The sequence below is a fragment of the Streptomyces sp. NPDC017676 genome, from assembly GCF_044329325.1.
Lineage (GTDB): Bacteria > Actinomycetota > Actinomycetes > Streptomycetales > Streptomycetaceae > Streptomyces.
Genome location: NZ_JBIRJA010000002.1, coordinates 1 through 57671 on the forward strand (window position 1 = coordinate 1; position 57671 = coordinate 57671).

Annotated in this window: 41 protein-coding genes; 30 read left to right on the forward strand and 11 right to left on the reverse strand. The window is 71.6% G+C overall.

All coding sequences use genetic code 11. The features are described 5' to 3' along the window. Positions 1-393 precede the first annotated feature (393 nt). Positions 394-1230, forward strand: coding sequence for an SDR family NAD(P)-dependent oxidoreductase (locus tag ACH4LD_RS04455; protein WP_398054560.1), 837 nt, complete (start codon positions 394-396; stop codon positions 1228-1230). 104 nt (positions 1231-1334) lie between these two features. Here ACH4LD_RS04455 and ACH4LD_RS04460 read toward each other — a convergent pair whose 3' ends face one another. Both ACH4LD_RS04460 and ACH4LD_RS04465 read right to left on the reverse strand, forming a co-directional pair. Then, on the reverse strand, positions 1335-2483 hold the full coding sequence (locus tag ACH4LD_RS04460) for an MAB_1171c family putative transporter (RefSeq protein ID WP_398054559.1): 1149 nt from the start codon (positions 2481-2483) through the stop codon (positions 1335-1337). Next, positions 2476-2997 (reverse strand): regulator component, encoded by a 522-nt coding sequence (locus ACH4LD_RS04465; RefSeq protein WP_398054558.1) that lies wholly within the window; start codon positions 2995-2997, stop codon positions 2476-2478. The genes ACH4LD_RS04460 and ACH4LD_RS04465 overlap by 8 nt, the downstream gene beginning before the upstream one ends. Positions 2998-3296: 299 nt before the next feature. Between ACH4LD_RS04465 and ACH4LD_RS04470 the strand changes: the two genes are divergently transcribed. The 3 genes from ACH4LD_RS04470 to ACH4LD_RS04480 all read left to right on the forward strand — a co-directional run bounded on the left by ACH4LD_RS04470 (position 3297) and on the right by ACH4LD_RS04480 (position 6641). Then, a complete protein-coding gene (locus ACH4LD_RS04470) occupies positions 3297-4157 on the forward strand; it encodes a LysR family transcriptional regulator (protein WP_398054576.1) in 861 nt (286 codons plus the stop codon). Positions 4158-4213: 56 nt separating this feature from the next. Beyond that, positions 4214-5743, forward strand: a complete 1530-nt coding sequence (gene miaB, locus ACH4LD_RS04475; RefSeq protein WP_398054557.1) for a tRNA (N6-isopentenyl adenosine(37)-C2)-methylthiotransferase MiaB — start codon at positions 4214-4216, stop codon at positions 5741-5743. A gap of 184 nt (positions 5744-5927) precedes the next feature. After that, positions 5928-6641, forward strand: a complete 714-nt coding sequence (locus tag ACH4LD_RS04480) for a class III extradiol dioxygenase subunit B-like domain-containing protein (RefSeq protein WP_398054556.1) — start codon at positions 5928-5930, stop codon at positions 6639-6641. A 433-nt stretch (positions 6642-7074) separates the two neighbouring features. Here ACH4LD_RS04480 and ACH4LD_RS04485 read toward each other — a convergent pair whose 3' ends face one another. Both ACH4LD_RS04485 and ACH4LD_RS04490 read right to left on the reverse strand, forming a co-directional pair. After that, a complete protein-coding gene (locus tag ACH4LD_RS04485) occupies positions 7075-7362 on the reverse strand; it encodes an antitoxin (protein ID WP_398054555.1) in 288 nt (95 codons plus the stop codon). A gap of 24 nt (positions 7363-7386) precedes the next feature. Beyond that, entirely contained in the window at positions 7387-7617 is a 231-nt protein-coding gene (locus ACH4LD_RS04490) for a hypothetical protein (RefSeq protein ID WP_398106154.1), read from the reverse strand. 241 nt (positions 7618-7858) lie between these two features. On the opposite strand from ACH4LD_RS04490, the gene miaA reads away from it, so the two are divergent. The 6 genes from miaA to hflX all read left to right on the forward strand — a co-directional run bounded on the left by miaA (position 7859) and on the right by hflX (position 16736). Continuing rightward, positions 7859-8797: a tRNA (adenosine(37)-N6)-dimethylallyltransferase MiaA gene (miaA, locus tag ACH4LD_RS04495; RefSeq protein WP_398054553.1), complete on the forward strand. Its 939-nt coding sequence runs from the start codon at positions 7859-7861 to the stop codon at positions 8795-8797. Positions 8798-9333: 536 nt separating this feature from the next. Continuing rightward, positions 9334-9798 (forward strand): hypothetical protein, encoded by a 465-nt coding sequence (locus ACH4LD_RS04500; RefSeq protein WP_398054575.1) that lies wholly within the window; start codon positions 9334-9336, stop codon positions 9796-9798. Positions 9799-9844: 46 nt separating this feature from the next. Continuing rightward, a complete protein-coding gene (dapF, locus tag ACH4LD_RS04505; protein ID WP_398054552.1) occupies positions 9845-10714 on the forward strand; it encodes a diaminopimelate epimerase in 870 nt (289 codons plus the stop codon). Between the two features lie 186 nt (positions 10715-10900). Then, the gene (locus ACH4LD_RS04510) at positions 10901-13369 is read left to right on the forward strand and encodes a RelA/SpoT family protein (RefSeq protein ID WP_398054551.1); all 2469 of its coding nucleotides are present in this window, start codon (positions 10901-10903) and stop codon (positions 13367-13369) included. A 154-nt stretch (positions 13370-13523) separates the two neighbouring features. Beyond that, complete coding sequence (locus ACH4LD_RS04515) at positions 13524-15047, forward strand: M1 family metallopeptidase (RefSeq protein WP_398054550.1); 1524 nt, start codon at positions 13524-13526, stop codon at positions 15045-15047. 198 nt (positions 15048-15245) lie between these two features. Beyond that, positions 15246-16736, forward strand: a complete 1491-nt coding sequence (gene hflX / locus ACH4LD_RS04520) for a GTPase HflX (RefSeq protein WP_132783370.1) — start codon at positions 15246-15248, stop codon at positions 16734-16736. A gap of 66 nt (positions 16737-16802) precedes the next feature. Here the strand turns inward: hflX and ACH4LD_RS04525 are convergent, their stop codons facing one another. Continuing rightward, entirely contained in the window at positions 16803-18014 is a 1212-nt protein-coding gene (locus ACH4LD_RS04525) for a trypsin-like serine peptidase (RefSeq protein ID WP_398054549.1), read from the reverse strand. Between the two features lie 499 nt (positions 18015-18513). Here ACH4LD_RS04525 and ACH4LD_RS04530 point away from each other — a divergent pair, with 499 nt between their 5' ends. From ACH4LD_RS04530 to ACH4LD_RS04545, 4 genes are all read left to right on the forward strand, one after another. Then, positions 18514-20055, forward strand: coding sequence for a diaminobutyrate--2-oxoglutarate transaminase family protein (locus ACH4LD_RS04530; protein ID WP_398054548.1), 1542 nt, complete (start codon positions 18514-18516; stop codon positions 20053-20055). Positions 20056-20275: 220 nt separating this feature from the next. Further along, complete coding sequence (locus ACH4LD_RS04535) at positions 20276-22345, forward strand: IucA/IucC family protein (RefSeq protein ID WP_398054547.1); 2070 nt, start codon at positions 20276-20278, stop codon at positions 22343-22345. A gap of 103 nt (positions 22346-22448) precedes the next feature. After that, on the forward strand, positions 22449-23219 hold the full coding sequence (locus tag ACH4LD_RS04540; protein ID WP_398054546.1) for a GNAT family N-acetyltransferase: 771 nt from the start codon (positions 22449-22451) through the stop codon (positions 23217-23219). Between the two features lie 269 nt (positions 23220-23488). Then, positions 23489-25480 (forward strand): ATP-dependent DNA helicase, encoded by a 1992-nt coding sequence (locus tag ACH4LD_RS04545; protein WP_132783365.1) that lies wholly within the window; start codon positions 23489-23491, stop codon positions 25478-25480. Between the two features lie 311 nt (positions 25481-25791). On the opposite strand, the gene lexA is transcribed toward ACH4LD_RS04545, so the two are convergent. Further along, positions 25792-26571, reverse strand: a complete 780-nt coding sequence (gene lexA / locus ACH4LD_RS04550) for a transcriptional repressor LexA (RefSeq protein WP_058082171.1) — start codon at positions 26569-26571, stop codon at positions 25792-25794. Between the two features lie 562 nt (positions 26572-27133). Between lexA and nrdR the strand changes: the two genes are divergently transcribed. Then, positions 27134-27685 carry a transcriptional regulator NrdR gene (nrdR, locus tag ACH4LD_RS04555; RefSeq protein ID WP_132783364.1) on the forward strand — a complete coding sequence of 184 codons (552 nt, stop codon included), beginning with the start codon at positions 27134-27136 and terminating at the stop codon, positions 27683-27685. A 165-nt stretch (positions 27686-27850) separates the two neighbouring features. Then, positions 27851-30745, forward strand: coding sequence for a vitamin B12-dependent ribonucleotide reductase (locus tag ACH4LD_RS04560; RefSeq protein ID WP_132783363.1), 2895 nt, complete (start codon positions 27851-27853; stop codon positions 30743-30745). A gap of 73 nt (positions 30746-30818) precedes the next feature. Here ACH4LD_RS04560 and ACH4LD_RS04565 read toward each other — a convergent pair whose 3' ends face one another. Beyond that, the gene (locus ACH4LD_RS04565; RefSeq protein WP_398054545.1) at positions 30819-31349 is read right to left on the reverse strand and encodes a TerD family protein; all 531 of its coding nucleotides are present in this window, start codon (positions 31347-31349) and stop codon (positions 30819-30821) included. Between the two features lie 155 nt (positions 31350-31504). On the opposite strand from ACH4LD_RS04565, the gene ACH4LD_RS04570 reads away from it, so the two are divergent. From ACH4LD_RS04570 to ACH4LD_RS04580, 3 genes are all read left to right on the forward strand, one after another. Continuing rightward, complete coding sequence (locus tag ACH4LD_RS04570; protein WP_132783361.1) at positions 31505-32110, forward strand: YdbC family protein; 606 nt, start codon at positions 31505-31507, stop codon at positions 32108-32110. A 148-nt stretch (positions 32111-32258) separates the two neighbouring features. Continuing rightward, complete coding sequence (locus ACH4LD_RS04575; protein ID WP_103815923.1) at positions 32259-32918, forward strand: histidine phosphatase family protein; 660 nt, start codon at positions 32259-32261, stop codon at positions 32916-32918. Between the two features lie 12 nt (positions 32919-32930). After that, positions 32931-33863, forward strand: a complete 933-nt coding sequence (locus ACH4LD_RS04580) for an ADP-ribosylglycohydrolase family protein (RefSeq protein ID WP_398054544.1) — start codon at positions 32931-32933, stop codon at positions 33861-33863. Positions 33864-34212: 349 nt separating this feature from the next. Here ACH4LD_RS04580 and ACH4LD_RS04585 read toward each other — a convergent pair whose 3' ends face one another. Then, positions 34213-35763: an MFS transporter gene (locus tag ACH4LD_RS04585; protein ID WP_398054543.1), complete on the reverse strand. Its 1551-nt coding sequence runs from the start codon at positions 35761-35763 to the stop codon at positions 34213-34215. Positions 35764-35949: 186 nt separating this feature from the next. Between ACH4LD_RS04585 and ACH4LD_RS04590 the strand changes: the two genes are divergently transcribed. The 3 genes from ACH4LD_RS04590 (at position 35950) to ACH4LD_RS04600 (ending at position 38057) form a co-directional block, all read left to right on the forward strand. Further along, entirely contained in the window at positions 35950-36573 is a 624-nt protein-coding gene (locus ACH4LD_RS04590; protein WP_165951505.1) for a TetR/AcrR family transcriptional regulator, read from the forward strand. Positions 36574-36654: 81 nt separating this feature from the next. Next, positions 36655-37356: a ribonuclease HII gene (locus tag ACH4LD_RS04595; protein WP_132783356.1), complete on the forward strand. Its 702-nt coding sequence runs from the start codon at positions 36655-36657 to the stop codon at positions 37354-37356. A 68-nt stretch (positions 37357-37424) separates the two neighbouring features. Beyond that, a complete protein-coding gene (locus ACH4LD_RS04600; RefSeq protein WP_103815928.1) occupies positions 37425-38057 on the forward strand; it encodes a hypothetical protein in 633 nt (210 codons plus the stop codon). 624 nt (positions 38058-38681) lie between these two features. On the opposite strand, the gene ACH4LD_RS04605 is transcribed toward ACH4LD_RS04600, so the two are convergent. Next, positions 38682-39302 carry a hypothetical protein gene (locus tag ACH4LD_RS04605; protein ID WP_132783354.1) on the reverse strand — a complete coding sequence of 207 codons (621 nt, stop codon included), beginning with the start codon at positions 39300-39302 and terminating at the stop codon, positions 38682-38684. A 707-nt stretch (positions 39303-40009) separates the two neighbouring features. Further along, entirely contained in the window at positions 40010-42175 is a 2166-nt protein-coding gene (locus ACH4LD_RS04610) for a RecQ family ATP-dependent DNA helicase (protein ID WP_398054542.1), read from the reverse strand. Positions 42176-42315: 140 nt separating this feature from the next. On the opposite strand from ACH4LD_RS04610, the gene ACH4LD_RS04615 reads away from it, so the two are divergent. From ACH4LD_RS04615 to ACH4LD_RS04645, 7 genes are all read left to right on the forward strand, one after another. After that, positions 42316-43878: a DUF4192 domain-containing protein gene (locus ACH4LD_RS04615; protein WP_398054541.1), complete on the forward strand. Its 1563-nt coding sequence runs from the start codon at positions 42316-42318 to the stop codon at positions 43876-43878. A gap of 794 nt (positions 43879-44672) precedes the next feature. Continuing rightward, positions 44673-46622 carry a glycogen debranching N-terminal domain-containing protein gene (locus ACH4LD_RS04620; protein ID WP_398054540.1) on the forward strand — a complete coding sequence of 650 codons (1950 nt, stop codon included), beginning with the start codon at positions 44673-44675 and terminating at the stop codon, positions 46620-46622. A gap of 151 nt (positions 46623-46773) precedes the next feature. Beyond that, positions 46774-47532 (forward strand): NUDIX hydrolase, encoded by a 759-nt coding sequence (locus ACH4LD_RS04625; protein ID WP_132783350.1) that lies wholly within the window; start codon positions 46774-46776, stop codon positions 47530-47532. Positions 47533-47694: 162 nt separating this feature from the next. Next, the gene (locus tag ACH4LD_RS04630; protein ID WP_398054574.1) at positions 47695-50448 is read left to right on the forward strand and encodes an ATP-binding cassette domain-containing protein; all 2754 of its coding nucleotides are present in this window, start codon (positions 47695-47697) and stop codon (positions 50446-50448) included. Positions 50449-50610: 162 nt separating this feature from the next. Then, positions 50611-51498: a FadR/GntR family transcriptional regulator gene (locus tag ACH4LD_RS04635; protein WP_132783349.1), complete on the forward strand. Its 888-nt coding sequence runs from the start codon at positions 50611-50613 to the stop codon at positions 51496-51498. Positions 51499-51933: 435 nt separating this feature from the next. Then, complete coding sequence (locus ACH4LD_RS04640) at positions 51934-53472, forward strand: RNA polymerase sigma factor (RefSeq protein ID WP_132783348.1); 1539 nt, start codon at positions 51934-51936, stop codon at positions 53470-53472. 120 nt (positions 53473-53592) lie between these two features. Then, on the forward strand, positions 53593-54447 hold the full coding sequence (locus ACH4LD_RS04645; protein WP_398054539.1) for a S1 family peptidase: 855 nt from the start codon (positions 53593-53595) through the stop codon (positions 54445-54447). 98 nt (positions 54448-54545) lie between these two features. On the opposite strand, the gene ACH4LD_RS04650 is transcribed toward ACH4LD_RS04645, so the two are convergent. Further along, complete coding sequence (locus ACH4LD_RS04650; protein ID WP_014675476.1) at positions 54546-54776, reverse strand: hypothetical protein; 231 nt, start codon at positions 54774-54776, stop codon at positions 54546-54548. Between the two features lie 441 nt (positions 54777-55217). On the opposite strand from ACH4LD_RS04650, the gene ACH4LD_RS04655 reads away from it, so the two are divergent. Continuing rightward, entirely contained in the window at positions 55218-57341 is a 2124-nt protein-coding gene (locus ACH4LD_RS04655) for a type IIA DNA topoisomerase subunit B (RefSeq protein WP_398054538.1), read from the forward strand. The last annotated feature ends 330 nt before the right edge of the window (positions 57342-57671 follow it).

The following is a 57671-nucleotide window of genomic DNA, read 5'->3' on the forward strand; positions in this document are numbered from 1 at the left end:
GGCGGAGTTGGCCCCGGCGACGTCGAGGCACTTGCCGGCGAGGCCGGTGATCGTGCCGGTGGCGGCCTGTGCGGGGGAGGCGGCGAACAGCCCGGTGGACAGGGTGAGAGCGGCGACCGTCAGCGCGGCGGACGCGGACGCGGGGATGGACCTGGCTCTGGGCATGGTGGGGGTGCCCTTTCGTGGGGTGGGGTGGTCGCCCGGCGAAACTAGAGGTCCAGACCACTTCCGTCAAGGTGTGAAGTAAGAAGTGAGAGAAGGGAGTTGCCGTGCCGTCCGCCGGCGCGGATGCTGGCCGGAAGTCGTCACCGTCGCAGCGGTGGGTCCTAAGCTCGGTCGCGCTTGACGATCTCGGTGATGCTCGGCGATCTCGGTGAAGGGGCCTGAACTGCGATGGAGGACAAGCGCGTTGTCGTCGTGACCGGCGGGGGCTCGGGTATCGGCCAGGCCACGGCCCGGCTGCTGGCCGAGGCGGGTCATCAGGTGGTCGTCTCCGGCCGCCGGGCCGAACCACTGGAGCGCCTCGCGCGGGAGACGGGGGCGCTGGCGCATCCGTCCGACGTCGGGGACCCCGACGCGGCCGAGGGACTGGTCCAGGCGGCCGTGGCCGCCTACGGACGGCTCGACGGGCTGGTGCTGAACGCGGGCATCGGGCGCGGGGGAGCCGTGGGCGACATGTCGCTGCGGGACTGGGACGAGGTGATGCGCACCAACGTGACCGGTCCGCTCCTCCTGCTGCGCGCCGCGATCCCGCACCTGCTGGAGTCCCGGGGGGCGGTGGTCGCCGTGGCTTCGGTGTCCGCGCTGCGCAACGGCACGAGCAACGCGCCGTACGCCACCTCCAAGGCCGCCCTGCTCCAGCTGTGCCGGTCCGTCGCCGTCGACTACGGGCGTCAGGGGGTGCGGGCCAACATCGTGTGCCCCGGCTGGGTGCGCACCGAGATGGCCGACCGGCGCATGGCGCGCTTCGCCGCGGAGGCGGAACTGTCGGGCGGCGGGGTGGAAGCGGCCTACGCGGAGGCCACCAGGCTGCTGCCGCAGGGGCGTCCGGGCGAGCCGCGCGAGGTCGCGGAGGCGATCGGCTGGCTGTTGTCCCCGGCGGCGTCGTACGTCAACGGCGCGGTGCTCACCGTGGACGGCGGCGCGACGGCCCTCGACCCGGGAACACTCGCGTTCGACTACCGGATCACGCCCCGCACCGCCGAGAACGGCTCCGCCGCTTCCGTCTGACCAGGCTCCAGAACGGCCGGTTCAGCGCGGCTTACGGGGGGTTCGGTGCTGCTGGGCCGGTGTCCCGGCTCGGCGGTCGGCCAGGCTCGGCGGTCGGCCAGGCTTCAACGTCGCTGGGTCGGCAAGGTCCGGTCGTGGCAGGGGAGTGCGTCGGTCATGGCCGGCCACATCCGGGCGATGCCGAGCAGTGTCTCGGGACTGCCGTGCGTCACCCCGGGCAGCGGGTGCGGGTCGGCCGGGGTGACGCCGGCGAGGACGGCACGCCTGGCCTGGTGCACGGCACCGGCGAGCGCGGCGGACGCCAGACGGTCGTCCCGTACCCCCGCCCGCCTGGCGTACCGGTACGCGCTCTCGTAGGCGTCCGGCCGCACGTACTGCTGGAGGGTCAGAAGGGCGTCGTACGTCTCGATGGTCTGCCGGTGTGCCTGCAAGGCCGGCGGAAGGCGCGGCCGCAGCACCTCCTGGAGCCGGGACCGCCGGGGCCCGGCGAGGGCCACATGGGGCACCGCCGTCACCAGGTCGCGCCACAGCGGCCACAGCCGCCAGACCGTCCGCAGTGCGCCGGCCGACCGTACGAGGGCGCTCGCGCTGGGGACCAGCAGGGACGCCGCCCGCAGGAAGCCGTGCAGACTCATGATCACCGTCAGCCAGGGCAGCAGACGCGGGTCACGGTCGTAGAGGTGCCAGAGGTAGCCGGACCAGAAGGTGAGGGCGAGCACGCTGCCCGCCGCGAACAGGCGCAGCGACCAGAGGAGATCGCGCTCGGTCGTCCGCAGGCTGTACCGCCAGCAGACCACGACGGCGGCGGCGTCACCGGCGAGATGGGCGGCGATGAGGATCAGCCAGTAGGCGGACGCGGCGGACGCGGGCCCCTGGGCGGACGCCGTTCCCGTGCCGACGTGCAGCAGATCCAGGACGAGCAGCGAGACGAGGGCCGCCGTCATCCCCACCGCCGCGCAGCGGCGCAGCCGCGGCGGACCGCTGGAGTCGACCACGAAGAGCAGGACCAGCCCCGCGCTGAGCACGCCGATCAGATTGCGGGCCAGGGACACCGTGTGGACATCGACGCCGGCCGACGTGAGCGGGCCGACGATCCCGGGCTGGAAGAGGGTGATCGCGATGGTCGCCGCCAGCACGGTGAGCCAGAGCCCCCGCTGCTGGGAGTGGCGCAGTGCCGGCCGGGCCCGCCAGACGAGGGCGGACCACAGGGCGACGACGCCGGCGAGTCCGACCCGGGCCGCCAGCTCATTCACCGGGGCCGGCCGTCACCCCGAGGAACGCGCCGAGCCGGCCCAGAGGTCCGGCCACCCGGCCGGCGGTCCCGGCGCTCTGGATCAGGGTGGCGATCATCTCGGCCTCCTGTTCCTCGGTGTTCGTGTAGCTGGTCCTGGCCCTCAGCCGTGTGACGAGATGGGGCTGGAGGCCGACCAGGAGGTCACCGGCCGGCCGTTCGCCGTCGTCCGTGAGGCTCCGGTGGTGGTCGCAGAGCACGTGGCCGATCTCGTGGAGGATGATGTGCTCCCGGTGCAGTGGGGCGGTCCGGGCCTCGTAGAAGACGTAGTCGGCCTTCTCGGTGGCCAGCCACAGGCCGCAGGCTCCGGTGGCCGCCGCCTCCTCGGGCAGCTCCCTCAGCACGAGCGGACGGCCTCTGAGTTCTTCCACCCGCTCCCGCACCGCGTCCAGGGACAGCGACCGGGGCACCCCGAGATCGCGCAGGATCGCGGTGCATCGGCGCCGTAGTGCGGTGTACTCGCCCGTTCTCCTCACCTGCCGTGTCACCCCGTTCGGGCGAGAAAGCACTTCCCGTCACCAGCGGACGAACTGTGGGTCACACCTAATCAGGTCGCGCGCCCTCTTGCACACGCCTGCCGGGTCATTCGGTCGCCTTTGGCGGAAACTTTCTTCTGCGCCGGGTCGGTCCACGGCGCGGTCGGGGGGCCGTCAGGCACCGGCCGGGACGGGCTGGGCCGGGACGGGTCAGGCGTCGAAGTCGACGTCGCGGCTGACCGGCTCCCAGGCGAGCAGCTCGTCGCGGACGTCTCCCAGGGTGGCTCTACGCCGGGAACCTGAGGCGGGCGGCCGAATCGCTGTACGTGACCCAGCCCTCCCCCTCGTACGCCCTCAGGTACTTGGAGTCCGAGCTCGGCGTACGCCTCTTCGACCGGCACGCCGGCGGGGTGACGGCCACTGCGGCCGGGCGGGACATCGTGGCGGAGGCCCGCCGTACGCTGCGCCGGGCCGAGCGCATCCGGGTGCTCGCGGAGCGCCACAGGCGGCCGGGCACCCAGGTGCTGCGGGTGGGGTTCGAGGCCAGCGGTGCAGGTGAGCTCACCACCCGCGCCCGCGGCGAGTTCGCGCGCCGCCGGCCCGGCGTCCGGGTCGATCCGAAACGCTTCGACTGGGGCGAGGAGGTGGCGGCACTGCGCGACTGCCGGGTGGACATCGCCTTCGTCTGGCTGCCGGCCGACCTCACCGACCTGCACAGCGAGGTGATCCACTCCGAGCCCAGGGTCGTCGGCCTGCCCCGGGGACACCGGCTGGCCGCCCGCGACGCGGTGACCCTCACCGACGTCGAGGACGAACCCCTCACGTGGACGGAGCGGGCACCCCGGCCCTGGGTGGACTGGTGGGCGGTGAACCCGCGGCCCGACGGCTCGGCACCACACTGGGGACCGACCAACGACAACGTCGAGGAAATGCTGGAGCAGGTGGCGTCCGGGGAGGCCATCTGCTTCGCCCCGGCCGGCATGGCCCGGTACTACGCCCGGCCCGACCTCACTTGGGTCCCGCTGCTGGGTGTCGAACCCATGCGCGTCGCGATGGCCTGGGTGCGGGGCACGGAGACCGATCTCGTCCCGGGGCTCGCCGAGACCGTGCGGGGGCTCGTCGCGGACGGTCCGCCGGAATGCCCCGGGGGCCGGGCCTGAGGCCACCGGCCGGCAGGGCAGCGATCGCGCCCCTCGGGACCGCCTACCCTTGACGCATGACCAGCAGCAGCGACCGGAGCCCGGCAGTGGACGTTCAAGGATCCAAGAGTTACGAAATCCGCACCTACGGGTGCCAGATGAACGTCCACGATTCCGAGCGATTGGCCGGGCTGCTCGAAGAGGCCGGGTACGTGCGGGCCCCCGAGGGCTCGGACGGCGACGCCGACGTCGTCGTCTTCAACACCTGCGCGGTCCGCGAGAACGCCGACAACCGGCTCTACGGCAACCTCGGCCGGCTCGCGCCGAAGAAGGCCTCGCGCCCCGGGATGCAGATCGCGGTCGGCGGCTGCCTCGCGCAGAAGGACCGGGACACCATCGTGAAGAAGGCGCCCTGGGTGGACGTCGTCTTCGGCACGCACAACATCGGCAAGCTGCCCGTGCTGCTGGAGCGCGCCCGCGTCCAGGAGGAGGCGCAGGTGGAGATCGCCGAGTCCCTGGAGGCCTTCCCCTCCACGCTGCCGACCCGCCGCGAGAGCGCCTACGCGGCCTGGGTGTCGATCTCCGTCGGCTGCAACAACACGTGCACCTTCTGCATCGTCCCGGCCCTGCGCGGCAAGGAGAAGGACCGCCGCCCCGGCGACATCCTCGCGGAGATCGAGGCCCTGGTCGGCGAGGGCGTCTCCGAGATCACCCTGCTCGGCCAGAACGTCAACGCCTACGGCTCCGACATCGGCGACCGCGAGGCCTTCAGCAAGCTGCTGCGTGCCTGCGGGACCATCGAGGGCCTGGAGCGGGTCCGCTTCACCTCCCCGCACCCGCGCGACTTCACCGACGACGTCATCGCCGCCATGGCCGAGACGCCGAACGTGATGCCGCAGCTGCACATGCCGCTCCAGTCCGGCTCGGACACGGTCCTGAAGGCGATGCGCCGTTCGTACCGCCAGGACCGGTACCTGGGGATCATCGAGAAGGTGCGGGCGGCCATCCCGCACGCCGCGATCACCACCGACATCATCGTGGGCTTCCCCGGCGAGACCGAGGAGGACTTCGAGCAGACGCTGCACGTCGTCCGCGAGGCCCGCTTCGCGCAGGCCTTCACCTTCCAGTACTCCAAGCGTCCCGGCACCCCCGCCGCGACCATGGCGAACCAGATCCCGAAGGAGGTCGTCCAGGAGCGCTACGAGCGGCTGGTCGCCCTCCAGGAGGAGATCTCCTGGGAGGAGAACAAGAAGCAGGTCGGCCGCACGCTGGAGCTGATGGTCGCGGAGGGCGAGGGCCGCAAGGACGGTGCGACGCACCGTCTCTCCGGACGCGCCCCCGACAACCGCCTCGTCCACTTCACCAAGCCGGACCAGGAGGTGCGCCCCGGCGACGTCGTCACCGTCGAGGTCACGTACGCCGCCCCGCACCACCTCCTCGCCGAGGGCCCCGTCCTCGGCGTGCGCCGCACGCGCGCGGGGGACGCCTGGGAGAAGCGCACCGCCGCCGCGGCCGCCAAGCCCGCGGGTGTCATGCTCGGCCTGCCGAAGATCGGTGTCCCGGCACCACTGCCGGCGACCACGGGGAGCGCCTGCGGCTGCGACTGAGGCCCGGTCCAGCCCCGTCGGTGGCGATGAGGTCGGCCCGGGAGACGCGCTCTCCGACCACCTCGCCGTCGAGCACCCGATCAACGACGGCAGGCTCGTGGTGCTCGCCCGGCGGTGACCGGCCTGACGGACGTGCTGGTCGAGGAGTGACACGCGCCCCGTGCGCGGGGTTACGCTGCCGATCATGCTTGTCGCCGCCGCTGTCTGCCCCTGCCCACCGCTGCTCGTGCCCGAGGTCGCCGCGGGCGCCGCGCCAGAACTGGACGCCGCCCGCGCGGCCTGCACGGACGCGCTCGGCGTGCTCGCCGCCGCCCGCCCCGACCTGCTGGTGGTCGTCGGCACCGCCGAGGAGGGCGGGCGCGGCCCGTTCTCCCAGGGCACTCCGGGCACCTTCCGCGGATTCGGGGTCGACCTGGACGTACATCTGGGGCCGGCCGCTCACCCCGCCCCGGAGCGCCTGCTGCCGACCTCACTCGCCGTCGGCGCCTGGCTGCTGGAGCGGACCGGCTGGTCCGATGCCCCGATCGAGGGACTCGGAGTGGCGGACACGCTGGAGCCGGAGCGGTGCGCCGAGACCGGACGGGAACTGGCCGGCAGGGCCGGGCGGGTGGCCCTGCTGGTGATGGGGGACGGCAGCGCCTGCCGCACGGTCAAGGCGCCGGGCTACCTGGATGAGCGGGCGGCACCCTTCGACGCGGACGCCGCCCGGGCACTCGGCGCGGCGGACCTGGCCGCCCTGCGGGCACTGGACCCGTCCCTGGCCCGCGAACTGAAGGCCGCGGGCCGCGCGCCCTGGCAGATCCTGGCCGGCGCGGCCGAGAACGCGAACCTCGGCGGGGCGCTGCTGTACGAGGACGCGCCGTACGGAGTGGGGTACATGGTCGCGACCTGGTCCTGAGCCCGGGTTCGAGGGGCCGGCGGCCGTACGACTGCCTCACGCGCGCGTGCGGGCGCGACTGCGCGGACGTTTCCGGTGCCGCGGGTGTTACGGCGCTGCTTCCGGCGCGCGGACGTACGGCCCTGCTCCCGCGTGTGCTGGCGTACGGTCCTGCCCCCGCGCGTTGCCGTCCGGCCCTGCTCCCGCGTGTGCTGGCGTGGGGTCCTGCCTCCGCGCGTTGCCCTCCGGCCCTGCCCTCGCGCTGACGTATCGCGCCGTCACCGCATGTGCTGACGTACGACCCCGCTCCCGCGCGACCTGTTCCACGACGCCGGCGCGGGGGCGGACGGAGGAACCCCTGCCCGGCTCTCGGCGGACCGCGCACGTCGCCCGGGGCGCCCCGCAGATCGCGGGACGCCCGGGGCGCGTGGTCACCAGGAACGACCGTCGGCCCTCACGAAGCCGGTGGCGGGCCCTCCGGGTGGGTCGGACGGGTCGGGGTCATCGGGTCGTGGGGCGCCGCCTCGGGGCCGCTCTTGTGCGCGAGGCGGTCCATAGCCTCCTTGGCCTTGCCCGTGCCCGCCTGGATCTTGTCGCTGTACTTGCCCTTGGTCCGCTGGTCGACGGCCTTCGCGGCCTTGTCGATCCCGTGCTGGACCTTGTCCCCGTGCTGCCGCGCGAGGTCCGACACCTTGTCCTTGGCCGGGCCCAGCTTGGCCTTCATGTTGTCCATCAGACCCATGGTCCACCTTCCCTCGCGGGACAGTCATCTGCCGGCGCCCTCGCCGGCCTCGCTGTCGACGGCCTCGCCCGCGGACTGCTGCCGGGGGATCCCGGCCCCCTCGGAGGCGCCGTCCGTACCGGAGTCCGAGCGCACGGCTCCGTCCTCGTGCCCGTCACCGGACGCATCCTTCGCCTCCGCCGGACCGGTTCCCCTCGCCGACGCCGACTCCGCCTGCTCCGCCTCGGTCTCCTCCGGCTCCGTGCCGGCGTCCACCGCCGGCGACGCCTCCGCAGTCGCCTTCGATCGGCCGAGAAGCCGTGCAAACACGCCCATATCCACTCCATACGGTACTCGTGCGGGCGAATTCCCGCGTCACCCGGTGCGTAAGGTTGCGCCGCCCGGGTCACCGCCCCGGCAGCCCGGCGGGCGTCACCTCGCACGGGCAACGACCCGGGACGTACACCGTCACGTAACTCGTTCGAGACCTCGCCGGGAGGTTTGCGAGACTGGTGCGGTGAGCAGTGCACCCCCCGCCCCCCGCGTCATCGCCGTCGTCGGACCCACCGCGGCCGGAAAGTCCGATCTCGGCGTCTTCCTGGCCCAGCGGCTCGGCGGCGAGATCGTCAACGCCGACTCCATGCAGCTGTACCGAGGGATGGACATCGGTACCGCCAAGCTGACGCCCGAGGAGCGCGGCGGCGTCCCGCACCACCTGCTGGACATCTGGGACGTGACGGTCACCGCGTCGGTCGCCGAGTACCAGAAACTGGCCCGCGCGCGGATCGACGCCCTGCTCGCCGAGGGCCGCTGGCCCATCCTGGTCGGCGGCTCCGGTCTGTACGTCCGTGGCGCCGTCGACAATCTGGAGTTCCCCGGCACCGACCCGGAGGTCCGGGCCCGCCTGGAGGAGGAGCTGGCGCTGCGCGGCTCTGGCGCGCTGCACGCCCGGCTGGCCGCCGCCGACCCCGAGGCCGCCCGCGCGATCCTGCCGAGCAACGGCCGCCGCATCGTCCGTGCCCTGGAAGTGATCGAGATCACCGGCCAGCCCTTCACGGCCAACCTGCCCGGTCATGACTCCGTCTACGACACCGTCCAGATCGGTGTCGACGTGGCTCGTCCGGAACTGGACGACCGCATCGCGCGGCGCGTCGACCGCATGTGGGAGGCGGGCCTCGTGGAGGAGGTGCGCGCACTGGAGGCGCGAGGCCTGCGCGAGGGGCGCACGGCGTCGCGCGCGCTCGGCTACCAGCAGGTGCTGGCGGCACTGGCCGGGGAGTGCACCGAAGCGGAAGCGCGGGCCGAGACCGTCCGTGCCACCAAGCGCTTCGCGCGCCGCCAGGATTCATGGTTCAGGCGCGATCCCCGGGTGCACTGGTTGAGTGGGGCCGCGGTGGATCGCCGGGAACTTCCGCAGCAGGCCCTGACGTTGGTCGAACGACCGGTTACAGCCTGATCACGTCATGGCATCGGGATGCGCCGCCGGTCATCGCGGCCTTGGGCGCCGTGCCATCATCGAGCTTCGATCGACCAAGTGGAGCCTAGTTGGGAGGGCGCGTGGCGATGGAGGCCGGCCCTCGCGACACCGCACGAAGTGCCGAGCACGTCACCACAGAGGGTGACGATCCGGGCCGGGGCGGCCCGCGCCCCGGCGGGGACCGCCCACGGGTGAACGGACGAGCCGACAGCCGTCCGCGCGAGAACGCCCTGCTCGACGCGCCCGTCCCCGAGGACGGCCTGTGCGAGGACAGCCTCACGGAGACCGGCCTGTCCGACGACGGCTTCTCGGGTGGCCGCCGCACCGAGGACCCCTCGACCGGGAACAGCCACTCCGACGACCGTCGGCCCGAGACCGGTCTGTCCGACACCCGTCTGTCCGGGACCGGCCTCGCGGACGACCTTCTGTCCGGGACCGGCCTCTCCGGTGACGGCCTCGCCGACGACCTTCTGTCCGAGCCCGGCCTCCCCAGTGACAGCCTCGCCGACGACCTTCTGTCCGAGCCCGGCCTTGCCGACGACAGCCTTCCCGAAGACCCTCTGGCCGATGACGGGCCCGACGACACCGTGGGCGGTGTGACCGCCGACGGACCGGCGCCCGAGGAGATGTACCCGAGCGGGCCGGAGGTCGAGGTCGAGCTGCGCCCGCAGCGCCGGCTGCGCATCTGGCAGCTCGCCCCCATCGTGGGCCTGGCCGCCGTCGGCTCCCTGATGTTCGCCTTCCCGCTCGCCTTCGACTTCGGCGACAGCGGCGCGGTCATCGCCATGCTCGGCCTGCTGATCTGCTCCTGCGCGGCGGGCTGGGGCATGATGGCCGCCCGCCGGGTGGGCTACACCTGGCCCGGCCTCCCCCCGCGCGGCTCCGGCCGCCGCCCCGACTGGCGGGTGGTGCTCGGGTACGTGCTCCTGGTGGCCGTGGTCGTCGTGCTCGCGGTGTGGCGCGTCGCCCGCCTGCGCTAGACCCGCCGGAACGGGCACTGTCGTACCCACCCCGTACGATCGAGGAATGAGCACAAGGATCGCCTTCCTCAAGGGTCACGGCACCGAGAACGACTTCGTGATCGTTCCGGATCCCGAGAACGCCCTCGACCTGTCCCCGGCCGCCGTCGCCGCCCTGTGCGACCGCCGGGCGGGCATCGGAGGCGACGGCGTGCTGCACGTCGTACGGTCCGCGGCTCACCCGGAGGCCCGGGGGATGGCCGCCGAGGCCGAGTGGTTCATGGACTACCGCAATGGCGACGGTTCGGTCGCCGAGATGTGCGGCAACGGCGTCCGTGTGTTCGCGCGTTACCTCCAGCACGCCGGCCATGTGGCCGAAGGCGACCTCACGATCGCCACGCGCGCGGGCGTGAAGACCGTCCACATCGCGAAGGACGGCGACATCACCGTCGGTATGGGCCGGGCCCGCCTCCCCGAGGGAGACGTCACGGTCACCGTCGGTGAGCGGAGCTGGCCCGCGCGCAACGTGAACATGGGCAACCCACACGCGGTGGCCTTCGTGGCCGACCTGGCGCACGCCGGCGACCTGTACACCGCGCCGCCGGTCAGCCCGGCGGCCGCCTACCCGGACGGTGTGAACGTCGAGTTCGTGGTCGACCGCGGCCCCCGCCACGTCGCCATGCGCGTGCACGAGCGCGGCTCCGGCGAGACCCGCTCGTGCGGCACGGGCGCGTGCGCCGTCGCCGTGGCCACCGCCCGGCGGGACGGCACCGACCCGGCCGTCACCGGCACCCCGGCGACGTACACCGTCGACGTGCCCGGGGGCCGCCTCGTCATCACCGAGCGACCGGACGGCGAGATCGAGATGACCGGCCCCGCCGTGATCGTCGCCGAGGGCGAGATCGACGCCGAGTGGCTGGCTCACGCGTTCGGCTGACCCGCGACCCTAAACCTCGATTCCGTCGCTCGAATGGGTGATCCGTTTCACGCTCGGCGAGAGGCGGTCTGTCGCACGTGGTGGGCTCGGTAGCATCAAGCACCGGCACGGACGGGGGAACGTCGCCATCCCTGAGCCGCGTACGCCCTGGGGCCCCGTCCGCCGGTCCACGAGCCGGAGGTGCCCATGAGTGCGGAGGCCACGAATCCTGCGACCGCTGGCCCGGTAGCGCCCACAGCGCCACAAGCGCTCACAGCGTCCGTGGCGCCCGCGGCGGCGCGCAGAAAGTCCCGGCCCAGGATCGACCTGCGCCGACTGGGCCGGGCCGCGCTGCTCGGCCCCGCGGTCCGCGGCAGACTGCCCGACGCCATCAGCCATGTCGTGGAGGCGCACCGCGCCCACCATCCCGACGCCGACCTCGAACCCCTGCGCCGCGCCTACGTCCTGGCGGAGTCCTCGCACCGCGGCCAGATGCGCAAGAGCGGCGAGCCGTACATCACGCACCCGCTCGCGGTGACCCTGATCCTCGCCGAACTCGGCGCCGAGACGACGACCCTGACGGCGTCTCTGCTGCACGACACCGTCGAGGACACCGAGGTGACCCTGGATCAGGTGCGGGAACAGTTCGGGGAGGAGGTTCGTTATCTGGTCGACGGCGTCACGAAACTGGAGAAGGTCGACTACGGAGCCGCCGCCGAACCGGAGACCTTCCGCAAGATGCTCGTCGCCACCGGCAACGACGTGCGCGTGATGTCGATCAAACTCGCCGACCGCCTGCACAACATGCGCACGCTCGGCGTGATGCGCCCCGAGAAACAGGAGCGGATCGCCAAGGTCACCCGTGACGTACTCATCCCGCTCGCCGAACGCCTCGGCGTGCAGGCCCTGAAGACAGAGCTGGAGGACCTGGTCTTCGCCATCCTCCACCCCGAGGAGTACGAGCACACCAGAGAACTCATCGCAAAGAACGCCGCCCGCCCCGGCGACCCCCTCGCCGAGGTCGCCGACGAGGTGCGCGGGGTGCTGCGCGAGTCGGGCATCCCGGCCGAAGTCCTCATCCGCCCCCGGCACTTCGTCTCCGTCCACCGTGTGGCCCGCAAACGCGGACAGCTGCGCGGCTCCGACTTCGGACGCCTGCTGGTGCTGGTGAACGAGGACGCGGACTGTTACGGCGTCCTCGGCGAACTGCACACGTGCATGACGCCGGTGGTGTCGGAGTTCAAGGACTTCATCGCCGTACCGAAGTTCAACCTCTACCAGTCCCTGCACACCGCCGTCGCCCGCCCCGACGGCCAGGTGGTCGAAGTCCTCATCCGCACCCACCAGATGCACAAGGTGGCGGAGGCCGGTGTCGTGGCCCTCGGCAACCCGTACGCACCCGCCGCCGACACCCCCGCGTCCGACACCGCCACGGCCAACCCACCGTCTTCCGGCGCCTCGGCCGACGGTGAGCGCGTCGATCCCACCCGCCCCGGCTGGCTCTCCCGCCTCCTCGACTGGCAGCAGGCCGCCCCCGACCCCGACACCTTCTGGTCCACCTTGCGCGAGGACCTCGCCCAGGACAGGGAGATCACCGTCTTCCGCCCCGACGGCGGTGCGCTCGGCCTGCCCGAGGGCGCCACCTGCGTGGACGCCGCCTACGCGCAGTACGGCGAGGACGCGCACGCCTGCATCGGCGCCCGCGTCAACGGCCGGCTGGCGACCCTCAGCACGGTCCTGCGCGACGGCGACACGGTCCAGCTCCTGATGGGGCAGGACCCGGCCTCCGAACCCTCCCGCGAATGGCTGGAGCACGCGCACACCCCGGCCGCCCGCATCGCCATCCAGCGCTGGCTGGCGACCCACCCCGCCGGCGGCACCGATCCGGCCGAGCCGGGCGACACCCGCGCCGAAGGCGTCCGGGCCACCGCCGGGCCCACCGAGGCCACCACCGAGCCCGGCACGGCGTCGGCACGTGCGGGGCAGCCCCCCTCGGCCGGCCACGCAGCCACCACCGCCCGCCCCGACCCCGCCACCGCCCGCTCGGCAGTCCCCTCCGCGGCCCGGCCCACAGACCCCTCCGCGGTCCGTTCCGCGGGCTCCGCCACGGCTCGCCCCGCCGGGCCGTCCGGCACCCGCCCCGCGGATCCCTCGCGGCCCCCGGCCGCTCCAGGGGCTGCGGCGGCGCGCCCCGCCGACGGTGCCCCCGCCCCCCGCTCCCGGCGCGCCGACGTCCTCGCGGACCGACCCGGTGCCGCCGTACGGCTCGCCGGATGCTGCACGCCCGTACCGCCGGACGAGATCACCGGGTTCGCGGTGCGCGGGGGAGTGGTGACCGTGCACCGCGCGGAGTGCGCGGCGGTGGCGCACATGAAGAGCAGGGGGCGCGCGGAGATCGACGTGCGCTGGGGGGACACCGCCGAGTGCCGGGTCACCCTGGTCGCTGAATCGTTCGGCCGCCCCCATCTCCTCGCCGACCTCACCGAGGCGATCGCCGTGCAGGGCGTCGAGATCGTCTCCGCCACCGTCGAACCACCCAGCCAGCAGCGGGTGCGGCACACCTACACCCTCCAGTTGCCCGACGCGGCCCACCTCCCGGCCCTGATGCGCGCCATGCGGGACGTACCGGGGGTGTACGACGTGCGGAGGGCTCAGCACCAGCCGAGGACGTCCTGACGACGACGTCCACGGGAGCTCTGACGACGGCGGCGACGGGCGTCCTGGGGACGCCGGCCACCGGCCTCCTGACGACGGCGTCCGGGCTACCCGTTCGGGTGGGCCGGTCGCGCGTCGCCGCCGAGGAGCGGGCAGCCACTGGTAGCGGTGGTCCATGCTGCTCACCCCCCGCTCCCGGCCCCGGACCGCCGTCCCCCGGACCACGCCCAAGGTCTCCCGGCACCGGAAGGCGGCCCTGCTCGCCTCCGCCGTCTCCGTCTGCCTGCTGGCCGCCGCGGCGCCGCCCGAACCGCAAGGCGTCGGCGACCGGCTCTTCCCCTACCTGGGCAACCCGGGCTACGACGTGACCTCGTACGACCTGTCCCTCACCTACCCCGGCACCAACGACAAGCCGCTCCAGGCCGTCACCACCATCGACGCCTGGACCACCGACGACCTGGAGCGCCTCAACCTCGACTTCGCGCACGGCACCGTGCGGTCGGTCGAGGTCGACGGACGTCCCGCGGTCTTCACCAGCGCCGGCGACGACCTGGTCGTCACCCCGGAGCACCCCCTCGCCGAGGGCAGCTGGACCCGGATCACCGTGCGCCACACCAGTGACCCCGTCTACGGCAAGGACCAGCAGGGCGGCTGGGTGCGCACCTCCGACGGCCTCGCCATGGCGAACCAGGCCGACGCCGCCCACCTCGTCTTCCCGTGCAACGACCACCCGTCCGACAAGGCGATGTTCACCTTCCGGATCACCGCCCCGAACGGCTACACCGCCGTCGCCAACGGTCTGCCCGCCGGCACCGACCGGGTCGGCTCCACCACCACCTGGACCTACCGCACCCAGCACCCCATGGCCACCGAACTCGCCCAGGTCTCCATCGGCCGCTCGGCCGTGCCGCGCCGCGAGGGCCCGCACGGCCTGCCCGTGCGTGACGTCGTACCCGCGAGCGACCGCAAGGCCCTCGAACCGTGGCTCGCGAAGACCCCCGACCAGATCGCGTGGATGGAGAGCAAGGTCGGCCGGTACCCGTTCGAGACCTACGGCCTGCTCATGGCCCAGGCCTCCACGGGCTTCGAACTGGAGACGCAGACCCTCTCGCTCTTCGAGAAGGGACTGTTCACCGAGCCCGCCTACCCCAAGTGGTACGTCGAGTCGATCATGGTGCACGAGCTGTCCCACCAGTGGTTCGGGGACAGCGTCACCCCCCGCAGCTGGTCCGACGTCTGGCTGAACGAGGGCCATGCCACCTGGTACGAGGCGCTGTACGCCGAGGAGACGGCGCACCGGCCGATGGAGGACCGGATGAAGGCCGCCTACGGCGCCTCCGACCGCTGGCGCGAGGCCGGCGGCCCACCCGCCCGGCCCAAGCCGCCCGTCCCGGGCCAGAAGATCAGCATCTTCCGGCCCAGCATCTACGACGGCGCCGCCCTCGCCCTCTACGCCCTGCGGCAGGAGATCGGCCGGCCGGCCTTCGAGCGGCTGGAGCGGATCTGGGTCCGGGAGCACCAGGACGCCACCGCCACCACCGCCGACTTCGTCCAGCTTGCCTCGGCCATCGCCGGCCGCGACCTGAGCGCCTTCTTCAAGGCATGGCTGTACGGCGAGAAGACCCCGCCGATGCCCGGCCACCCGGACTGGAAGCAGGCGCCATCGGCCCAGCCCACCCCGCCCCGCACCCGGCGGTGACCCGGTGACGCCTGGCGATAACCCAGTGACGAGACGTGCCGTACCGTGCGACCATCTAGGGGTGGGCGCGCACGGGACACGGGAATCTCCCGGGGTACTCGTGCGTTGCACATCATGTGACCACCCGCCGTGGCGAGGCCGTGACGCCGACGCCGTGACGGCACTCCCACCGACGTATCTCATCGACGTAAGGATCCAATGACCTCCTCTTCTTCCCCTTCCCAGGACACCAAGCGCCTCGCGCACGCCTATCCCGAGGGTCTTCGGGCCGATGCCCTGATGGAAGAGGACGTCGCCTGGAGCTACGAGATCGACGGCGATCGGGACGGCGACCAGTTCGACCGCTCCGAGCGCGCGGCGCTGCGCCGCGTGGTGGGCCTGTCCACCGAGCTGGAGGACGTCACCGAGGTCGAGTACCGCCAGCTCCGCCTGGAGCGGGTCGTGCTCGTCGGCGTGTGGACGACCGGCACGGCGCAGGACGCAGACAACTCCCTCGCGGAGCTGGCCGCCCTCGCGGAGACCGCGGGCGCGCTCGTGCTCGACGGCGTGATCCAGCGCCGTGACAAGCCCGACGCGGCCACCTACATCGGCTCCGGCAAGGCCGCCGAGCTGCGCGACATCGTCATCGAAACAGGCGCGGACACCGTCATCTGCGACGGTGAGCTGAGCCCCGGCCAGCTGATCCAGCTGGAGGACGTCGTCAAGGTCAAGGTCATCGACCGTACGGCCCTGATCCTCGACATCTTCGCCCAGCACGCCAAGTCCCGCGAGGGCAAGGCGCAGGTCGCGCTCGCGCAGATGCAGTACATGCTGCCGCGGCTGCGCGGCTGGGGTCAGTCGCTGTCCCGGCAGATGGGTGGCGGTCGCGGTGGCCTCGCCACGCGTGGCCCCGGTGAGACCAAGATCGAGACGGACCGGCGCCGGATCCGCGAGAAGATGGCGAAGATGCGCCGGGAGATCGCGGAGATGAAGACCGGCCGCGAGATCAAGCGCCAGGAGCGCCGGCGGAACAAGGTGCCGTCCGTCGCCATCGCGGGCTACACCAACGCCGGCAAGTCCTCCCTCCTCAACCGCCTCACGGGTGCCGGCGTCCTGGTCGAGAACGCGCTGTTCGCGACCCTGGACCCGACCGTCCGCCGGGCCGAGACCCCAAGCGGCCGGCTCTACACCCTGGCGGACACCGTCGGCTTCGTCCGGCACCTGCCGCACCACCTGGTCGAGGCGTTCCGCTCCACCATGGAGGAGGTCGGTGACTCCGACCTGATCCTGCACGTGGTGGACGGCTCGCACCCGAACCCGGAGGAGCAGCTCGCCGCCGTACGCGAGGTGATCCGGGACGTCGGCGCCACCGACGTGCCCGAGATCGTCGTGGTCAACAAGGCGGACGCGGCCGACCCGCTGGTCCTCCAGCGGCTGCTGCGGGTCGAGAAGCGCTCGATCGCCGTATCGGCGCGCACCGGCCAGGGCATCGAGGAACTGCTCGGCCTGATCGACGACGAGCTGCCCCGCCCCTCGGTCGAGATCGAGGCGCTCGTGCCGTACACCCACGGCAAGCTGGTCGCCCGCGCCCACACCGAGGGCGAGGTGATCTCCGAGGAGCACACCGCGGAGGGCACCCTGCTCAAGGTCCGGGTGCACGAGGAGCTGGCGGCGGACCTCGCGCCGTACGTACCGGTCTCCGCGGGCTGACCCGCCCGGTCACAAGGGCCCGCCACCCCTCTCGGGTGACGGGCCCTCGTCATGCCCACCGCCAGGTCACTGCCCGGCGAACTGCTTGCTCACCGACTCGTACACGCTCTTGGCCACCTCACCCAGCCGGGGACCGGCCAGCCAGCCGGAACGCACCGGGCCGATGGACGTGTTCGACACCAGCGCGGGCTTGCCGTCCGCGCCCGTCTCCACCCAGCCGCCACCGGAGGAGCCACCGGTCATCGTGCAGCCGATCCGGTACATGGTCGGGTCGGACTGCTCGATGGACAGCCGGCCCGGCTTGTCCTGGCACTGGTACAGCAGCTGGCCGTCGTACGGCGCCGCCGCCGGGTAGCCGGACGCCGTGATGCTCTTCACCTGGGGCACGGCCGGCGCGTCGAAGTTCACCGGCAGCGCCCCGCCGACGGTCTCCTCCAGCGACTTGCCGCCACTGCCCTGCTCGGGCGTCACATGGATGACGGCGAAGTCGTACGACGCGCCGTCACCGCCCGTCTCGCCCCCCTTGCTGATCCACTGCTGCGAGGTCTTCGCCGCGTCGGCCCACCACACGCCGTACGGCGCGATCTCGGACCGGCTGGCGTTCTCCAGCTCGGCCGCCGACTTGCCCTGGTCGTTGTACGACGGCACGAACGCGAGGTTGCGGTACCAGCCGCCCTTCTTGCCGGCGTGCACACAGTGACCCGCCGTCCAGACGAGGTTGGACTTGCCCGGGTGCGCCGGGTCCGTCACCACCGTCGCGGAGCAGACCATGGTGCCCTCGGGAGCGTCGAAGAGCAGCTTGCCCGAGGTGGCCGCACTGGTGTGGTACGGCGGGGTGACCGCACGTGCCTGCACCGGCTGCGGTGTCGGGTCCGTCACACCCTGGTCACCGGAGATGTCGTTGTCGTCGACGCCCCGGTCCGGGTCGTCGGCGTCACGCATCCGGTCCGGGTCCCACAGGCCCTTGATGATCGGGTTGATGAAGTCGTTGGCCTCACGCAGCCAGTCGTCCCGGTTCCAGTTCTTCCAGGCGCCGTGCTTCCACTTGTCGATGTCGATCCCGTGTTCCTTGAGCCTGTGCTTCAGATCGTCCGGGATCGTGATCTTGCCGTCGCCGGTGCTCACCGCGGACGGCTTGCCGTCGGCGTTGTCGTCGCCGCCGCAGGCGGTGGCCGTCAGCGCCAGCACCGACACGAGGGCGACCGCCGTCAGCGAGGTGGAGGTCCGACGACCACCCCTCCCTCGCCGAGCGGTGAACGACGGCCGTATGGATCGCATGTTGTGACTCCCCCTGCTGTGAAGAGAATTCGGCGCTTCGGCCCCGACACCGGCGGCGAACTCATGGAAGGTTCATGCCGGTCTCACGACCTTCTGGGAACGGCATCACACACTATGCCGTCGCGGTGGGGGAGTTCTGACGGGAGGGCAACGGTTCCGTCACAGGCTGCCTGAACTGGGAACGAGCTCCGGCCGGTCCGGGAGCCGCCTCGTCGGCCGCGGTGACCGTGCCGGCTGATGACCTGTCAGCCAAGACCGCCCCGGGTGCGTCCGCGGGTCGCCCATGCCTACCGAGGGCGGCACGGGGGGCGCCGTCCGGTGGGAGTGCCGGGGGGGCTCGTCCACGTGCCGTCCGGCCAAGGATCTCCATGCGAGCCCGTAACCGCCCGAACGGTCCGCTGTTGTAGCCGGTGGGACCTGCCGCCAGTGTCCGGTCCCCGAGGATCAACTCGCCTTCGAGCAGCGGGGAGGACAGCACGCCGTGGCCGTTACGGAGTCGATGGCTGGAGGCACGTCCGGGGAGGCGCCGGCCGTGCACGAGGGAATCCTCAGACGCCAGTCGGCGCGTGAGTCCTCGGCACGCACCTATGCCCGAGCCCTGCCCATCGTGCCCGTACGGGCTCGGGGACTCACCATCGAGGGCGCCGACGGCCGGCGTTACCTGGACTGCCTCTCCGGTGCCGGCACCCTCGCCCTCGGCCACAACCACCCGGTCGTGCTGGAAGCCATCCGCAGGGTCCTCGATTCCGGCGCCCCCCTCTCCGTCCTCGACCTGGCGACCCCCGTCAAGGACGCCTTCGTGACCGAGCTGTTCCGCACACTCCCACCCGGTCTGGCCGACCGCTCCCGCGTCCAGTTCTGCGGACCGGCCGGCACCGACGCCGTCGAGGCCGCCCTCAAACTGGTCAGGACCGCGACCGGCCGCACCGGCGTCCTCGCCTTCACCGGCGCCTACCACGGCATGACCGCCGGCGCCCTGGCCGCCTCCGGCGGAGCCCCCGATGTCCAGGTCACCCGCCTGCCCTACCCGCAGGACTACCGCTGCCCCTTCGGCGTCGGCGGCCCGCACGGCGCCGAACTCGCCGCCCGCTGGACCGAGACCCTCCTCGATGACCCCAAATCCGGCGTCCCGCTCCCGGCCGGGATGATCCTCGAACCGGTCCAGGGCGAAGGCGGAGTGATCCCCGCGCCGGACGACTGGCTGCGCCGCATGCGCCGGCTCACGGCGGACCGGTCCATCCCGCTGATCGCCGACGAGATCCAGACCGGAGTCGGCCGTACGGGCGCCTTCTGGGCCGTCGACCACAGTGGCGTCACCCCCGACGTCATGGTCCTGTCCAAGGCCATCGGCGGCAGCCTCCCGCTGGCCGTGATCGTCTACCGTGACGATCTCGACGTCTGGCAACCCGGGGCCCACGCCGGCACCTTCCGCGGCAACCAGCTCGCCATGGCCGCGGGCACCGCCACCCTCGCCCACGTCCGCGAGAACGCCCTCGCCGAACGCGCCGCCGCCCTCGGCGCACGCATGCTGACCCAACTCGCCGAACTCACCCGTGCGTTCCCGTGCGTGGGAGACGTCCGAGGGCGCGGACTCATGATCGGGGTCGAGCTGGTGAACCCGGACGCCGAACACACGGCTTCTCGCCCGGCGGCCGTCGCCGGTGACGTCGGTGACCCAGGTGCGGCAGGCGACTTCGGTGACTGCCGTTACTTCGGTTACTCGGGTGACTCCGGTGCCGACGGCACGCTTGGCCCCAGTGGTACGGCCGCCGGGCCGGAGCCCACCCGCACGCCGTGCCCGGCCGCCCCCGACCTGGCCGCCGCCGTGCAGCGGGAGTGTCTCCAGCGCGGACTGATCGTCGAACTCGGCGGCCGTCACGCGTCCGTGGTCCGGCTGCTGCCGCCCCTCACGATCAGCGACGAACAGGCGACAGCCGTACTGGACCGGCTGACCGACGCGGTGGCCGCGGCCGCCCGCCACCACCAATCCCATGGCCCGCACGAGCAATGCCGGCCCTGCCCGGCCCAGCGCGCGGGCTGAACACCACCCGAGCCCGCCCCGGCCCCCGGCGCCGATCTTCGGGCGCCCATCGCTCCGCATATCCGTTCCACCCCCTAGCCGGGTGTCCAGGCCGACGTCCACCGCCGACCACAAACGTCATGGCCATCCCGCCCCACCGACCGCCGATCACGAAGGAACAGCGCCCGAGCGGACCACGGAACGGGCCCGCACCACCTCACTCCAGCCCCAGAGGAGCGTCATGAACGCCACCCCCACCCCCGACGACCAGGGGGGCTCCGGCGCCCCGTCCTCTGCCGCACCGCTCATCGAGTCGGTCCCGCAGCAGAAGAAGCGGGAGACGGATCCCGTCCGGTGGACAGCTCCCGTCGCCGATCCGCTGGAGGACCCCGATCCCCTCGCCGCCGCCCAGGCCGCCGCCGTCGAGAACCTCATGCGGTGCTGGATCCGCGAGACCGGCCTCACCGCTCCCGCGACCGGCAGCCTCCGCATCCCCCTACCGGCCAGCGGCGCCACCCTGATCGCCCCGGTCCACCACTGGTCCCCGACGGGCTGGCACCGCTTCGGCCTGCCGCGCCTGGCCGACGCGCCCGACACAGCGCCACCCATCGACGCCGTCACGCTCGCGGCCCTCCTCACAAGAGAATCCGTCCCCGAGTCGACCGACACCGCAGCCCCCTCGCCTCACACCTCTCCGGGTTCCGGTGAAGGCACTGGCTACAACGGCATCGGCTTCAACAGCATCGGCTCCAACGGCACTGCCTCCAACGGCACCGGCTTCAACAGCACCGACTCCAATGGGACCGGCTCCCGTCCTGACACCGACGCCGGTCATCGAGCCGACGGCCCCGATCTCGTGGCCAGAGTCGCCGACTCCGTCCGCCGTACCGCCACCTTCATCGAGCACCGGCGGGAACACCCCACCGACACCCCCGACCGCTTCCTCAGCGCCGAACAGGCCCTCCTGCTCGGGCACCCGCTGCATCCGACCCCGAAGAGCCGGGAGGGCCTGACCGAAGCGGAAGCCGAGCGGTACTCACCGGAGTCCCGTGGCTCCTTCCCCCTGCACTGGCTGGCCGTCGCCCCCTCTCTCCTCGCGACCGACTCCGCCTGGACCGAGCGCGGCCGTCCCGTGCCCGCCGGCCGCCTCGTCCGCCGCCTCGCCGGCACCGGACTGCCGCTGCCCGACGGTTACACCGCCCTGCCACTGCACCCATGGCAGGCCCGCGAGGTCCGGCACCGCCCGCCCGTCGCCGCGCTGCTCGACTCGGGACTCCTCCGCGACCTCGGTCTCCTGGGTGCTCCCTGGTCTCCCACCTCCTCCGTACGCACCGTGCACCGATCCGGCGCCCCCGCGATGCTCAAGCTCTCGCTGGCCCTGCGCATCACCAACTCCCGCCGGGAGAACCTCCGCAAGGAACTCCACCGCGGGGTCGAGGTGCAGCGCCTCCTGCGCACCGGACTCGCCCGCCGGTGGCACACCGCGCACCCCGGTTTCGACATCGTGCGCGACCCGGCCTGGATCGCCGTCGACGGCCCGGACGGCCTGCCCGTGCCGGGACTCGACGTGGTGATCCGGCACAATCCGTTCACCCCGGCCGACGACGTCGGCTGCGTCGCCGGGCTCCTCACCCCGCGCCCGCTGCCCGAGCCGCCCGCCGGCCCCGCGCCGCACCACCCCACTCGGCCGATGCGGTCCCGGCTGGCCCAACTCGTCGCACGTCTCGCCGCACACACCGGCCGCCCCGTCGGCGCCGTCGCCACCGAGTGGTTCCTGCGCTACCTGGAGCAGGTCGTCCGGCCCGTCCTCTGGCTGGACGCCGAGACCGGCATCGCCCTCGAAGCGCACCAGCAGAACACGCTGGTCCTGCTGGACCGCCAGGGCTGGCCCGCCGGCGGCCGCTACCGCGACAACCAGGGGTACTACTTCCGCGAGTCCCGGCGAGCCGAACTGACCGCCCGGCTGCCCGGCGTCGGGGAGCACAGCGACACCTTCGTCCCCGACGAGGTCACCGACGAGCGCTTCGTCTACTACCTCGCCGTCAACAACGTGTTCGGACTCATCGGCGCCCTCGGCTCACAGCGCCTCGCCGACGAGCGGCTGCTGCTCGCGGCCTTCCGCCGCTTCCTCACCGCCCTCGCCTCGGGGCCCACCCCGCTGCGCACCTCCCTGCCCGGCCGCCTCCTCGACTCACCCGTCCTGCGCTGCAAGGCCAACCTGCTGACCCGGCTCCACGGCCTCGACGAACTCGTCGGTCCGGTCGACACCCAGTCCGTCTACGTCACCATCGCCAACCCCCTTCATTCATGAGCGACGTACCTCCGCGCACCACCTGAGCGGACCGCCCTCAGCGAGCCGCACCGTCTCCCGTCCGAGGAACATGACCCACCACGTCTCCTGAGAGGAGCGCACCGTGCCTCCCACCGACGCGAGCGCCGACACCGGCCCCGTCCCCGCCCAACCGGACAGCGCCGCTCCCCGCGCGGCCACCGCGGGGCCCCGGAACTCTTCCTTCGGGTATTTCACCGTCGAGGACGACGACCCGGACAGCGAGGACACACTGGAGCTGTGCCTGCCCGCGGAGTTCGTCGCCCTGCGCGCCGGGGCGACGACCGGCCTCCTCGGCCGACCCGCCACGTGGGGCCCGGTCGTGACCCCGGCCGGCTCCTTCCACTTGATGCCCGTACGCCTTGATCAGGACCTCTCGCTCGTCCACCGCTGGATGAACGATCCGGCCGTCGCCGAGTTCTGGGAGCTGGCCGGGCCCCGGAACCGGACGGAGGACCACCTGCGGGCGCAACTCCACGGGGACGGGCGCAGCGTGCCGTGCCTCGGCGTACTCGACGGCACCCCCATGAGCTACTGGGAGATCTACCGTGCGGACCTGGATCCGCTGGCCCGTCACTACCCGGTCCGCCCGCACGACACCGGGGTCCACCTCCTGGTCGGTGCCGCCGCCGACCGGGGGCGAGGGCTGGGATCCGTCCTGCTCCGAGCCGTGGCCGACCTGATCCTCGACCGGCGTCCCACGTGCGCACGTGTCGTGGCGGAACCCGATCTTCGCAACACCCCCTCCATCGCCGCGTTCCTGAGCGCGGGCTTCCGGTTCGCGGCGGAGGTCGACCTGCCCGACAAGCGGGCCGCCCTCATGATCCGCGACCGGGTCCTGCGCGACGTTCTGTAGCGCCCCGTGACCGGGTGCTCACTGATAGATACGAGTGGCGGATCCGCGGTGTTCCCGCGTCGAAGAAAAAGTTTCGGGCGACCCCCGCCCCCGAGCCGGGGACGGTGCGCCCCGATGCAGACCACCTGCTCCCGTCCGCCCCAGAATCCCGAACTCGGTCGCACTCCACCTCCAGACCACCGCCACCCAGGAGCCCCGCTCGTGAGCCCTCCCCCTGCCCCCGTAACGACCCTCCGTTTGTCAGTGCAGGGTCGTAGGGTGGTCAGGCTATGACGAAGCCCTCCCTCCCCGAACTCCTGCATGCCGCCGTCGCCGCCGTCGGCGGCACGGAGCGCCCCGGCCAGGTGACCATGGCCGAAGCGGTCGCCGAGGCGATCGACGACGGATCCCACCTGCTGGTCCAGGCCGGCACCGGCACCGGAAAGTCGCTCGGCTACCTCGTGCCCGCGCTGGCGCACGGAGAACGGGTGGTGGTCGCGACGGCCACGCTCGCCCTGCAGCGCCAGCTCGTCGAGCGGGACCTGCCGCGCACCGTCGACGCCCTGCACCCGCTGCTGCGCCGCCGCCCGGAGTTCGCGATGCTCAAGGGCAGATCGAACTACCTGTGCCTGCACCGCTTGCACGAGGGCATGCCGCAGGACGAGGAGGAGGGCCTCTTCGACCAGTTCGAGGCCGCGGCGCCCACCAGCAAGCTGGGCCAGGACCTGCTGAGGCTGCGGGACTGGGCCGACGAGACGGAGAGTGGCGACCGGGACGATCTCACCCCGGGCGTCTCGGACCGTGCCTGGGCTCAGGTCTCGGTGTCGTCGCGGGAGTGCCTGGGTGCGTCGAAGTGCGCGTACGGCGCGGAGTGCTTCGCGGAGATGGCCCGTGAGCGGGCCAAGCTCGCCGAGGTCGTGGTCACGAATCACGCGCTGCTGGCCATCGACGCCATCGAGGGTGCCCCGGTGCTGCCCCAGCACGAGGTGCTGATCGTGGACGAGGCGCACGAGCTCGTCTCCCGTGTCACGGGCGTCGCCACCGGCGAACTCACACCCGGCCAGGTCAACCGCGCGGTGCGCCGTGCCGCCAAGCTGGTCAACGAGAAGGCCGCCGATCAACTCCAGACCGCCGCCGAGGGCTTCGAGCGGCTCATGGAACTCGCGCTGCCGGGCCGCCTCGAAGAGATCCCGGAAGACCTCGGCTATGCCCTGATGGCGCTGCGGGACGCCGCCCGCACGGTGATCACCGCGATCGGCACGACGCGCGACAAGTCCGTCCAGGACGAGGACGCGGTCCGCAAGCAGGCGCTGGCCTCGGTGGAGACGGTGCACGACGTGGCGGAGCGGGTCGTGAACGGCTCCGAGTGGGACGTCGTCTGGTACGAGCGGCACGACCGCTTCGGCGCGTCCCTGCGTGTCGCCCCCATGTCGGTCTCCGGTCTGCTCAGGGAGAAGCTGTTCGCCGACCGGGCCGTGGTGCTCACCTCGGCGACGCTCAAGTTGGGCGGCGACTTCAACGGCGTCGGCGCCTCGCTGGGGCTCGGCCCGGAGGGTGCGGAGGGCGAGGACCTGCCGAAGTGGAAGGGCGTCGACGTCGGCTCACCCTTCGACTACCGCAAGCAGGGCATCCTGTACGTCGCCAAGCATCTGGCCCGTCCCGCGCGCGACGGCGAGCGCTCCGACATGCTGGACGAGCTGACCGAGCTGATCCAGGCGGCCGGCGGGCGCACTCTCGGCCTGTTCTCGTCCATGCGGGCCGCTCAGCTCGCCGCGGAGGAGCTGCGTTCCCGGATCCCCGAGTTCCCCATCCTGCTCCAGGGCGAGGAGACGCTCGGCGAACTGATCAAGAACTTCGCGGCCGACCCGAAGACGTGTCTCTTCGGCACGCTGTCGCTGTGGCAGGGCGTGGACGTCCCGGGCCCCAGCTGCCAGCTGGTCGTCATGGACAAAATTCCGTTCCCGCGACCCGACGATCCGCTGATGAGCGCGCGCCAGAAGGCGGTGGAGGAGGCGGGGGGCAACGGCTTCATGGCGGTGGCCGCGACCCACGCGGCCCTGCTCATGGCGCAGGGCGCCGGCCGTCTCGTCCGGGCCTCCGGCGACCGGGGCGTGGTCGCCGTACTGGACCAGCGGCTGGCCACCGCGCGCTACGGCGGCTATCTGAAGGCGTCACTGCCGGACTTCTGGTACACCACGGACCGTAACCAGGTCCGCAAGTCGCTCGCCGCGATCGACGCGGTGGCGAAGCAGGCGGAGGCGCAGCCGGTGGCTGCCAAGTGATCGCGGGGTAGCCCGACCCCGATCGGCGCCGGTCGGGGTCGTCGGGCCACCCGGCGACGCGATACGGCCCCACGGCGCCCATGACCCACAAGGCTGCACGACACACGCAGGGCCTCGGGCAGGCAGATGCACGGCGTCGGACGTACACAGGGCAGGGCCTCCGACAGGCACATGCACGGCGTCGGACGTACACAGGGCGGGCCTCGGACGGACGCACGCACGGCGTCGGACATACGCAGGGCCCCGGAACCGGCGCAGGGGTCCCGGGGCCCGGTCAGGGAGCGAGCCGGCCGGCCCGCCCGCCGCGGGTGTCACACGCGGCGCAGCACGGCGACGACCTTGCCCAGGATGGTGGCGTCGTCGCCGGGGATCGGCTCGTAGGCCGCGTTGTGCGGGAGGAGCCACACGTGGCCGTCCTCGCGCTTGAAGCGCTTGACGGTGGCTTCGCCGTCGAGCATGGCGGCGACGATGTCGCCGTTCTCGGCGACCGGCTGGCGGCGGACGGTGACCCAGTCACCGTCGCAGATCGCGGCCTCGATCATCGAGTCGCCGACGACCTTGAGGACGAACAGTTCGCCGTCACCGACGAGCTGGCGGGGGAGAGGGAAGACGTCCTCGACGGACTCCTCCGCGAGGATCGGGCCACCGGCGGCGATGCGGCCGACCAGCGGGACGTACGACGCGGCGGGCTTGCCGGCGGTGTCCGTGGGCTGCACGGTGACGGCCTGGTCGGATCCGCGCACCTCGTACGCGCGCGGGCGGTGCGGGTCGCGGCGCAAGAAGCCCTTGCGCTCCAGCGCCATCAGCTGATGGGCGACCGAGGACGTGCTGGAGAGGCCGACGGCCTGGCCGATCTCCCGCATCGACGGCGGGTAACCGCGCCGCTGTACGGAATCCCTGATGACCTCGATCACCCGGCGCTGCCGGTCGGTGAGTCCGGAGCTGTCCGCCCGGATGCCTGGAGGTCGGCCCGGCAGGGAGCGCTTGTGTCCCTCGGGATTCGTGGCTTCATTCATCGCGTGTACCGGCTCGACTCGGCCCAGGGAGCGGTCCTGGGCGGTGATGGTGGCACTGTCTGCGGTGGTGGTCACGTCGGCCCCTCTCGATGGTCTCCCTGCTGGACAACGGTAGTTGCTTTCGAAAGGTTGCGCCAAACACACGTTCGAGTGAAAAAGTGCGTTTCACCTGACGCGATCATGTGTCTGGGTGTATTGCTAACGCGATACTTGGCGGACAAAAGCGCCTATTGTTGTACTTGTCGCCGCCGGGGTGTGTCGGCCTCGTGGGCCGCGCCCCAGTCTGCCATCCGGAATCCCGCAGTCCGTGATCCGGGGTCCTTTCTGCGCGGGAGTGCCACGCCTCCTCCCTGTGGCGCCCACGGTATCCCCGCAAGCGTCGCGGCGACACTGCTCGGCCCCGCGTGTCTCCGCCGGCCGCCGACCGTGCCCGGGGCGGCCCCTCCGGTGCGACACGCGTATCTGCCTCGCTGTGTGAGCCAATCCCCACATCTAGTGGTTGGATGGCTACCGCAGCCCAGAAGTTGTGGTCCCCCGGGTCTGAGAAGCCTCGGCGATCCCCTATGCTTAGGGCTGCTTCGCGGGACCTGTGGGTCCTGTGAGGCTGACGAGTCTGCTGTGAGGAGGGTTGGAGAACATGCACTGCCCCTTCTGCAGGCACCCCGACAGCCGTGTGGTCGACAGTCGTACGACCGACGACGGCACGTCCATCCGCAGGCGCCGCCAGTGCCCTGACTGCTCCCGTCGTTTCACGACCGTGGAGACGTGCTCGCTCATGGTGGTCAAGCGGTCCGGAGTCACCGAGCCGTTCAGCCGCACCAAGATCATCAACGGTGTGCGCAAGGCCTGCCAGGGACGGCCTGTCACGGAGGACGCGCTCGCCCAGCTCGGCCAGCGGGTCGAGGAGGCGGTGCGTGCGACCGGAAGCGCCGAGCTGACCACCCACGACGTGGGTCTGGCCATACTCGGTCCGTTGCAGGAGCTCGACCTCGTCGCCTATCTGCGGTTCGCCTCCGTCTACCGGGCGTTCGACTCGCTCGACGACTTCGAGGCCGCCATCGCGGAGCTGAGGGAGGCGACGGGAGGCCCCGCCGCGAACGAGGAAGACGCGGGAGCGGGGAGCCAGGAAGACGATCGCGGGCCCGGCGGGACCACCCAGGTCCCCGTGCCCGCCCGCGCCGCCGACTGACCGGAGGGCCGGAAACCGGCAGGAGACCCGGATTCCGGCCGGGAGGCGGCGAACGAAGACCTGTTGCGGGTGGCAGCTGAGGGTGCCCGCAACGCATGACAGGAACACGTGCCCATGGGAACAAATGGGCATTTCAGGGCGTTTTTGCCCGTACAGGGAGGCGGCATGACAGAGACGGCGAGCGGTCCGGCACGAGGTTCCCGAGCCAAGGGCGCCAAGACCACCAAGGGACTGCGTGTCGAGCGCATCCACACCACCCCCGGCGTACACCCGTACGACGAGGTGTCGTGGGAGCGCCGTGACGTCGTCATGACCAACTGGCGCGACGGCTCGGTCAACTTCGAGCAGCGTGGCGTCGAGTTCCCCGACTTCTGGTCGGTGAACGCGGTCAACATCGTCACCAGCAAGTACTTCCGGGGCGCCGTCGGCACCCCGCAGCGCGAGACCAGCCTCAAGCAGCTGATCGACCGCATCGTGAAGACGTACCGGAAGGCCGGTGAGGACTACAAGTACTTCGCCTCGCCCGCCGACGCCGAGATCTTCGAGCACGAGCTGGCGTACGCCCTCCTGCACCAGATCTTCAGCTTCAACAGTCCCGTCTGGTTCAACGTCGGCACCCCGCAGCCCCAGCAGGTCTCCGCCTGCTTCATCCTGTCCGTCGACGACTCCATGGAGTCGATCCTCGACTGGTACAAGGAAGAGGGCATGATCTTCAAGGGCGGCTCCGGCGCCGGCCTGAACCTCTCCCGCATCCGCTCCTCCAAGGAGCTGCTGTCCTCCGGCGGCAACGCCTCCGGCCCGGTCTCCTTCATGCGCGGCGCCGACGCCTCCGCCGGCACCATCAAGTCCGGTGGTGCCACCCGCCGCGCCGCCAAGATGGTCGTGCTCGACGTCGACCACCCCGACATCGAGGACTTCATCGAGACCAAGGTCAAGGAAGAGGAGAAGATCCGCGTCCTGCGCGACGCGGGCTTCGACATGGACCTGGGCGGCGACGACATCACGTCCGTCCAGTACCAGAACGCCAACAACTCGGTCCGTGTGAACGACGAGTTCATGACGGCGGTCGAGAACGGCGGCAAGTTCGGCCTGCGCGCCCGCATGACCGGTGAGGTCATCGAAGAGGTCGAGGCCAAGGCCCTGTTCCGCAAGATCGCCGAGGCCGCCTGGGCCTGCGCCGACCCGGGCATCCAGTACGACGACACCATCAACAACTGGCACACCTGCCCCGAGTCCGGCCGGATCACCGCGTCGAACCCGTGCAGCGAGTACATGCACCTGGACAACACGTCCTGCAACCTGGCCTCGCTGAACCTGATGAAGTTCCTGAAGGACGACGGCAAGGGCAACCAGTCCTTCGAGACCGAGCGCTTCCAGAAGGTCGTCGAGCTGGTCATCACCGCGATGGACATCTCGATCTGCTTCGCGGACTTCCCGACCCAGAAGATCGGCGAGAACACGCGCGCGTTCCGCCAGCTCGGCATCGGCTACGCCAACCTCGGCGCCCTGCTGATGGCCACCGGCCACGCGTACGACTCCGACGGCGGCCGCGCCCTGGCCGGCGCCATCACCTCCCTGATGACGGGTACGGCCTACCGCCGCTCCGCCGAGCTGGCCGCTGTCGTCGGCACCTACGACGGCTACGCCCGCAACGCCGACGCCCACAACCGCGTCATGAAGCAGCACGCCGACGCCAACGGCACGGCCGTCCGCATGGACGACCTGGACACCCCGGTGTGGGCCGCCGCCACGGAGGCCTGGCAGGACGTCCTGCGTCTCGGCGAGAAGAACGGTTTCCGTAACTCCCAGGCGTCCGTCCTCGCGCCGACCGGCACCATCGGCCTCGCGATGTCGTGCGACACCACCGGTGTCGAGCCCGACCTGGCGCTGGTGAAGTTCAAGAAGCTGGTCGGCGGCGGCTCGATGCAGATCGTCAACGGCACCGTCCCGCAGGCCCTGCGCCGCCTGGGCTACCAGGAGGAGCAGATCGAGGCGATCGTCGCCCACATCGCCGAGCACGGCAACGTGATCGACGCCCCCGGCCTGAAGCACGAGCACTACGAGGTGTTCGACTGCGCCATGGGCGAGCGCGCCATCTCCCCGATGGGCCACGTCCGCATGATGGCCGCGATCCAGCCGTGGATCTCCGGCGCCATCTCCAAGACGGTCAACATGCCGGAGACGGCGACCGTCGAGGAGGTCGAGGAGATCTACTTCGAGGCCTGGAAGCTGGGCGTCAAGGCACTCGCGATCTACCGCGACAACTGCAAGGTCGGCCAGCCGCTCTCCGCGAAGACCAAGGAGAAGGAGAAGGCCGAGGTCACCGAGAAGGCCGAGGAGACCATCCGGGCCGCGGTCGAGAAGGTCGTCGAGTACCGCCCGGTCCGCAAGCGCCTCCCGAAGGGACGTCCCGGCATCACCACGTCCTTCACCGTCGGAGGTGCCGAGGGTTACATGACCGCCAACTCCTACCCGGACGACGGTCTCGGCGAGGTCTTCCTGAAGATGTCCAAGCAGGGCTCCACCCTCGCGGGCATGATGGACGCCTTCTCCATCGCCGTCTCCGTCGGTCTGCAGTACGGCGTGCCGCTGGAGACGTACGTCTCGAAGTTCACCAACATGCGCTTCGAGCCGGCCGGTATGACGGACGACCCGGACGTCCGGATGGCGCAGTCGATCGTCGACTACATCTTCCGCCGTCTGGCGCTGGACTTCCTGCCCTTCGAGACCCGCTCCGCGCTCGGCATCCACTCCGCCGAGGAGCGTCAGCGGCACCTGGAGACCGGCTCCTACGAGCCGGCCGAGGACGAGGTCGACGTCGAGGGTCTGGCCCAGTCGGCCCCGCGCGCCCAGGAGCTGAAGGCGGTCGCCACGCCGAAGGCCGAGGCCGAGACGGCCAAGCCCGCGCCGAGGCAGGCGCACACCAGCGCGGAGCTCGTGGAGATGCAACTGGGCATCCAGGCGGACGCCCCGCTGTGCTTCTCCTGCGGTACGAAGATGCAGCGGGCCGGTTCCTGCTACATCTGCGAGGGCTGCGGCTCGACCAGCGGCTGCAGCTGATGACACGCCGTTCCTGAAGTAAGGGGCGCCGGCCCATGGTCGGCGCCCCTTACCGGTACGGGCCCCAGGACCCTCAGGACGGGTGTGCCCTGCCCATCACCCGGGTGAAGGTGGCCGGGTCCTCGTCGAAGCCTCGCACACCGGGACGGAACGTCCATTCCTCCGACTCCCGGACGAACTCGGCGATCGTGGCGGCCGTCGACCCGAGGACCGACGCGAAGCCGTCCTCGGCGAGCACGGTGTACCCCTCACGGATGCGTACGGCGGGGTTCAGCACCTGGGCGAACGTCTTGTGTCCGGGCCGCTGTTGGATGACGACACCCACCACCACGCGCGCGTAGCGGTCGCTGAGGCGGTCCAGTTCGAGCGTCATGACCTCGTCCCAGCCGAAGCCCCTGCCGTCCGTGCTGTCGCGGTTGAGGAGGATCGTGCCGTCCGGCGAGCGGCTGTCGAAGTGCACCAGATAGGCCGGATCCCCGTACGGGTCGCCCGACAGGAACGTCCCGGCGACGATGTCGAGATCCGTCGGCGGCCGACCCGCCGGACTGGGGTCCCACTTGAGCGCGACCTCGACCTTGCGGATTCCCTTGCTGAAGCCGGTCACCAGGCCTTCCCTTCCCCCTGTGGCTCGCTCGACCCCAACTCCCCATCGGGCGGGGTTCCTTGCCGTCCATCGTCCCACGCGCGCGGGGGCGCGTGCGCGGGCGATCTCCGCCGGAGCGTGACCGACGCCACGCCCGGTGGCCTTACGATGGCGCGGTGCTGGTCAAGTGGATTCGCTGCACCGTGGTGGACCGCCGGGGGTTCGAGCGGGGGCAGCGAAAATGGGCGGGGCTTCTGGGGGAGCCGGGATTTCGGGGACAGGGCGGGGGCTGGAGCCGGCAGCGGGCGGGAGTGGCGCACATCTTCACCTTCTGGGAGAGCCGTGCCTTCTACGACTCCTTCATGGCCCGTTCCCACGACCGCCTGGCCGCCGCCCAGTCCGGCACGTTCAAGGACGCCCAGGTCAAGTTGTTCGAGTACCGCTTCGACGTGAAGACGGGCTTCGAGCCGAGGTTCACCGACGCCGATCTGATCCGCGTGGCCCTGTGCCGGATCCATGAGGAGCGCGTGGAGCACTTCACGCTCATGCAGGAGAAGGTCTGGAATCCCGCGATGGCGGGTTCGCCCGGCATGATCCGCGGCATGTTCGCGGAGGCCGCGGAGCAGGAGTTCCTGATCCTGTCGATGTGGCGGTCGGCGGCCGAGCACGGGAAGTACCGCACGGAGCGTGTGGAGCGTCTCGCCCTGCGTGCCCAGACCGAGGCGGACATCGCGGCGCTCTCCGGCGACATCGTGGACCTGGAGCCGTCCTGGACGGTCTGACGTGGTGGTCCGACCAACCGGCGACCTGCCCGGAACCGCGGGTGAGGCTGGTGCGGAAGCGGCCCCGGACGACGGCAGGCGTGTGACCTACGCCGTATAGGGGCCCCATGAGTGCTCGACTCACCATGCTTCGAACTAGGGTTTTGGCATGGCACGACCACGGCGCATCGTCCTTGTCCGACACGGCGAGTCCACGGGCAACGCCGACGACTCCGTGTACGAGCGCGAGCCCGACCACGCTCTCGCGCTGACCGAGCGCGGCTGGCGGCAGGCGGAGGAGACCGGCAAGCGGCTCCGCGAGGTCTTCGGCCGGGAACGCGTGAGCGTGTACGTCTCCCCCTACCGCCGCACCCACGAGACGCTCCGCGCCTTCCACCTCGACCCCGATCTCATACGCGTCCGGGAGGAGCCCAGGCTGCGCGAGCAGGACTGGGGCAACTGGCAGGACCGCGACGACGTACGCCTGCAGAAGGCCTACCGCGACGCGTACGGCCACTTCTTCTTCCGGTTCCCGCAGGGTGAGTCCGGCGCCGACGTGTACGACCGGGTCGGTGGCTTCCTGGAGAGCCTGTTCCGCAGCTTCGAGGCCCCCGACCACCCGCCGAACGTCCTGCTGGTGACCCACGGGCTGGCGATGCGGCTGTTCTGCATGCGCTGGTTCCACTGGACGGTCGCGGAATTCGAGTCACTGTCCAACCCCGGGAACGCCGAGATGCGGATGCTCGTTCTGGGAGAGGACGGCAAGTACACACTCGACCGGCCCTTCGAGCGCTGGCGGGAACCGGTGCCGTACTGGGTGAACGGATAGAGTGGCAGGGCGATGACCGCTGACTCCTCTTCCCTGGTACGCCTGGAACGCGCCCTGGCGAGCCTGCGCGGACTGGCCGTGGGGGACGCGCTGGGCTCCCAGTTCTTCGTTCCCGCGCACTACCCCCTGCTGAAGCGCCGCGAGCTGCCCGCAGGCCCCTGGCAGTGGACGGACGACACCGAGATGGCCTGCTCCGTGGTCGCCGTCCTCGCCACCCATCACCGCATCGACCAGGACGCGCTCGCACGCTCCTTCGCCGAGCACCACGACTTCGACCGGGGCTACGGCCCCGCCGTCAACCGGCTGCTGCGGCTCGTCCGGGAAGGCGAGGACTGGCGCCGGCTGGCCGCCGGGCTCTTCAACGGCCAGGGGTCCTGGGGCAACGGCGCGGCGATGCGGATCGCGCCCCTGGGCGCCTGGTACGCGGACGACCCCGAGCAGGCGACCCATCAGGCGGAGATCTCGGCCTACACCACGCACCAGCACCGGGAAGCCGTGGTCGGGGCCATGGCCGTGGCCGCGGCGGCAGCCATGGTGGGCTCACCCGACGGGCCGCCCGCCCCGGAGGCACTGCTCGACGGCGTCATCGCGCTCGTCCCGAAGAGCGCGGTCGGCCAGGGGCTGCGCCGTGCCCGCGACATGCTCGACTACGGCGACGCCGGCACCGTCGCCGCCGTCCTGGGCTGCGGGCGCCGTACGACGGCCCATGACACCGTTCCCTTCGCCCTCTGGTCCGCCGCGCGTTCTCTCGGTGACTACGCATCGGCGTTCTGGACCACCGCCCAGGTGGGTGGGGACGTCGACACGACCTGCGCGATCGTGGGAGGCGTGCTGGCCGCGGGCAAGGCCGGGGCGCCGCCCGCGGAGTGGGTGCGGCACACCGAGGCACTGCCGGACTGGGTGCCCACCGGGGCTGACGGCTTCCCTCCGATGCCTTCCGCCTGACGGCTTTCGCCGGCTCGGCGTCGGCGAGCAGAAACTCTCCGTGCCCGACGGGAACTCAGCGTGACCGTTGTCCGTTCTTCCGGTATCCGCCGTCCACCTCGTTCGTGGTCGGGCGGGCGGGTGGAGCCGGTGACCGTGACCAGGAGGGACGGAGGGGCGGGAGATGACGTGCACCTTGCCGGGCGCGGGATCGCTGCCGGTGCCCGAGCTGGTTCCGGCTCTGTTCTTCCTGTTGCTCGGCTTGTCCGGGGCGCTGGTGGCCGTGGTGCGGCCGACCGGATCGTCGCGTGTGCCGTCGGTCCCCCGGCGACGATCCGGTCGGCCGCGGCATCGCGCGGCTCCGCCTGGATCAGCCGAGGTGCGGTCCCGCCGTGCCCGCCAGGGAGTCGAGGTCTCCCTTGCGGACCCTGAGCACCAGCCAAGCGGTGAGGAAGCCGAGCGCGGCCATCGCCGCGGCCGGTATGAAGGCCGTGGAGATGCCGTGGGCGAGCACCTCGTGACCCCAGGGCGTGGGCAGCTGGTGCGTCTTGGCGAACTCCGCCTTCTGTTCCGGCGAGGCGTCGGCGAGGAACTTCGGCAGCTGCTTCTCCGCCTCGTGCGTGCTGGCCGATCCGAAGACGGTCGTCAGGATGGACAGCCCGAGCGAACCACCGACCTGCTGCATCGCGTTGAGGAGCCCGGAAGCCGCTCCCGCCTCGTGCGGGGCGACACCCGACACGGCGGTGACGGTGGCCGTCACGAAGTTCAGGCCCATGCCGAAGCCGAACACCAGCATGGGACCCAGCACCCCGCCCACGTAGGTGCTGTCGGGCCGGATGAAGGTCTGCCAGACCAGCCCGGTGACCACCAGCGCGGACCCGCCCATCATGAACGGCTTGGGGCCCAGTACGGGCAGGAGGCGCTGGGACAGGCCCGCCCCCACCGCGATCGCGGCGGTCACGGGAAGGAAGGCGAGACCGGCCTTGATGGCGCTGTAGCCGAGCACGTTCTGCACGAACAGCACGATGTAGAAGAACATGCCGAACATCGCCGCGGCCAGGCTCAGCATGATCACGTACGTGCCCCAGCGGTTCCGGTCGGCGAACATCCTGAGCGGGGTGATCGGCTCCTTCGCCCGCATCTCGGTGAAGACGAAGGCGAACAGGAGGACCACGGCCGCGCCGAAGGAGCCCAGGGTGAGGCCGTCCCGCCAGCCGTCCTCAGCGGCGCGTATGAACCCGTACACCAGAGACGCCATACCGACCGTGGAGGTCAGCGCACCGGTGAGGTCGAAGCGTCCGGGATGCCGCTCGGACTCGTTGATGTACAGCGGTGCGAGCGAGGCGATCAGCACCCCGATGGGCACGTTGACGAACAGCACCCACCGCCAGTCGAGCCAGTCGGTGAGCATGCCGCCCGCGAGCAGACCGATGGCGCCACCGCCCGCGGAGACGGCGGCGAAGACTCCGAAGGCCCGGTTCCGTTCGGGACCTTCGGGGAACGTCGTGGTGATCAGCGCCAGCGACGTGGGCGATGCGATCGCGCCACCCACACCCTGCAGGGCCCGTGCGGCCAGCAGTTGCCAGGGTTCCTGGGCCAGACCGCCCAGCAACGACGCGAAGGTGAACAGCAGGATGCCGGCCATGAACACCCGGCGGCGGCCGAGGATGTCCCCGGCCCGGGCACCGAGCAGCAGCAGACCACCGAAGGTGAGCGTGTAGGCGCTGACCACCCAAGTCAGGTCGGTGGTGCTGAACTTGAGCGCCTCTTGAATGTGCGGGAGCGCGATATTCACAATCGTCGCGTCGAGTACCACCATGAGTTGGCAAGCCGCGATGACGGTGAGTGCGATGCCGGGATGCCCCTCCCGGCGGGCCACGCCCGGTTTCTGTTCGTCCTTGAGCAGCTGAGAGGTCGTCACTGTGGGTCCCCCATACAGGCTTTAGTGAACGCTCGCGTTCACTTCCGCGTCCACGGTAGTGAGTCCCCAACAGTGAACGCAAGCGTTCACTTAATCGTGCGCCCCGTTCCGCGTCCCCCTGTTGCTGCGGCACGGCGCCACCCCGCCCCGGAATCCCCGCTTCCCTTGCATGTTGGAGAAACACAGATGGTTACCTCGCGCTGGACGGCCGCCCCTGACCGGACGGCTTCCCCCCGTCGGCGCGGTGCTGTGCTGGAGCGTGCGATCCTGGACGCCGCTCTGGAGCAGCTCAGCACGGTCGGCTGGAAGGGTCTGACCATGGAGGGTGTCGCGGCCGGCGCCCAGACCGGCAAGGCCGCGGTCTACCGCCGCTGGCCCTCCAAGGAGGATCTGGTCGCCGACGCCCTGGTGTCCGGACTGCCCCGGGTGGAGAAGGCCCCGGACCTCGGGAGCGTGCGCGAGGACCTGCTCACCCTGTGCCGGCAGGTGCGGCAGATCATGTACTCCCGGCCCGGGGTCGCGCTGCGTTCAGTGATTCACGAGTGCGATCATGTGCAAGTGGAGCGCTTCGAAGGAGTGATCTTCGGGACCGTGGTTGAGCCGACCGTCAAGCTGCTCCGGGAGGTCATCACTCGTGGAATAGAGCGGGGAGAGGTCCGCTCGGATGCCGCCAACGGGTACGTCTTCGATGCCATCCCGGCCATGATGATGTACCGGTCGAAGATGTGCGCGAGCGAATGGAGCGATCAGGATCTCGAAGAGATGATCGACCAGTTGATGCTCCCGCTGCTGCGGCCCTACGCGTCCTGATCCGCCGCGCCGGCACTCCCGGCGCCGGCCGGACGACCGGGGTGTCGCGAGGCGATCCCGGCGGCGTACGCTAAGGGCGCCATGCCGTACGAACCACCTACTCACACCGTCGAGCGCTCCCTGCGCGCCACGACCGGAGCGAAGGTCATTGCCGGTGTCGACGAGGTGGGGCGCGGCGCCTGGGCCGGTCCCGTCACCGTCTGCGCGGCGATCACCGGACTCCGCCGCCCGCCCGAGGGGCTGACCGACTCCAAGCTGCTGACGATCAAGCGCCGTACGGAACTCGCTCTGATCCTGCAGTCATGGGTGACGGCCTACGCGCTGGGGCATGCTTCCCCGGAGGAGATCGACGACCTGGGGATGACGGCCGCGCTGCGGCTCGCCGCGGTCCGCGCTCTGGACGCCCTGCCGGTCCGCCCCGACGCCGTCATCCTCGACGGGAAGCACGACTACCTCGGCGACCCCTGGCAGGTGCGCACGGTGATCAAGGGTGATCGGTCGTGCGTGGCCGTCGCGGCGGCGTCGGTGATCGCCAAGGTCCAGCGCGACAAAATGATGGCCGAACTGGGTATCGACCATGCAGACTTCGGATTCGCGGACAACGCCGGGTATCCGTCGCCCGTGCACAAGGCCGCACTGGCGGAGTGGGGGCCCACCCCGCACCACCGATTGTCGTGGGCGTATCTTGATGCGTTGCCTCAGTGGCGGCACCTCAAGAAGGTCCGCAACTGGGCGGACGGAAGCGTTCCGGAAATCGAGGGTCAGCTCGTTCTCGATTTCTGACGGTTCCGCTCGCACCGATGTGCCACCCGGTCATCCGCGCCGCACCAACGTTTGATAAATATCAGCTCATGCCTCTCATTCCCGAGGAGCCTCAGATTCACGAGAGTGCCCAGGGTCCCCGCGCCACTCCGGCCAGCGGCCGTACCGCGCCGACCCCCCGCCCCGTACCCGGCCCCCGCCCCGCGGCTCCGTCCCGCCCCGGTCGTCCCGGCCCTCTGCGGCCCACGCCGCCGGTGCAGCGCACGCCGCGTGACGTGGCTCCGGCCAAGCCTGGCCCCTCCGGCCCGGCCGCTCCCGCCGCCACCGCGGCGACCCCGCAGATCCAGCTGATCCCGGCTTCGGCCGAGGGCGCGCTCGACGCCGCCGAGGAGGCCGTGGACCTGCTCCTGGACTCGGGCCGCGCCCCCGGCGACGTGCTCGTGATCACCACCGGTGCCCAGCACCCGTGGGCAGAGCACGAGTTGTCCTTCGGCGAGACGTCCTACTGGGCGCAGCATGACGCCGGCGACGACGTCTTCTACGCGGACGCCGCCGTCGCCTCCCGCGCCGCGTCGCGCCCGGTGGTCGTCGTGGCCGTCAATGGAGGACCCGCGTCCGCCGCTGCCACCGCCCTTCCGCTGGCCCACTCCCGGGCCGGTGCCCTGCTGATCGTCTGCGGCGACCCGCAGCAGATCAACTCGGTGCTGGGCGCCGGCGTCTGAGCCGCGTCCGGTGCCTCGGGTCACCGGGGTGCCGAGGGGGCCGCTCCGGCGGAGTCCGCACGGTGCGGCTTTTGGCATGCCCGCACGCAGGCCGCGGCAGCGCCGCTGACAGGGCGGCTCCCCGAGGGACCACTTGAGAGCGGGACCCGGAGGGCCCGGCACGCCTGATCCGGGTCGCCACAGCGGCGGACGCATGCCGGGCCGGATGGAGTGTTCCGCCCGTTTGGCCGCGGCCGAGGCCGAGGCCGAGGCCGAGGCCGGGCGACCGCGCCGGGCCGCTTCCCGAGTTGATCTGGCCGGAGTGGTCTCTTTCCGCTGGACCAACGCGTGAGCCCGTGGGTGTCCCCGGCGCCGCTCGCGACAGACGACCGCTCGGCTCGGGCATCGCACACCGGGCACCGACTGCTGGCCGGCCACCTGCTGTGTGCAGCCCGGCCGGCCGTTGCGTGGGTGCGGCCCGGCTGGTTGTGGCGCCCGTGCGGCACGGCCGGTCGCGGCGATGGGGTGACCCGGCTGTCGGACCGTTCGTGGCCTTCGTGGCGTTTGCGGCGTTTTCGCGGCGTTCGTGCAGCCCGGTCGGCGGCACGAACCGTCATACCGCCGGCGCAGCGCTACTCGGCGACCTCAGCGAGCCGCAGCCCGGCGCAGCACCTCTGAGACCGGGCCGCCGGTGCGCGGTACGAACGGCGGGGCCTCCGCCGTGGCGAAGGGCTCCGGAGCCGAGTGAGCGTTGGGCCGGCGTCCGCCGCGCCCTTCGCCGAGCACCTGCCAGCCGTCATGCGTCAGCGTGATGTACGCCCCGCAGCGCAGCCCGTGCAGCGTGCAGGCATCGCGCAGTCCCCACATCCAGGCGCCGTCCTCCTCGGTCCAACGCGCGTCACCCTCGCGGCAGTAGAGCAGGACTGCCGTGCGCACGGGGGTGCGGCGGCGGAGGTCGTGCGGAATCACCCGCCGCAGCTGGGCCAACAGCGCGTTGCGGAACATCCAGCCGTCGGCGGCAGCCGGACGGCGTGTGAACGAGGCGCTGGCCCGCAGCCGCTCGTCCGGGTCGAGAACCGCCACGATCGCCGTGAGCGGCTTCGGGTGGTGCCGGGCGTGCAGCCCGCTGACGACCTCACGGGGGTTGCGCAGCAGAGGGATTCCGGCAGCGGCCCATTCGGCCGGCTCAAGCAGGCGACTGGCGGAGGCGGCGGACGTGGACGTCGACAACGAGGCCGCCGAGGACGAGGCGAATCCGAAGGTCACGTTCCTCCCTTCGGCTACGCGCCCACACTGCGGGCGAGGTCGGATTCGGGGGAGCGCGCACCGCAGCGGAGCCCAACCGGATCACGGACGAGCCGTGCGGGGAGCGGACCTCAATTCTTCCTGTCGAACTTGGCTGCGGCAACGAGCAATTGGCACCGCCGACTGTTATCTGGTGGTGCGTGGCTTATATCCCTACCCAAAGGTTCGGCTGATGACGCCTGGAGTGCTCGGTCGCCGCCCGTCGGGCCACCGTGAGTGACTGCGCGGTCGTTCCTGAGCTGTGGAGTCCGACGGCGAACCGTCGCTCAATCCGGGGAAGCGAGAGCGGGCGGCGGCACGCCGCTCACTCCTGGAGATCGCCACTGAGCTGGGCTCGGCGCTCCCGCTGACGGCACCTCGCTCGTCCGTGGACGACGGGACGTAAGGGCGGCGCGTCGGTCAACCCCGGACGGCGAGAAGTGGTCGCGACGCGTCTGTCATCACTGACCGGCGGGAGGTGGTCCGTCGTCGGTTACCTCAGAAGGGCGAAAGGTGGTGGTGCGTGGTTCGTCGGTTGCTCTGAACGGCGAAAGGCGGTCCGTGATTCGTCGGTTGCTCTGAACGGCGAGAGACGGTCCGCGACTCGCCGGTCTCCCCTGCACGGCGAGAGGCGGTCCGCGACTCGCCGGTCTCCGCTGCACGGCGAGACCTGGTCCGCGACACGCCTGTCACCCCTGCACGGCGAGGACCAGCGGCAGTACTCCGCGCGCTCCGGACTTCCGGAGCAGGCGCGCTGCGATCGCAAGTGTCCAGCCCGTCTCCGTGAAGTCGTCGACCAGCAGAACCGGACCGTTCGCCTCGGCGAGTGCCGACGCCAGGTCGGGCGGCACCGTCAACGCGCCGTCGAGGGCCTTCAGCCGCTGCGCGCTGTTGCTGCGCGGCGAGCGGGGAGCGTCCCCGGCGTGCTCCACCGAGCCGAGCAGGGGGAGCCTGCCGACTTCGGCGATCCTGGCGCCCAGCGAGTGGATCAGCAGGGGCCGGCTGCGCGAGGCCAGGGTGACGACGCCCACCGGCCGGGGCGGGGCGTCGGACGCACCGGAGGCCCAGCCGCCGGGGCCTCGCGCCCAGTCGGCCAGGACGTCCACCACAGCTCGCGCCACGTCGTCGGGCACCGCGGTGTCCGGCGTCTGGGGCGCGAGCAGCGGACGCAGGCGGTTTCCCCAGCCGATGTCCGACAGACGTCCCAGCGCCCGTCCGGGCGAGGCCTGTTCCCCCGCCGGGATGCGTCCCTTGAGGTCGATGCCGATGGCCGGCAGGCCGGTCGGCCACATGCGGCGGGGCTCCACTTCCACCCCGGCGCGGCCCAGGTCGCTCCGCGCGGCGTCGAGGGCCGCCGGGGACAGACCCGAGGTGAAGCGCGGTCCGGCACAGTTGTCGCAGCGGCCACAGGGTTTGGCGCCCTCGTCGTCCAGTTGGCGCTGCAGAAACTCCATCCGGCACTCGCTGGTGGTCGCGTACTCGCGCATCGCCTGCTGTTCGGCCGCCCGCTGTCGGGCCACCCACGCATAGCGGTCGGCGTCGTAGGACCACGGCTGCCCGGTCGCGATCCAGCCGCCCTTGACGCGGCGCACCGCCCCATCCACGTCGAGGACCTTCAGCATGGTCTCCAGGCGTGAGCGCCGCAGCTCGACCAGGGGTTCCAGGGCGGGCAGCGACAGGGGTCCGTCCGCGCGGGCCAGGACGTCCAGGGTGCGTCGGACCAGATCTTCGGGGGGGAAGGCCAGCGAGGCGAAGTACTGCCAGATGGCCTCGTCCTCCTTGCCCGGCAGCAGCAGTACCTCCGCGTGGTCGACACCGCGGCCGGCCCTGCCGACCTGCTGGTAGTAGGCGATGGGGGAGGAGGGCGAGCCGAGGTGGACCACGAAACCGAGATCCGGCTTGTCGAAGCCCATGCCGAGCGCGGAGGTGGCGACCAGGGCCTTGACGCGGTTGGCGAGCAGGTCGTCCTCGGCCTGTTGCCGTTCGGCGTTCTCCGTCTTGCCCGTGTACGAGGCCACGGAGTGCCCGCGCTGCCGCAGGAAGGCGGTGACCTCCTCGGCGGCGGCCACGGTGAGCGTGTAGACGATGCCGGAGCCCGGCAGGTCGTCCAGATGGTCGGCGAGCCAGGCCATCCGGTGCGCGGCGTCCGGGAGCCGCAGCACGCCGAGGCTCAGACTCTCCCGGTCCAGCGGTCCGCGCAGGACCAGGGCGTCTGACGTGCCCCCCGTGCCGAGTTGCTCGGCGACGTCCGCGGTCACTCGCGCGTTGGCCGTGGCGGTGGTGGCCAGGACGGGGACCCCGGGCGGGAGGTCGGCGAGCATGGTGCGCAGCCGGCGGTAGTCGGGGCGGAAGTCGTGACCCCAGTCCGAGATGCAGTGGGCCTCGTCCACGACGAGCAGGCCGGTGGCCGCGGACAGCTTGGGCAGGACCTGATCTCGGAAGTCCGGGTTGTTCAGCCGCTCGGGCGAGACGAGCAACACGTCCACGTCGCCCGCCGCGATCTCGGCCTGGACGGCCTCCCACTCCTCGGTGTTGGCGGAGTTGATGGTCCGGGCGTGGATACCGGCCCGGCCGGCGGCATCCACCTGGTTCCGCATGAGAGCGAGCAGCGGCGAGACGATCACCGTGGGCCCGCTTCCTCTGGCCCGCAGCAGCGAGGTCGCCACGAAGTACACCGCGGACTTGCCCCATCCCGTGCGCTGTACGACCAGGGCCCGGCGCCGGTCCGCGACCAGTGCCTCGATCGCCCGCCACTGGTCCTCGCGCAGCCGGGCCGCGCCCGTGGTGTCCCCGACGAGCCGGGCGAGGACGGCGTCCGCCTGCTCCCGGAGATCCGCGTTGCTCGTGTGCTCCATGCGTCCATACAACAGGACGGGACCGACAAACGGGCGGGCCCGAGCCGAGGCTGTGGACAACGCGGACAGCTTGTCGTGTCCCTGATTCGAGTTATCCACAGGCTCAACCGGAATCCCAAGATCCGCGAGATCGTCGGCGCATGACGAATCACAGCGAAACCACCGGACCCTTCGAAAGCGACGACATCTCGGGACACGAACCGGCGGCAGCACCCGCGGACCACGCCACGCAGGTCACGCTGCGCACCCCGGCCGAGCTGGCCGACGCCCTGCCCTACCTCCTCGGCTACCGTCCGGAGGACAGCATGGTGCTCGTCGCCCTGCATGACCACACGGGCCGCCGGGGCAGGTTCGGCGGCCGGGCCCGGCTCGGCATCCCCGCGACCGAGGAGGACTGGGAGGCCGCCGCCCGGCAGCTGGCCCGCGGTCTGGTCACCGGCAGCGAGCGGCGCGGCGCCCGGCCCGAGCGGATGGTGGCCTACGTCTGCCAGGAACCGGGCCCGGGAGAGTCCGGCCGGGACGTCAAACGGCGGCTGGAGAGGCTGGCCCACCTGATGCGGACCGAGTGCGGCAACCTCGACGTGCCGGTCATCGAAGCCCTGTGCATCTCCGACGGCCGCTTCTGGTCCTACTGTTGCCCGGTGCAGGGCTGCTGCCCCGAGGACGGCTCGCCGATGGGCCTTCCCGGCACGTCCGTGCTCGCCGCGGCGGCCACCTACGCCGGCATCCAGGTGCGCGGCACACTGCGGGAGCTGCGCGCCAGGTTGCAGCCGTGGGAGACCACCGCGGCGCTGCAACAGGAGATCGCCCTGGACGCGGCCGGCATGAGCCTGGTGCCCCGCCTCCTGGACGAGACGGCACGTCAGGAGGTGGCGGCGGAGACCCTGGACCTGGCCGAGCGGATCATCCGCCGCTACGGCACCGCGGCTCCGGTCCCCGGCACGCATCCGGCGGACGTGCGCGACGACAACCTCCTCGCGGACGACGAGGCCGCCACGTTGATCCTCGGGCTCCAGGACCGTACGACCCGCGACAGGGCCGCCGCCTGGATGGAGGGAGACGAGGCCGGTCCGGCGCTCCGGCTCTGGCGCGCCCTGGCCCGCCGCTGCGTCGGGCCATACGGTGAGCACGCCTCCGCACCACTGACGCTCGCGGGCTGGGTCGCCTGGTCCATGGGGGATGAACTGGAGGCGAGGGAAGCACTGGCCATGGCCCTGGCCGCCGATCCCGACTACCTCTTCGCCCGTCTGCTGCACCAGGCCTGCAACGAGGGGCTCGACCCCGAGGCGGTCCGCCGCTGCCTGCGCACGGACAACGCGCGGCACACGACGCCGGGCCCGGCGGAGCGAACGGACCCGGCACCGCGAACCGCTCTCACCGAACCCCAGCAGACCCCGGCCCCGGCACCCGCACCCGGCATCCAGGGGGACGAACCGAGCGCAGAGCCCGGCTCCCGGACGGGCAGGCAACGACGGCGCCGTGCGCGCAACGCCGACGGCGACGACGGCCGTCAGACGGCTCGCGTGAAGGCAGGCCGACGCAGGCCCGCCGACACCCGCCCCCGGCGGTCCGCCACCGAGGCCTCCGGGCCCGGCACCCGCAGCCCTCTCACTACGCGCATGCGTGCGGCGGGCCCGGACGACGCCACGACCGGTGGCGCCCGTCCGGACACCGGGCCTGCGCAGACCGAGGAGAACGGATGAGCGTCGGCCGGTGTGCGCCCGGGCAGGTACCGGCCCGCACGGGAACGGCAGCCGGTCCACCGGGCCTGAGCGGAGCCATCTCCGGGGACCCCGGGAGCACACTTCCGGCGAGGCACGAGGCCGACCGGCTCCGGGTGCCTTGTTGGCGGCCCCCGGCGGGCTGGTCGCGTCGCCTCCGGGTGCCTTGGCGGCTCGCTGCGGGCCGGTCGCATCGCCTCTGGGTGCACTGGTGCCCCCCCCGCAGACCGGTCGCGCCGCCACCGGTGTCCTGGCGGCTCCCCGCGGGCTGGTCGCGTAACCGCCAGTCGCCCTGGCTCCCCGCCGGTCGGTCGCGTCACCACTAGTTGCCCTGATGGCCCCCGCGGACCGGTCGGACCACCATTCGGTCGGCTTCGTCGGGCGAACCGTGACCCGGACGAGTCCCCTTCCGTTCACCTGAGTGGCGGAAAGCCCGGACCGGCCCAGCCGCCGCACCTTGCCTGTCCTCCGAGGCGACCCCCGGCCGCCCAGCACGTCCGAGGTACACCGAGCGCAGAAGAAGGCAGCCCATGCACCAGCAGCCGACTCCGCCCTCCACAGCCGGCGAACGTCCGCCCCGGAGCAGGCCTGTGCCGTTCCTGACGGACGGCACAGGTCCCCGCACACCGAAAGCAGCCGACTTTCGACCGACCCCCTGCGCGGACGTCCGTCCCCTCGCCCCGTCCGCCCAGGGCAGCCCCCCGTCCGCTGTCACTTCCCGGCCCCGCCGCCCCGCCGCGGCCGCGCCGCCCCGCACGCCTCCGGTCAGCCGCCCGGTGCCGGAGGTGCCACCCACACACACCGCGCTGATCTGCGTGGCCCTGCCCGGCTTCGCCATCTCCGGCGAGCCGGGGCAGTTGGCCGGCCGGGGACTGGACGGGTTCTACCGGGGCGGCAGGCGGCTGCTGTCCCGGTGCCAGCTTCGCGTGGCCGGCCGGGAACCGCTGCCGGTGCAGGCCCGGATGACCGGAGCCGACACCGCCCGCTTCGTGGGGACGCTGCGCACTTCTGCGGCCGCCGGCCCCGACCCCGACATCGTCGTCGAACGGACACGCCACGCCGACGGAACAGAAAGGATCACACTTCGCAGCGCGGCCCCGCGTGCCCTCCGCCTCCCTATTGAGGTCGCCCTCGGCACCGACCTGGCGGAACTCGGCGCCGTCGTCGCCGGGGCGGCAGGCCCCGAACTCCCGGCCAGCGTCCACGACTCGGGTCTGCGCTGGGCCAGGGCCGACGCCGCCGCCTGCGTCACCGCGGACCCGCCACCGGCCGACGCCCTGGCGTCCGCCGGGCTGCTGCGCTGGGAGCTGGAACTGCCACCGGGCGGGACGGCAGCCGTGGAACTGCGAGTACGGCCCGAGGGCGCTGGCCCCCTGCGGTCCGCGGGACACGCCGCCACCAGTCCTCTGGCCCCTGCCCGGGCTGCCGGCGACGACCCCCGGGTGGGCCCCCTGCTGCACTCGGCCGTCGCCGACCTCCAGGCACTGCTCCTGCGCGATCCCGCGCACCCCTCCGACACCTACCTCGCGGCAGGCGCCCCCTGGCGTTGTGGAATGGCCCCGGCCGAGGCGCTCGCCGCCGCCCGCATGGCGCTGCCCCTGGGCACCCGCCTCGCCGCGGGTACCTTGCGCACCCTGGCCCGTACGCAGCTCCCGGGTCCGGGCCCCCGGGCCGGCATGATCCCCGGCCCCCGGCGCGACGCCGGCCCCCATCTCCCGCCGAGTTGCACCGCGACGGAGGCCACACTGCTCTTCCCCGTCCTGCTCGCAGAGGCCCGCCGCTGGGGACTGCCCGATCAGGAGACGCGGGAACTGCTCCCCACGGCCGAGCGCTGCCTGACCTGGCTGCGGACCACCGTCCGCGACAGCACCTACCTCTGCGACCCGCACCCCGCAGGACCGGCCCGCTGCGAGACCCAGGCCCACGCGCATCGCGCCGCCCTGCTCGGTGCCGACCTTCTCGACGCCTACGGCAGACCGGGTGCCCCGGAACTGCGCCAGTGGGCCCAGGCCCTGCGGTCGGCCTTCCGGACCGACTTCTGGGTGGAGGACCGCGGTGGTGGACGCCCGGCCATGGCCCTGACACCGGACGGCCGGCCCGTGCCCCACCTGGCCGCCACCGCCGTCCACCTCCTCGACACCGGGCTGCTCGGCGCCGGCATGTTCGCCCCGGGCCTGCTCGACAAGGTGCACACCGCACACCTCGCCCGGCTGCTCGGCACCCCCGCCATGGACGCGGGCTGGGGGCTGCGCGGCCTCGGCACCAAGGAGGCGGGCCACAATCCGTTCGGCCACCGAACCGGAGCCGTGCGTGTCCAGGAGACGGCACTCGCGGTCGCCGGGCTGGCGGCGGCCGGGTACGAGAACGAAGCGGCCGGACTGCTGAACGGGCTGCTGGAAGCGGCGGAACACTTCGGTCACCGCCTGCCCGAGATGTTCGCCGGCGAGCAGCGCTCCGCCGGCGCCGCGCCCCTCCCGCACCCCGCCGCCTGCCGTCCGGCGGCCACCGCAGCGGGCTCCGTGGTCCTGCTGCTCACCGCCCTCGCAGGCATCCGTCCCGACGCCCCCGCCCGCACGGTCACCCTGCGCCCCGTCCGGAGCGCCCCGCTCGGCGAACTCGGACTCAGCGGCCTGCGCGTGGCGGGCGCGCCTTTCGCTGTGCGGATCAGCCGACTGGGACTGGCCATGGTGGAGGAGGCGGCGGACGGCCTGCAACTGGGAGCGTGACACCGCGGAACAGGCGGCGACCTCGTACGACAGCACTGGATCAACGGACGGGGAGCCGGTCCAACGCCCCGTGACAGAGCGAAGCGGAATCACCCCCGGTGCGACCGGCGAAGGGAGTGTTTATCGTCAGGGAGACGACTATGATCGCGGCATGCCCTACGACCCGTCAGCCTTTCCGCCCTTCGCCGTCACCGTGGATCTGGTCGTGCTGACCGTGCGCCGCCATTCCCTGTGTGCGCTGGCGGTCCGCAGGGGCGAGCCGCCGTTCCAGGGGCGCTGGGCGCTGCCCGGGGGCTTCGTACGGGCCGACGAGGACCTGTCCCAGGCGGCGGCGCGCGAGCTGGCCGAGGAGACCGGGCTGTGCGCCCACGACCCCTCGGCCCCGGCCCAGCACAACGGAGCCCACCTGGAGCAGCTCGCCACCTACGGTGACCCCAAGCGGGACCCGCGCATGCGAGTGGTGAGCGTCGCGCATCTCGCGCTCGCGCCCGACCTGCCCGCGCCGCGCGCCGGCGGCGACGCCAGCAACGCGCGCTGGGCCCCGGTCGAGGAACTGCTCCAGCAGGGTGGCTACGGCCGCGACGGCGAACCCGTGGCACCACTCGCCTTCGACCACGCGCAGATCCTCGCCGACGGAGTGGAACGCGCCCGCTCGAAGATCGAGTACTCGTCGCTGGCCACCGCCTTCTGCCCGCCCGAGTTCACCGTCGGAGAGCTGCGCCGGGTGTACGAGGCGGTGTGGGGCGTGGCCCTCGACCCGCGCAACTTCCACCGCAAGGTCACCGGAACACCCGGCTTCCTCGTCCCCACAGGGGGTACGACCACACGCCAGGGCGGCAGGCCGGCGCAACTCTTCCGGGCGGGCGGTGCCACCCTGCTCAACCCGCCGATGCTGCGCCCCGAGGTGTGAGACCAGGGTGGCGGGCCCGCCTGGACGACCGGCGCACCGGCTGCCCGTACTGAGCCCCGAGTCCATCGAACGGCGGACAAGATCGGGGCTAGACCACGCGGCATGTTTTCGCAAGTCGCCTTATACCGGGAAAACCAGACATATAGCGCTATCTTGCTGCAGGTGATCCAGGCCTTCGGACTGACCAGCAACCCCCGCAAGGCGCATCCGCCCGCTGTCGACGACGTTTCCTTCGAAGCGCCCGCCGGGCATGTCACCGCGCTCCTCGGGGTCGCCGGTGCGGGCAAGACGACGGCGCTCAAACTCATGCTTGAACTCGAACCCGGGCGCGGCATCACCTACTTCAGGGGGCGGCCCCTGCACCGGATCGCGCATCCGTCACGGGAAGTCGGCGTACTCCTCGGCGACGTACCGGGCCACCCGTCCCGCTCGGTCCGTGGCCATCTGCGCATGCTCTGCGCGGCGTCGGGAGTTCCCGCGCGGCGGGCCGACGAGGTCCTCGAAGTGGTCGGTCTCGTCAGCCTCCGCGAGGAGCGCCTCGGCACGCTGTCGCGCGGCATGGACCGCAGACTCGGCCTGGCCTGTGCCCTGCTGCCCGACCCGCACACGCTCGTCCTGGACGAACCCGCCGACGGCCTCTCCGCCCGTGAGGCCCAGTGGCTGCACAGCATGCTGAGGGCCCACGCCGTCCAGGGCGGCACGGTGCTCTTCACCACGGCCGACACCAAGGAGGCCGCGCGCACCGCCGACCGGGTCGTCACGCTCGACGCCGGCAGAGTCGTCGCGGACCAGGAAGCAAGGGTGTTCGCCCGCACACGGCTACGCCCCCGCGTGGCCGTCCGCAGCCCCCACGCCGTACGCCTCGCGGCCCTGCTCACCAAAGACGCGCGTACCGCTCGCCGCTCCGTCGAGGTCGTACGCGAGGGCGGCAACCGCCTGTCGGTGTACGGCACCACGACCGCCGACGTCGGAGAGATCGCGTTCCGGCACGGCATCCTCGTCCATCAACTGGCCGACGAGATCGGTGACATGGGGCCGGGAGCCGGTGCCGAGAGCGACGCGAGGGTGGCCGCCACCGAGCCCCTCCCGGTTGTCCCGGACTCATCGCCGGCAGACCGGGAGACCAGGCAGGACCACAGTCCGGCGGAATCGGAACCGGCGGCGTCCCACGGCCCGTGCGAGGAGCCGGAGCAGGTATCGGCGGGTCCTTCGTGGGCGCGTCACCGACGTACCGTGTCGGGCCGCTCGGCGCCGGAATCCGCCCCGGGCTCCGCGCCGGACTCCGGCTCGACAGCGCTCCGCGACTCACCGGAGAACCCGAGCGAAACCGTGGACGAGTCGCCGACGGCGCCCGCAGGCGCGAGGCCGGTGTCCGAGGAGACCGCGACGCTCGCCCTCCACGCGGCGGACGCGCGCGCCACGGAGCGGCCGGTGGAGTCACGCGCCCCCGGGACCGGTGCGACAGCGGCCGAATCCCGCGCGACGCCGCCCGACCGATCCGCACCCGATCCGGACACCACACCGCCGTGGCGCTCGTCGGTCGACACGACCATCACCGGGCAGCCTTCGGGGCAGCGGGAACACACGCCGGACTCCTCGGCGCCGGAGGCTGAGCGGGCCGTGGGCGGCCCCTCCCCGGTTGGGGAAGCCCGATCGGCTCCCGGGCTCGCGGCGCGGGAACGCGGCTGGACCGCCGACGGCGAGCGGACCGCGCCCGGCCACGGTCTCGATCAAAGCAGCGTGACAGAACGTCCAGTGATCGTCTCCGGTGCCACGGCGTACGACGCGCCGCCGGCCGGTGCGGCCGAGGACGGCACCCATGGCCACGGCGGAGTCACCGCGTCCGGCGAGAAGAACACGGCCGGTGCGGACGCCGGCGACGCGCCCGCCAGGGCCACCGGTGGCCGGTCCACCGATTCGGCGACCACTCCGGACTCCGGTCTCGGCGGAGTCGCCACCGCTTCCGAACCGCAGGCCGGAAGTACCCGCACAACCACAGCGATCGTCGCCGGCGCACGTACCCTCCTGCCCGGGGCGAGGAATCCGGCCGCCCGGCAGCGGCAGACCGGCCGTGTCGCCCGGCCCGATGGTGTCCGCACCTTCCCCGCCGCCTTCCCCCTCCCGCCCCCCATCTCCGTCCGCCCCGCCCGCAGTCCTCTCCGCCCCCTGCGCTACGAGATCCGGCGCGCCGGCGGAATCGGCACCGGCTTCCTCACCTGCGGCGCCGTGCTGGTGGTGTCCGCGCTCATCGCCGTACTCCTGGCGCGACTCGGTCACACCCCGCAGGCGCGGCTGTTCGCGGCGTGGCCGCGGGAGCTGCCGCTGCCGCCCGCGGCGCTCGCGTCGGGACTGCTCGGTGCGCTGGCCTTCGGGGACGAGTTCCGCCACCCCGCCCTGGCGGCGGACCGCGGCACCGTCCCCCGCCGGCTGGGGCTGCTCACCGCGAAACTGCTCGTCTCCGGAGCCACCGCGGTGCTGCTCGCCTTCCTCACCGTGGGCTGCGACGCCGAAGCGCTCTACATCGTCTACGGACGGGAACTGACGCAAGTTCCCGCGGACTGGCTTTCGCTGACCGCGAGTTGGTTCGGGCTGGTCGTCGGCTGTGCCTGGGCCGGCGTGCTGGCGGCCGGCCTGTTCCGGTCCACGACGGCCGGACTGGCCGCCGTCCTCGCCGTGCCCGTCCTCGTCGTGCCCCTCGTGCACAAGGCGCTGCGGGGTCCGGCCGTACGGATGGCGCCCGACTTCCCGGTGCGGATGCGGGAGGTCTTCCTGCTGCAGTGGCCCTTCGGAGGGGAGCGGTACCTGGTCGCGGCGGTGCGGGTCCTGGCTCAACCCGTCGGGGGCGCGTTGGCGTTGTCGCTGGTGGCGCTGCTGTGCGCGTACCTGCTCACAGCACTGCGCACCCGGTTCCGATGACAACGGTGCGCACACTTCCGTACTCGCTGTGTGCACAACTCCCCGGAGAAAGCCCATTTCTTTTCGATAAGGCGTCAATTGCGACGCCGTGAGCGATCACCCTTTCGTGTGCTTTTCACCAAAGACCTCAAGGGAGTTGAAGACGGCGCCGACAAAGGATCCGTGAGTACCCTTGCGCACACCATGATGACCGCAGCCCGCTCCGCAGACTCAGGTCTGGCCGGCCCGGGCGAACTCGACCGCTACCCCTACGCCGAGACCCCGGTGACCGACCGCGTCGGAGCGCCCGCCTGGGACGGCGGGGAACCCGAGCTGGGCCGCGTCGGCAGGCGGGCCTCGGGCAGCCGTGGACGCGGACTGCACGGCCAACTCGTCCAGCAGCTGGGACAGATGATCGTCTCCGGTGACCTGGGCGCCGACCGCCCGCTGGTGCCGGAGGAGATCGGCCAGCGTTTCGAGGTCTCCCGCACCGTCGTCCGCGAGTCCCTCCGCGTCCTGGAGGCCAAGGGCCTGGTCAGCGCCCGCCCGAACGTCGGCACGCGCGTGCGTCCCGTCAGCGACTGGAACCTTCTCGACCCGGACATCATCGAGTGGCGGGCCTTCGGGCCGCAGCGCGACGACCAGCGCCGCGAGCTGAGCGAGCTGCGCTGGACGATCGAGCCGCTCGCCGCCCGTCTCGCCGCCGGGCACGGGCGCGAGGAGGTGCAGCAGCGCCTCTGCGACATGGTAGAGATCATGAGCCACGCGCTGGCGCAGGGCGACGCGCTCACCTACTCGCGCGCCGACACCGAGTTCCACACGCTGCTGATCCAGATCGCGGGCAACCGCATGCTGGAGCACCTGTCCGGCATCGTCTCCGCGGCGCTGCAGGTCTCCGGCGGCCCGGTCACCGGCTGTGACCGGCCGAACGAGGCGTCCCTCGCGCAGCACGCGCGGATCGTCGACGCGCTCGGCACCGGCGACGGCACGGCGGCGGAGACCGCCATGCGCCAGCTCCTCACCGTCCACCCCGAGGTGGAGCGCGTGGTCCCTGCCCCGCGCGAGCACTGACCTCGCGAGGAACGCGGTGCGGTCGCCGGTGTGCGGCGCTCTTGTGGTACTCGCGGCGGCACCAGGCCCGGGTACCGGCCGCCGCCGGACCCGGCCGGACCATCCGAGGTCCGGCCGGGTCCGGCGGTGACGGGAAACCCTGGTCGTGGGTGCGGCCGGTTCGGAGGTCCAGGGCGATCTCATTTGCACGTTTCTGACCGCCTTTGACCGCTTACGGGGTGTGACTCGGGCCACGCAGATTGGGCGTAACGCTCGTGGAGACAGCGCGATGACCTAAGAGGTGACAGCCGCGGAGGGAATACGGACGCCGAACCAGGCGCTGTGAATCTTCCCGGCCCCCGCCCGCGCCGTCGGCCCATCCCCAGGCCGGTGGTCGGCTCCTGTCCGCAGTGGACGGTGCCGGAAGCCGTTTTCCAACGTTCCGAGAGGTTGTTCGTGTCGGCCAGCACATCCCGTACGCTCCCGCCGGAGATCGCCGAGTCCGTCTCTGTCATGGCTCTCATTGAGCGGGGAAAGGCTGAGGGGCAGATCGCCGGCGACGATGTGCGTCGGGCCTTCGAAGCTGACCAGATTCCGGCCACTCAGTGGAAGAACGTACTGCGCAGCCTCAACCAGATCCTTGAGGAAGAGGGTGTGACGCTGATGGTCAGTGCCGCAGAGCCCAAGCGCACCCGCAAGAGCGTCGCAGCGAAGAGCCCCGCCAAGCGCACCGCCACCAAGACGGTCGCCGCGAAGACGGTGACCACCCGCAAGGCCACCGCGACGACGGCCGCCCCCGCGGCGCCCGCCGCTCCGGCCGCAGCCGATTCCGCCGACGAAGCATCCGCCAAGAAGGCGGTCGCCAAGAAGGTGACCGCCAAGAAGACGGTGGCGAAGAAGGCCGTCGCGAAGAAGACGGCCGCCAAGAAGACCACGGCCAAGAAGGACGACGTCGAACTTCTTGAGGACGAGGTTCTTGAGGACACCAAGGTCGCCGACGAGCCCGAGGGTGCCGAGAGCGCCGGCTTCGTCCTGTCCGACGAGGACGAGGACGACGCGCCCGCGCAGCAGGTCGCCGCGGCCGGTGCCACCGCGGACCCGGTCAAGGACTATCTGAAGCAGATCGGCAAGGTCCCCCTGCTCAACGCCGAGCAGGAGGTCGAGCTGGCCAAGCGCATCGAGGCGGGTCTGTTCGCCGAGGACAAGCTGGCGAACTCCGACAAGCTCGCCCCGAAGCTCAAGCGCGAGCTGGAGATCATCGCCGAGGACGGCCGCCGCGCCAAGAACCACCTCCTGGAGGCCAACCTCCGTCTGGTGGTCTCCCTGGCCAAGCGCTACACCGGCCGCGGCATGCTCTTCCTGGACCTCATCCAGGAGGGCAACCTCGGTCTGATCCGCGCGGTCGAGAAGTTCGACTACACCAAGGGCTACAAGTTCTCCACGTACGCCACCTGGTGGATCCGTCAGGCGATCACCCGTGCCATGGCCGACCAGGCCCGCACCATCCGTATCCCGGTGCACATGGTCGAGGTCATCAACAAGCTCGCGCGCGTGCAGCGCCAGATGCTCCAGGACCTGGGCCGCGAGCCCACCCCGGAGGAGCTGGCCAAGGAGCTCGACATGACCCCGGAGAAGGTCATCGAGGTCCAGAAGTACGGCCGTGAGCCCATCTCGCTGCACACCCCGCTGGGCGAGGACGGCGACAGCGAGTTCGGTGACCTCATCGAGGACTCCGAGGCCGTCGTCCCGGCCGACGCGGTCAGCTTCACGCTGCTGCAGGAGCAGCTGCACTCCGTCCTGGACACCCTGTCCGAGCGCGAGGCGGGCGTCGTCTCCATGCGCTTCGGCCTCACCGACGGTCAGCCGAAGACCCTAGACGAGATCGGCAAGGTGTACGGCGTGACGCGTGAGCGCATCCGTCAGATCGAGTCCAAGACCATGTCGAAGCTGCGTCACCCGTCGCGTTCCCAGGTGCTGCGCGACTACCTCGACTAGATCGCGGTCGTACGGCGGCGAAGGCCCGGTCCCCTCGCGGGAGCCGGGCCTTCGTGCTGCGCGCTTTCGTGGCGTGGATCACTCTGAGTGTCCCAGGAGGACCCAGAGTGAGGAGCATGCATGCGCCGTTCCGTTGTCCGGGCACTGATCCGGCCGCTGGCCCTGGCGGCCACCGTGACCGCGATACCTCTGGTGAGCGCGGCTCCCGCCGCCGCCGACAGCGTAGTGGTCGGAGGGTTCCCGATCGACGTCTCCCAGGCTCCGTGGACGGTGGCGCTGGCCAGCCGTGACCGGTTCGGAGGTATGCGGGCGGGCCAGTTCTGCGGCGCGGTGGCCGTCGGGCGGACCACCGTCGTCACCGCGGCCCACTGTCTGTCCGAGGAGGTACTCGGAGCACCGCCGAACCGTGTGCGCGATCTCAAGGTCATCGCCGGCCGCACCGACCTGCTGTCGGAGCAGGGCGACGAGATCGCGGTACGGGAGATCCGACTCAATCCCGCGTACGACGTCACGACCAATTCGGGGGACTTCGCGGTCCTCGGGCTCGCCGGACCGCTGCCGCAGAACGCGGTCGTCACCATGGCGGGCGCGGGCGATCCTGCGTACGCACCGGGCACACAGGCCCTGGTGTCCGGGTGGGGGGACACCACCGGCACAGGGTCCTACGCGCGGCGGCTCCATGCCGCACGGGTACGCGTACTGCCCGACGAGACGTGTGCCCGCGCCTTTCCAGGCGGCCCCGAGGGCGCCTACCGGGCCGCCACCATGCTGTGCGCGGGTGAGGTCGGCGGAGGCCCCGACGCCTGCCAGGGGGACAGCGGTGGCCCTCTGGTGGCCGGGGGACGGCTGATCGGCCTCGTGTCGTGGGGGAGCGGCTGCGGACAGCCGGGGCTCCCCGGGGTCTACACGCGCGTCTCCGAGATCGTACGAGCCCTGCGGCAGGTCGCCGGGGCCCAGCCTTCCGCGCGCTCGTGAGCGCGCGTCTGCGGGTATGAGCACGGGCGGCCGCTCCTGGGAGGAGCGGCCGCCCGTTCACCGGCCTGTGCCGGGGCTGGCTCGTCGTGGTGCGAGATTCAGCGCTCTTCGTCGGAAGCGGTGTTCGGAACGGACGTCAGCCGCTCCGTCTCGTCCTGTATCTCAGCGGCGATCTTCTTGAGTTCCGGCTCGAACTTGCGACCGTGGTGGGCGCAGAAGAGCAGTTCTCCGCCGCTGAGCAGGACGACGCGCAGGTATGCCTGGGCGCCGCAGCGGTCGCAGCGATCGGCGGCCGTCAACGGGCTCGCGGGGGTCAGAACAGTAGTCACGTCGCCTCTTCTCTAGCTCGACGAGCTGTCGTACCAGGGTCAACATCCAACCAGCCCGAAAACGTTCCCGCTCGTGGCTTTTCCTCGAAAAAATCTTTCCAGGGCGGCTGTCTGCTGCCGGTTGGCGGCGAATGTGCCGTATTGCGTCTCTTGTATGCCTACGGGTTCGCGCTGTCTTGCTGTCTCGGTCCTCCCGGCCGGGTTGCCGGTTGTTCATGAGGACGTGCCCGGAGCCTAAATGGTTCATGCCTCGAAGGGAACGTGATGTGTGCTTCACTCCAACGAGGGATCGAACAGACATGCGAGCTTGGACTAGTGTGAGTTGCCGACGAGGGTGGCGTTACACGGGCTCTACCAGGGCTCGGTACCCTCTGTGCGGCGACCGAAGCCGCCCCCTTACCCAGAAGGGGGCCACCTGAAATTCAGCGAGGAGCGAACCGCGTGACCGCCGATACGTCCGTGCCGTCCACAGCGCTGCTGGCAGGAGCAGACCGGGACGGTTCCAACTACACCGCGCGGCACCTGCTCGTCCTTGAGGGTCTTGAGGCCGTGCGCAAGCGCCCCGGCATGTACATCGGCTCGACCGACAGCCGCGGTCTGATGCACTGCCTGTGGGAGATCATCGACAACTCGGTGGACGAGGCCCTCGGCGGCTACTGCGACCACATCGAGGTGATCCTCCACGACGACGGCTCCGTGGAGGTGCGCGACAACGGCCGCGGCATCCCCGTGGACGTGGAACCGAAGACCGGCCTGTCAGGCGTCGAGGTCGTCATGACCAAGCTGCACGCCGGCGGCAAGTTCGGCGGCGGCTCCTACGCGGCCTCCGGCGGTCTGCACGGCGTCGGTGCCTCCGTGGTCAACGCCCTCTCCGCCCGCCTCGACGTCGAGGTGGACCGCGGCGGCCACACCCACGCCATCAGCTTCCGGCGCGGCGTGCCCGGCGCCTTCGCCGCCGAGGGCGCGGACGCGAAGTTCGAGGCCAAGAGCGGTCTGCGCAAGGCCAAGAAGATCCCCAAGACGCGCACCGGCACGCGTGTGCGTTACTGGGCCGACCGGCAGATCTTCCTCAAGGACGCCAAGCTGTCCCTGGAGAACCTGCACCAGCGCGCCCGGCAGACCGCGTTCCTGGTGCCCGGCCTGACCATCGTCGTCCGTGACGAGTTCGGCCTCGGCGAGGGCGGCAGCAAGGGCGAGGAGTCGTTCCGCTTCGACGGCGGTATCAGCGAGTTCTGCGAGTACCTGGCGAACGACAAGGCGATCTGCGACATCCTCCGTTTCTCGGGCAGGGGCACCTTCAAGGAGACCGTCCCGGTTCTCGACGAACACGGTCAGATGACGCCCACCGAGGTCACCCGTGAGCTGGGCGTCGACGTCGCGCTGCGGTGGGGCACGGGCTACGACACGACCGTCAGGTCGTTCGTGAACATCATCGCCACCCCCAAGGGCGGCACCCACGTCACCGGGTTCGAGCAGGCCCTCACCCAGACGCTGAACGATGTGCTGCGGGCCAAGAAGCTGCTGCGCGTGGCCGAGGACAACATCGTCAAGGACGACGCCCTGGAGGGCCTCACCGCCGTCGTCACCGTCCGGCTGGCCGAGCCGCAGTTCGAGGGTCAGACCAAGGAGGTCCTCGGCACCTCGGCGGCCCGCCGCATCGTGAACAGCGTGATCAGCAAGGAGCTGAAGGCGTTCCTCACGGCGACCAAGCGCGACGCCGCCGCCCAGGCCCGGGTGGTCATGGAGAAGGTGGTCGCGGCCGCCCGCACCCGGGTCGCGGCCCGTCAGCACAAGGACGCCCAGCGCCGCAAGACGGCACTGGAGTCCTCGTCCCTGCCGGCCAAGCTCGCCGACTGCCGCAGTGACGACGTCGACCGCAGCGAGCTGTTCATCGTGGAGGGCGACTCCGCGCTCGGCACGGCGAAGCTGGCACGGAACTCCGAGTTCCAGGCCCTGCTGCCGATCCGAGGCAAGATCCTCAACGTGCAGCGGTCGTCGGTCACCGACATGCTCAAGAACGCCGAGTGCGGCGCGATCATCCAGGTCATAGGAGCGGGCTCGGGCCGTACCTTCGACATCGACCAGGCCCGCTACGGCAAGATCATCATGATGACCGACGCCGATGTGGACGGCTCGCACATCCGCTGTCTGCTGCTCACGCTGTTCCAGCGCTACATGCGGCCCATGGTCGAGGCCGGCCGGGTCTTCGCCGCCGTGCCGCCGCTGCACCGTATCGAGCTGATCCAGCCGAAGAAGGGGCAGGAGAAGTACGTCTACACGTACTCCGACCGCGAGCTGCGCGACAAGCTCATGGAGTTCCAGAGCAAGGGCATCCGGTACAAGGACTCCATCCAGCGCTACAAGGGCCTGGGTGAGATGGACGCCGATCAGCTGGCCGAGACCACGATGGACCCGCGCCACCGGACCCTGCGCCGCATCAACCTCTCCGACCTGGAGGCCGCGGAACAGGTCTTCGACCTGCTGATGGGCAACGACGTGGCTCCCCGCAAGGAGTTCATCTCCAGCTCGGCGGCGACGCTGGACCGGTCACGCATCGACGCGTAGCCGCTGCGCTGGGCTCCGGCCGACGGGGTTCTGCCGAGGGGGCTTCTGCCGATGGGGGTGGTTGTCCGGGCTGAGGGCCGGCTCACGGCCAGGCGCTCCGTGTGGGCGTCCGCTGCTGGGCGGGGCGGTGCGTAGGCGGGGCTCGCTTGGAAGCGGGTCCCGCCGAGCAGGCGGGCCGGGGCGGAGGTCAGGGTTTGCCAGGTGGCAGCCGGGGGGACGCCTGCGGGGGCATCCGGATGAGCCCGGGGCATCCGGGATGAGCCTGGGCCGGACGGCGTGAGTGGCCGGCGAGAGGCTGGGTGCCCGCTGCTACCAGCGGCCAGCCCGCCA

Bases quoted from the DNA above. Each gene is read 5' to 3' on its own strand.
- dapF (WP_398054552.1), top strand. From the start codon at position 9,845: ATGAGCACAAGGATCGCCTTCCTCAAGGGTCACGGCACCGAGAACGAC.
- ACH4LD_RS04560 (WP_132783363.1), top strand. From the start codon at position 27,851: ATGACAGAGACGGCGAGCGGTCCGGCACGAGGTTCCCGAGCCAAGGGC.
- ACH4LD_RS04535 (WP_398054547.1), top strand. From the start codon at position 20,276: ATGAACGCCACCCCCACCCCCGACGACCAGGGGGGCTCCGGCGCCCCG.
- ACH4LD_RS04545 (WP_132783365.1), top strand. From the start codon at position 23,489: ATGACGAAGCCCTCCCTCCCCGAACTCCTGCATGCCGCCGTCGCCGCC.
- ACH4LD_RS04525 (WP_398054549.1), bottom strand. From the start codon at position 18,014: ATGCGATCCATACGGCCGTCGTTCACCGCTCGGCGAGGGAGGGGTGGT.
- ACH4LD_RS04600 (WP_103815928.1), top strand. From the start codon at position 37,425: ATGCCTCTCATTCCCGAGGAGCCTCAGATTCACGAGAGTGCCCAGGGT.
- ACH4LD_RS04515 (WP_398054550.1), top strand. From the start codon at position 13,524: ATGCTGCTCACCCCCCGCTCCCGGCCCCGGACCGCCGTCCCCCGGACC.
- ACH4LD_RS04610 (WP_398054542.1), bottom strand. From the start codon at position 42,175: ATGGAGCACACGAGCAACGCGGATCTCCGGGAGCAGGCGGACGCCGTC.
- nrdR (WP_132783364.1), top strand. From the start codon at position 27,134: ATGCACTGCCCCTTCTGCAGGCACCCCGACAGCCGTGTGGTCGACAGT.
- ACH4LD_RS04615 (WP_398054541.1), top strand. From the start codon at position 42,316: ATGACGAATCACAGCGAAACCACCGGACCCTTCGAAAGCGACGACATC.
- ACH4LD_RS04530 (WP_398054548.1), top strand. From the start codon at position 18,514: ATGGCTGGAGGCACGTCCGGGGAGGCGCCGGCCGTGCACGAGGGAATC.
- ACH4LD_RS04645 (WP_398054539.1), top strand. From the start codon at position 53,593: ATGCGCCGTTCCGTTGTCCGGGCACTGATCCGGCCGCTGGCCCTGGCG.
- ACH4LD_RS04625 (WP_132783350.1), top strand. From the start codon at position 46,774: ATGCCCTACGACCCGTCAGCCTTTCCGCCCTTCGCCGTCACCGTGGAT.
- ACH4LD_RS04485 (WP_398054555.1), bottom strand. From the start codon at position 7,362: ATGGGTCTGATGGACAACATGAAGGCCAAGCTGGGCCCGGCCAAGGAC.
- ACH4LD_RS04510 (WP_398054551.1), top strand. From the start codon at position 10,901: ATGAGTGCGGAGGCCACGAATCCTGCGACCGCTGGCCCGGTAGCGCCC.
- ACH4LD_RS04590 (WP_165951505.1), top strand. From the start codon at position 35,950: ATGGTTACCTCGCGCTGGACGGCCGCCCCTGACCGGACGGCTTCCCCC.
- ACH4LD_RS04480 (WP_398054556.1), top strand. From the start codon at position 5,928: ATGCTTGTCGCCGCCGCTGTCTGCCCCTGCCCACCGCTGCTCGTGCCC.
- ACH4LD_RS04455 (WP_398054560.1), top strand. From the start codon at position 394: ATGGAGGACAAGCGCGTTGTCGTCGTGACCGGCGGGGGCTCGGGTATC.
- miaB (WP_398054557.1), top strand. From the start codon at position 4,214: ATGACCAGCAGCAGCGACCGGAGCCCGGCAGTGGACGTTCAAGGATCC.
- ACH4LD_RS04580 (WP_398054544.1), top strand. From the start codon at position 32,931: ATGACCGCTGACTCCTCTTCCCTGGTACGCCTGGAACGCGCCCTGGCG.
- hflX (WP_132783370.1), top strand. From the start codon at position 15,246: ATGACCTCCTCTTCTTCCCCTTCCCAGGACACCAAGCGCCTCGCGCAC.
- ACH4LD_RS04575 (WP_103815923.1), top strand. From the start codon at position 32,259: ATGGCACGACCACGGCGCATCGTCCTTGTCCGACACGGCGAGTCCACG.
- ACH4LD_RS04595 (WP_132783356.1), top strand. From the start codon at position 36,655: ATGCCGTACGAACCACCTACTCACACCGTCGAGCGCTCCCTGCGCGCC.